General features: G+C 69.4%; 55 protein-coding genes and 3 pseudogenes (1 of these 58 running past the window's edge). 30 read left to right on the top strand and 28 right to left on the bottom strand.

Going from position 1 to position 56,321, the window contains the following annotated elements:
• The 5 genes from ACWBNA_RS04570 to ACWBNA_RS04550 all read left to right on the top strand — a co-directional run.
• Positions 1–115: the final stretch of a universal stress protein gene (locus ACWBNA_RS04570; protein ID WP_482702545.1), read on the top strand. Its footprint begins 710 nt before the window's first position; the window shows 115 of its 825 coding nt (coding positions 711–825); its start codon lies beyond the left edge, outside the window; its stop codon occupies positions 113–115.
• A gap of 529 nt (positions 116–644) precedes the next feature.
• Positions 645–1,517, top strand: coding sequence for a universal stress protein (locus tag ACWBNA_RS04565; RefSeq protein WP_482702543.1), 873 nt, complete (start codon positions 645–647; stop codon positions 1,515–1,517).
• A 343-nt stretch (positions 1,518–1,860) separates the two neighbouring features.
• Positions 1,861–2,118, top strand: a complete 258-nt coding sequence (locus ACWBNA_RS04560) for a hypothetical protein (RefSeq protein ID WP_482702541.1) — start codon at positions 1,861–1,863, stop codon at positions 2,116–2,118.
• A 396-nt stretch (positions 2,119–2,514) separates the two neighbouring features.
• The gene (locus ACWBNA_RS04555; protein WP_482702539.1) at positions 2,515–2,946 is read left to right on the top strand and encodes an NfeD family protein; all 432 of its coding nucleotides are present in this window, start codon (positions 2,515–2,517) and stop codon (positions 2,944–2,946) included.
• A 4-nt stretch (positions 2,947–2,950) separates the two neighbouring features.
• Positions 2,951–3,988, top strand: a complete 1,038-nt coding sequence (locus tag ACWBNA_RS04550; RefSeq protein ID WP_482702537.1) for an SPFH domain-containing protein — start codon at positions 2,951–2,953, stop codon at positions 3,986–3,988.
• Between the two features lie 111 nt (positions 3,989–4,099).
• Here the strand turns inward: ACWBNA_RS04550 and ACWBNA_RS04545 are convergent, their stop codons facing one another.
• Positions 4,100–5,188, bottom strand: coding sequence for a sensor histidine kinase (locus tag ACWBNA_RS04545; RefSeq protein WP_482702535.1), 1,089 nt, complete (start codon positions 5,186–5,188; stop codon positions 4,100–4,102).
• Complete coding sequence (locus ACWBNA_RS04540; RefSeq protein WP_482702533.1) at positions 5,181–5,876, bottom strand: response regulator transcription factor; 696 nt, start codon at positions 5,874–5,876, stop codon at positions 5,181–5,183. Before ACWBNA_RS04540 ends, ACWBNA_RS04545 begins: the two co-directional genes overlap by 8 nt.
• Positions 5,877–5,993: 117 nt before the next feature.
• Between ACWBNA_RS04540 and ACWBNA_RS04535 the strand changes: the two genes are divergently transcribed.
• The 4 genes from ACWBNA_RS04535 to ACWBNA_RS04520 all read left to right on the top strand — a co-directional run bounded on the left by ACWBNA_RS04535 (position 5,994) and on the right by ACWBNA_RS04520 (position 9,594).
• A complete protein-coding gene (locus ACWBNA_RS04535; RefSeq protein ID WP_482702531.1) occupies positions 5,994–6,668 on the top strand; it encodes a M15 family metallopeptidase in 675 nt (224 codons plus the stop codon).
• Between the two features lie 119 nt (positions 6,669–6,787).
• Entirely contained in the window at positions 6,788–7,774 is a 987-nt protein-coding gene (locus ACWBNA_RS04530; protein WP_482702971.1) for an endonuclease/exonuclease/phosphatase family protein, read from the top strand.
• Positions 7,775–7,960: 186 nt separating this feature from the next.
• Positions 7,961–8,602, top strand: a complete 642-nt coding sequence (locus ACWBNA_RS04525) for a tetratricopeptide repeat protein (RefSeq protein WP_482702529.1) — start codon at positions 7,961–7,963, stop codon at positions 8,600–8,602.
• Positions 8,603–8,955: 353 nt separating this feature from the next.
• The gene (locus tag ACWBNA_RS04520) at positions 8,956–9,594 is read left to right on the top strand and encodes a dihydrofolate reductase family protein (RefSeq protein WP_482702527.1); all 639 of its coding nucleotides are present in this window, start codon (positions 8,956–8,958) and stop codon (positions 9,592–9,594) included.
• A gap of 48 nt (positions 9,595–9,642) precedes the next feature.
• Here ACWBNA_RS04520 and ACWBNA_RS04515 read toward each other — a convergent pair whose 3' ends face one another.
• The 6 genes from ACWBNA_RS04515 to ACWBNA_RS04490 all read right to left on the bottom strand — a co-directional run bounded on the left by ACWBNA_RS04515 (position 9,643) and on the right by ACWBNA_RS04490 (position 15,941).
• On the bottom strand, positions 9,643–10,824 hold the full coding sequence (locus ACWBNA_RS04515; RefSeq protein WP_482702969.1) for a PP2C family protein-serine/threonine phosphatase: 1,182 nt from the start codon (positions 10,822–10,824) through the stop codon (positions 9,643–9,645).
• A 232-nt stretch (positions 10,825–11,056) separates the two neighbouring features.
• Entirely contained in the window at positions 11,057–12,055 is a 999-nt protein-coding gene (locus ACWBNA_RS04510; protein WP_482702525.1) for an ABC transporter permease, read from the bottom strand.
• A 151-nt stretch (positions 12,056–12,206) separates the two neighbouring features.
• Positions 12,207–13,115, bottom strand: a complete 909-nt coding sequence (locus ACWBNA_RS04505; protein WP_482702523.1) for a 5-dehydro-4-deoxyglucarate dehydratase — start codon at positions 13,113–13,115, stop codon at positions 12,207–12,209.
• A gap of 10 nt (positions 13,116–13,125) precedes the next feature.
• Entirely contained in the window at positions 13,126–14,151 is a 1,026-nt protein-coding gene (locus ACWBNA_RS04500) for a 2-hydroxyacid dehydrogenase (protein ID WP_482702521.1), read from the bottom strand.
• A 16-nt stretch (positions 14,152–14,167) separates the two neighbouring features.
• On the bottom strand, positions 14,168–15,442 hold the full coding sequence (locus ACWBNA_RS04495) for a glucarate dehydratase family protein (RefSeq protein WP_482702518.1): 1,275 nt from the start codon (positions 15,440–15,442) through the stop codon (positions 14,168–14,170).
• 148 nt (positions 15,443–15,590) lie between these two features.
• Positions 15,591–15,941, bottom strand: coding sequence for an NAD(P)-dependent oxidoreductase (locus ACWBNA_RS04490; protein WP_482702516.1), 351 nt, complete (start codon positions 15,939–15,941; stop codon positions 15,591–15,593).
• Between the two features lie 195 nt (positions 15,942–16,136).
• Here ACWBNA_RS04490 and ACWBNA_RS04485 point away from each other — a divergent pair, with 195 nt between their 5' ends.
• The 5 genes from ACWBNA_RS04485 to ACWBNA_RS04465 are packed head-to-tail and all read left to right on the top strand — an operon-like array spanning position 16,137 to position 21,677.
• Positions 16,137–17,729 carry an ABC transporter substrate-binding protein gene (locus tag ACWBNA_RS04485; protein WP_482702514.1) on the top strand — a complete coding sequence of 531 codons (1,593 nt, stop codon included), beginning with the start codon at positions 16,137–16,139 and terminating at the stop codon, positions 17,727–17,729.
• A 1-nt stretch (position 17,730) separates the two neighbouring features.
• Positions 17,731–18,660, top strand: coding sequence for an ABC transporter permease (locus ACWBNA_RS04480; protein WP_482702512.1), 930 nt, complete (start codon positions 17,731–17,733; stop codon positions 18,658–18,660).
• Entirely contained in the window at positions 18,657–19,634 is a 978-nt protein-coding gene (locus tag ACWBNA_RS04475) for an ABC transporter permease (protein ID WP_482702511.1), read from the top strand. The genes ACWBNA_RS04480 and ACWBNA_RS04475 overlap by 4 nt, the downstream gene beginning before the upstream one ends.
• Positions 19,631–20,644, top strand: a complete 1,014-nt coding sequence (locus tag ACWBNA_RS04470; RefSeq protein WP_482702509.1) for an ABC transporter ATP-binding protein — start codon at positions 19,631–19,633, stop codon at positions 20,642–20,644. Before ACWBNA_RS04475 ends, ACWBNA_RS04470 begins: the two co-directional genes overlap by 4 nt.
• Positions 20,637–21,677, top strand: coding sequence for an ABC transporter ATP-binding protein (locus ACWBNA_RS04465; protein ID WP_482702508.1), 1,041 nt, complete (start codon positions 20,637–20,639; stop codon positions 21,675–21,677). The genes ACWBNA_RS04470 and ACWBNA_RS04465 overlap by 8 nt, the downstream gene beginning before the upstream one ends.
• A 158-nt stretch (positions 21,678–21,835) precedes the next feature.
• Here the strand turns inward: ACWBNA_RS04465 and ACWBNA_RS04460 are convergent.
• The 5 genes and pseudogenes from ACWBNA_RS04460 to ACWBNA_RS04440 all read right to left on the bottom strand — a co-directional run.
• A pseudogene (locus tag ACWBNA_RS04460) lies at positions 21,836–21,955 on the bottom strand (IS481 family transposase); the annotation flags it as partial.
• Positions 21,952–23,130, bottom strand: a complete 1,179-nt coding sequence (locus ACWBNA_RS04455; RefSeq protein ID WP_482702507.1) for a Cmx/CmrA family chloramphenicol efflux MFS transporter — start codon at positions 23,128–23,130, stop codon at positions 21,952–21,954. The gene ACWBNA_RS04455 and the pseudogene ACWBNA_RS04460, both read right to left, overlap by 4 nt.
• Before the next feature lie 549 nt (positions 23,131–23,679).
• On the bottom strand, positions 23,680–23,904 hold the full coding sequence (gene infA / locus ACWBNA_RS04450; protein ID WP_482702506.1) for a translation initiation factor IF-1: 225 nt from the start codon (positions 23,902–23,904) through the stop codon (positions 23,680–23,682).
• Complete coding sequence (locus ACWBNA_RS04445) at positions 23,901–24,692, bottom strand: GNAT family N-acetyltransferase (protein ID WP_482702504.1); 792 nt, start codon at positions 24,690–24,692, stop codon at positions 23,901–23,903. Before ACWBNA_RS04445 ends, infA begins: the two co-directional genes overlap by 4 nt.
• 29 nt (positions 24,693–24,721) lie before the next feature.
• Entirely contained in the window at positions 24,722–25,264 is a 543-nt protein-coding gene (locus ACWBNA_RS04440; protein WP_482702503.1) for a GyrI-like domain-containing protein, read from the bottom strand.
• A 218-nt stretch (positions 25,265–25,482) separates the two neighbouring features.
• Between ACWBNA_RS04440 and ACWBNA_RS04435 the strand changes: the two genes are divergently transcribed.
• From ACWBNA_RS04435 to ACWBNA_RS04415, 5 genes and pseudogenes are all read left to right on the top strand, one after another.
• Positions 25,483–26,286 (top strand): SDR family NAD(P)-dependent oxidoreductase, encoded by an 804-nt coding sequence (locus tag ACWBNA_RS04435; protein WP_482702501.1) that lies wholly within the window; start codon positions 25,483–25,485, stop codon positions 26,284–26,286.
• A 194-nt stretch (positions 26,287–26,480) separates the two neighbouring features.
• Positions 26,481–26,768: pseudogene (locus tag ACWBNA_RS04430) on the top strand (hypothetical protein); the annotation flags it as partial.
• Between the two features lie 46 nt (positions 26,769–26,814).
• Entirely contained in the window at positions 26,815–26,994 is a 180-nt protein-coding gene (locus ACWBNA_RS04425; protein ID WP_482702991.1) for a hypothetical protein, read from the top strand.
• 331 nt (positions 26,995–27,325) lie between these two features.
• On the top strand, positions 27,326–29,131 hold the full coding sequence (locus ACWBNA_RS04420; RefSeq protein ID WP_482702499.1) for a serine/threonine-protein kinase: 1,806 nt from the start codon (positions 27,326–27,328) through the stop codon (positions 29,129–29,131).
• Between the two features lie 632 nt (positions 29,132–29,763).
• Positions 29,764–30,315: a lamin tail domain-containing protein gene (locus tag ACWBNA_RS04415; protein WP_482702496.1), complete on the top strand. Its 552-nt coding sequence runs from the start codon at positions 29,764–29,766 to the stop codon at positions 30,313–30,315.
• A 175-nt stretch (positions 30,316–30,490) separates the two neighbouring features.
• Here the strand turns inward: ACWBNA_RS04415 and ACWBNA_RS04410 are convergent, their stop codons facing one another.
• Positions 30,491–31,237: an MBL fold metallo-hydrolase gene (locus ACWBNA_RS04410; protein ID WP_482702494.1), complete on the bottom strand. Its 747-nt coding sequence runs from the start codon at positions 31,235–31,237 to the stop codon at positions 30,491–30,493.
• Positions 31,238–31,625: 388 nt separating this feature from the next.
• Between ACWBNA_RS04410 and ACWBNA_RS04405 the strand changes: the two genes are divergently transcribed.
• Entirely contained in the window at positions 31,626–32,441 is an 816-nt protein-coding gene (locus ACWBNA_RS04405; RefSeq protein ID WP_482702492.1) for an SAM-dependent methyltransferase, read from the top strand.
• Positions 32,442–32,846: 405 nt separating this feature from the next.
• Here ACWBNA_RS04405 and ACWBNA_RS04400 read toward each other — a convergent pair.
• A pseudogene (locus ACWBNA_RS04400) lies at positions 32,847–32,972 on the bottom strand (transposase); the annotation flags it as partial.
• A gap of 578 nt (positions 32,973–33,550) precedes the next feature.
• The gene (locus ACWBNA_RS04395) at positions 33,551–34,459 is read right to left on the bottom strand and encodes a helix-turn-helix transcriptional regulator (RefSeq protein WP_482702490.1); all 909 of its coding nucleotides are present in this window, start codon (positions 34,457–34,459) and stop codon (positions 33,551–33,553) included.
• A gap of 217 nt (positions 34,460–34,676) precedes the next feature.
• On the opposite strand from ACWBNA_RS04395, the gene ACWBNA_RS04390 reads away from it, so the two are divergent.
• The 5 genes from ACWBNA_RS04390 to ACWBNA_RS04370 all read left to right on the top strand — a co-directional run bounded on the left by ACWBNA_RS04390 (position 34,677) and on the right by ACWBNA_RS04370 (position 40,199).
• Positions 34,677–35,654 carry an aldo/keto reductase gene (locus ACWBNA_RS04390; RefSeq protein ID WP_482702488.1) on the top strand — a complete coding sequence of 326 codons (978 nt, stop codon included), beginning with the start codon at positions 34,677–34,679 and terminating at the stop codon, positions 35,652–35,654.
• Positions 35,655–35,720: 66 nt separating this feature from the next.
• A complete protein-coding gene (locus ACWBNA_RS04385) occupies positions 35,721–36,740 on the top strand; it encodes a zinc-binding dehydrogenase (protein ID WP_482702486.1) in 1,020 nt (339 codons plus the stop codon).
• 39 nt (positions 36,741–36,779) lie between these two features.
• Positions 36,780–37,631: an aldo/keto reductase gene (locus ACWBNA_RS04380; RefSeq protein WP_482702484.1), complete on the top strand. Its 852-nt coding sequence runs from the start codon at positions 36,780–36,782 to the stop codon at positions 37,629–37,631.
• A gap of 292 nt (positions 37,632–37,923) precedes the next feature.
• Positions 37,924–39,129, top strand: a complete 1,206-nt coding sequence (locus ACWBNA_RS04375; RefSeq protein ID WP_482702481.1) for an NAD(P)/FAD-dependent oxidoreductase — start codon at positions 37,924–37,926, stop codon at positions 39,127–39,129.
• A 173-nt stretch (positions 39,130–39,302) separates the two neighbouring features.
• Entirely contained in the window at positions 39,303–40,199 is an 897-nt protein-coding gene (locus tag ACWBNA_RS04370) for an RNA polymerase sigma-70 factor (protein ID WP_482702479.1), read from the top strand.
• Between the two features lie 254 nt (positions 40,200–40,453).
• Here the strand turns inward: ACWBNA_RS04370 and ACWBNA_RS04365 are convergent, their stop codons facing one another.
• Positions 40,454–41,053, bottom strand: coding sequence for a hypothetical protein (locus ACWBNA_RS04365; RefSeq protein ID WP_482702477.1), 600 nt, complete (start codon positions 41,051–41,053; stop codon positions 40,454–40,456).
• A 492-nt stretch (positions 41,054–41,545) separates the two neighbouring features.
• Here ACWBNA_RS04365 and ACWBNA_RS04360 point away from each other — a divergent pair, with 492 nt between their 5' ends.
• Positions 41,546–42,268 (top strand): dienelactone hydrolase family protein, encoded by a 723-nt coding sequence (locus tag ACWBNA_RS04360; protein ID WP_482702475.1) that lies wholly within the window; start codon positions 41,546–41,548, stop codon positions 42,266–42,268.
• 353 nt (positions 42,269–42,621) lie between these two features.
• Here ACWBNA_RS04360 and ACWBNA_RS04355 read toward each other — a convergent pair whose 3' ends face one another.
• The gene (locus tag ACWBNA_RS04355) at positions 42,622–43,287 is read right to left on the bottom strand and encodes a response regulator (protein WP_482702473.1); all 666 of its coding nucleotides are present in this window, start codon (positions 43,285–43,287) and stop codon (positions 42,622–42,624) included.
• Positions 43,284–45,278: a sensor histidine kinase gene (locus tag ACWBNA_RS04350; RefSeq protein ID WP_482702472.1), complete on the bottom strand. Its 1,995-nt coding sequence runs from the start codon at positions 45,276–45,278 to the stop codon at positions 43,284–43,286. Before ACWBNA_RS04350 ends, ACWBNA_RS04355 begins: the two co-directional genes overlap by 4 nt.
• 150 nt (positions 45,279–45,428) lie before the next feature.
• Here ACWBNA_RS04350 and ACWBNA_RS04345 point away from each other — a divergent pair, with 150 nt between their 5' ends.
• A complete protein-coding gene (locus ACWBNA_RS04345) occupies positions 45,429–46,124 on the top strand; it encodes a hypothetical protein (RefSeq protein WP_482702470.1) in 696 nt (231 codons plus the stop codon).
• A gap of 199 nt (positions 46,125–46,323) precedes the next feature.
• On the opposite strand, the gene ACWBNA_RS04340 is transcribed toward ACWBNA_RS04345, so the two are convergent.
• Positions 46,324–46,479 (bottom strand): hypothetical protein, encoded by a 156-nt coding sequence (locus tag ACWBNA_RS04340; protein WP_482702469.1) that lies wholly within the window; start codon positions 46,477–46,479, stop codon positions 46,324–46,326.
• A gap of 56 nt (positions 46,480–46,535) precedes the next feature.
• A complete protein-coding gene (locus tag ACWBNA_RS04335; protein WP_482702467.1) occupies positions 46,536–47,006 on the bottom strand; it encodes a glycosyltransferase family 2 protein in 471 nt (156 codons plus the stop codon).
• A gap of 265 nt (positions 47,007–47,271) precedes the next feature.
• Here ACWBNA_RS04335 and ACWBNA_RS04330 point away from each other — a divergent pair, with 265 nt between their 5' ends.
• Complete coding sequence (locus tag ACWBNA_RS04330; protein ID WP_482702465.1) at positions 47,272–47,742, top strand: hypothetical protein; 471 nt, start codon at positions 47,272–47,274, stop codon at positions 47,740–47,742.
• A 191-nt stretch (positions 47,743–47,933) separates the two neighbouring features.
• Here the strand turns inward: ACWBNA_RS04330 and ACWBNA_RS04325 are convergent, their stop codons facing one another.
• Both ACWBNA_RS04325 and ACWBNA_RS04320 read right to left on the bottom strand, forming a co-directional pair.
• Positions 47,934–48,227, bottom strand: a complete 294-nt coding sequence (locus tag ACWBNA_RS04325; protein WP_482702464.1) for a hypothetical protein — start codon at positions 48,225–48,227, stop codon at positions 47,934–47,936.
• Between the two features lie 575 nt (positions 48,228–48,802).
• Positions 48,803–49,228, bottom strand: a complete 426-nt coding sequence (locus ACWBNA_RS04320; protein WP_482702463.1) for a hypothetical protein — start codon at positions 49,226–49,228, stop codon at positions 48,803–48,805.
• 342 nt (positions 49,229–49,570) lie between these two features.
• Here ACWBNA_RS04320 and ACWBNA_RS04315 point away from each other — a divergent pair, with 342 nt between their 5' ends.
• Positions 49,571–49,945 carry a DUF6924 domain-containing protein gene (locus ACWBNA_RS04315; RefSeq protein WP_482702462.1) on the top strand — a complete coding sequence of 125 codons (375 nt, stop codon included), beginning with the start codon at positions 49,571–49,573 and terminating at the stop codon, positions 49,943–49,945.
• A 192-nt stretch (positions 49,946–50,137) separates the two neighbouring features.
• Here ACWBNA_RS04315 and ACWBNA_RS04310 read toward each other — a convergent pair whose 3' ends face one another.
• From ACWBNA_RS04310 to ACWBNA_RS04295, 4 genes are all read right to left on the bottom strand, one after another.
• Positions 50,138–51,076, bottom strand: a complete 939-nt coding sequence (locus ACWBNA_RS04310) for an ATP-grasp domain-containing protein (RefSeq protein WP_482702461.1) — start codon at positions 51,074–51,076, stop codon at positions 50,138–50,140.
• An 8-nt stretch (positions 51,077–51,084) separates the two neighbouring features.
• Positions 51,085–51,354: a hypothetical protein gene (locus tag ACWBNA_RS04305; RefSeq protein WP_482702459.1), complete on the bottom strand. Its 270-nt coding sequence runs from the start codon at positions 51,352–51,354 to the stop codon at positions 51,085–51,087.
• 503 nt (positions 51,355–51,857) lie between these two features.
• Positions 51,858–54,509, bottom strand: a complete 2,652-nt coding sequence (locus tag ACWBNA_RS04300) for a tyrosinase family protein (RefSeq protein ID WP_482702457.1) — start codon at positions 54,507–54,509, stop codon at positions 51,858–51,860.
• Complete coding sequence (locus ACWBNA_RS04295) at positions 54,506–54,862, bottom strand: hypothetical protein (RefSeq protein ID WP_482702455.1); 357 nt, start codon at positions 54,860–54,862, stop codon at positions 54,506–54,508. Before ACWBNA_RS04295 ends, ACWBNA_RS04300 begins: the two co-directional genes overlap by 4 nt.
• Positions 54,863–55,355: 493 nt before the next feature.
• On the opposite strand from ACWBNA_RS04295, the gene ACWBNA_RS04290 reads away from it, so the two are divergent.
• Positions 55,356–55,532, top strand: coding sequence for a hypothetical protein (locus tag ACWBNA_RS04290; RefSeq protein WP_482702454.1), 177 nt, complete (start codon positions 55,356–55,358; stop codon positions 55,530–55,532).
• A gap of 430 nt (positions 55,533–55,962) precedes the next feature.
• Here ACWBNA_RS04290 and ACWBNA_RS04285 read toward each other — a convergent pair.
• Positions 55,963–56,321: DNA-directed RNA polymerase subunit alpha C-terminal domain-containing protein (locus tag ACWBNA_RS04285; protein WP_482702452.1), on the bottom strand; the 359-nt coding region annotated here is incomplete at its 5' end.

The following is a 56,321-nucleotide window of genomic DNA, read 5'->3' as shown; positions in this document are numbered from 1 at the left end:
CGCCCACGGCCGGGGCGGACACATGCCCACGCCGGAGAGCTGGACCGGCAGCACGGTACTGCGGCAGGCCCGTTGTCCCGTCGCGGTGGTCCGTGCGGAAGGGGCAACACCGTGACGAGGCCGGTGACCGGCGGAAGCCGTGCGGGGAGAGGCACCGCACGAATGAGGCAGGCGGGCGTGAAAGACGGCTGCGGTCCGGCCTCGGAGAGGTCGCAGCTCTGCCAGGCGTCGCCCCGGGGAAAGGACGGAGCGGGAAGACGAGCCGGATGCCGGATGCCGGAGGCAGGTCGGTTGAGCGCCCGGTCCCACGCTCGATCCGGATGGAGGGGACCGTCGGTGCCCTGAGTGACCCGCGGGGACGTGGCGGCCCAGCCACCCGGCGCATTGCCCACCATCGCCCATTATCGTGAGGAGGTAAGGCGCCTGGTCCGGGTGCTTCCTGTCCGCTCGAGCCGGTCGGAGGCAGCGGTGAACGGAGAACGGCGCGGCCAAGAGCACCAACACTTGCCCAAGCTGCGACCGAACAGGCTTCTGGGGGTCATGAGGGGAGCGGTGGGCAGGGCGTCCGGCGAGCTCATCGTGGATCCCTCGCACGGCCGGGTAGCGGCCCGCTTTGTCGCCCTCGGTGCGGGGCAGTGAGAGCGATGCGTCTCCCCGTGATCGTGGGCGTGGACGGCTCCGAGCCGAGCCTGCGCGCTGTGGACTGGGCAGCGGAGGAGGCTGCGCTGCGCGGACTGCCGCTGCGGTTGGTGTACGCCTCCCTGTGGGAGCGGTATGAACGCGCTGTCTTCGCCGCTGAAGAGGACAGGACGGAGCAGATCCTCAACGGCGTCTTCGTAGCGGCCGCGGTCACGCGTGCCCGGAAGAGGGCCCCCGAGATCGACGTCTCCACCCAGGTGATACCGGACGGGCCGACGACCATTCTGGTACGTGAGGCACACGATGCCACCGTGCTGATCCTGGGGTCCCGCGGTCGCGGCGATGTCGCCGAGCTGCTGCTCGGTTCCGTCAGCCTGACCGTGGCCGGCCGGGCCGACTGTCCCGTGATCGTGGTCCGCGACGGCCCCGATCACGGGACAGGCACACACCGTCGCGTTGTGCTGGGCGTCGGCGAGGAGGCTGCGAGCACGAACGCCGTCCGCTTCGCCATGGAGGAGGCCGAGCTACGGGGCACCGCACTGGAGGCCGTACGCGCCTGGCGGCGTCCGGCGCACGAGACCACCGACCACCCGCTGTTCGCGGGGGAACCGGCGCATGTGCACGAACAGAGGGCGGCAGAGGGGTTGGAAGCCGCGCTTCGCGAAGCCCGGGCGGGCGTGGACTTGCACAGGCGCACGGCCGAAGGCTCCGCCCGCGAGGTGCTCCTGGACGCGTCCCACGGTGCGGACCTGCTCGTCGTGGGGGCTCGGCGTCGCCCGGGGCACTTCGGGCTGCAACTCGGCCGAGTCGCCCACACGATGCTGCACCACGCCGCCTGTCCGGTCGCTGTGGTGCCCCAACGGGTGTCAGAACCCTGACGGGCTGCCCAGAGGCTCACTGCGTGGTGGCGGGCGAGGCGCAGGCGAAGCGCGACCCCGGTACCGGCCGCGATTACGTCAAATCCTCCCGCAACCACGCCATGCCCAGGGCACAGGGTGCCCGCGGGAACCTGGCCCAGCGGGATGGCCGTCTTGGAGGGAACGTTCCGCATGTAGCCCGTCGGGTTCCTCAGGCGCCCTGCGACGCCATCTGCCCATCAGGTGTCTGTTGCGGCGGAGTGCGCCCGGCGGTGCAACCTTGACGTGCGGGTCTCCATTGACATCCTTCTGTGAGGGCGATGGTGCGCACGGCACTCACCCTCCCTTGGTCGAGCGTGCGTCGGTGACGGCGCAGCTCGCCACACCTGGGCCCCATCGGACGGGCACGACAGACCGAGCGCGGCTGGCCCTCAACCCCGGCTACGCCGCCGACCTGGCTGAGGAGGCACGACTGACCGAGCACCCGGGTGCCCGGGTCGCCGCGGCCGTGCTGGCCGTCTCAGTGGAGGACCTCGCCGGCGTACTCGACGAGCGCTTCCTGCACACCGCAGGCACCCGGCAGCGCATTCTGGCCGCCTACGCGCACGACCGCAGCCGCTGAACCAGCCCATGTCGGCCCCGGTCTCCTGCCGCCTCTACGGTCTGCTGCGTCGCGGCCGCGGCCTGCTGCTGGACCCCACCGCACGCCTGACCGTCGGCGGCTGGTCAGACCGGGTCGGTCACCTCACAAGGCACTCCCGCAAGCCGCCCAGCTGGGATCAGACGCCGCCGCTCCGGCCGGCCTGCGGTGAGCAGTTCGTGGATCTTCTCTTATGGGTAAAATTGCGGCAAAGATGTGAATGGACCTGCTTGGCGTGCACATTGCACCCCGGCACTCCTGCACCCTCGATCGTTCGGCGGGTTTCCTTTTTCCCAGGGGTATCGCGGCCGTCCCGTATCGGGGTGCAATGGTCGGAGTCAGGCCCTTCGTCACCGCACTGGTCAGAAGAGGCACGCAATGGATCCATGGCTGATCTGGTTGATCATCGCAGCCGTGTTGGCTGCCGCGGAGATCTTCACGCTTACTGCTGCGCTCGGATTGCTGAGTGCGGCCGCGTTGGTCACGGCGGGGTCCGCCGCGGTCGGGTTGCCACTGCCGTTGCAGTTTTTGGTGTTCACCGTCATCGCTACAGTCACCGTGCTGTTCGTGCGCCCCATTGCGCTGCGCCACGTTCTCCAGCCCCAGACCGAGCGCTTCGGCGTGGACGCGCTGGTCGGCCGGGCCGCCTACGTCGTCACGGAGGTGACGGGCCTGGGCGGCAGGGTCCGTATCGACGGCGAGGAATGGACGGCCCGCGCCTACGACGAGACTCTCGTGATTCCTCCTGGAAAGACCGTTGACGTCATGGAGATCAGCGGCGCCACCGCGATCGTCTACCCCCGGGACTGAAAACATGGAAACCTCGGCGTTCTTGATTGCCGGCCTGATCGTCGCGCTGATCGCGGTTTTCACCGTGGTGCGGGCGGTCCGTATCGTGCCCCAGGCACGCGCTCGTAATGTCGAGCGGCTCGGCCGCTACCACCGGACCCTGACTCCCGGCCTCAGCCTCGTGATCCCTTACATCGATCGTGTTCACCCAGTGATCGACCTGCGTGAGCAGGTTGTTTCCTTCAAACCGCAGCCGGTCATCACCGAGGACAATCTGGTCGTCGAGATCGACACCGTTCTGTATTTCCAGGTCACGGATCCGCGAGCGGCTTTCTACGAGATCGCGAATTTCCTTCAGGCGGTCGAGCAGCTCACCGTCACCACCTTGCGCAACGTGGTGGGCTCAATGGACCTGGAAAAGACGCTCACCTCACGGGACACCATCAACAGCCAGCTCCGTGGCGTGCTGGACGAGGCCACCGGCAAGTGGGGGCTGAGGGTCAACCGGGTGGAGATCAAGGCCATCGATCCTCCGCAGTCCATCAAGGACGCGATGCAGAAGCAGATGCGGGCCGAGCGGGACAAGCGGGCCGCGATTCTCGGCGCCGAGGGACAGCGCCAGTCGCAGATCCTCACCGCCGAAGGCGACAAGCAGGCCGCTGTCCTGCGCGCGGAGGGTAACCGGACCGCTGCGATCCTCCAGGCAGAGGGTCAGTCCCGGGCCATCGACGAGGTGTTCCAGGCCGTACACCGCAACGACCCCGACCCCAAGCTGCTCGCCTACCAGTACCTCCAGACACTGCCTCAGCTCGCGCAAGGCTCGGGCAACAACTTCTGGGTGATCCCCAGCGAGATCACCTCCGCACTGCAGGGCATGTCCCGCGCCTTCACCGAGGTACTGCCCCAGTCGCCGGCCACCCGCGAAAAGCCCTCGGACGACATGGTCGCCCAGGCCGCCAACGACAAGGTTCAGGCGGAAGAAGCCGCTGCCGCGGCCCTCGCCGACGCCGCCAAGGCCGAGGGCGCCAGTCCCGATGCGCTCCCGTCTCACCCGCCCCGCTGACGGAGGGTGGCGAGTTGAGCGCGACGTCGTACGCGTACCCCGGCGAGAGAAGGAACGGCAGGCCGTCCGGCAGATTGCCTCATCCAGCCACGACACCAGATCGCCGGGCCGTTACCTGCCGGCGCTCGGGGCTGTCGCGGGTAGTTCCACAGTGATGCGGATCCCGCCGGCGGAGCGCGGGGTGAGGGTGAGTGTTCCGTCGTGCGCGTGGGTGATGGTTTTGACGATGGCCAGGCCGAGGCCGACGCCGGCGTGATCGGTGTGGATGCGCGCGATCCCGCGCTGGAACGGTTCGGTGAGGGTCGAGACGTGCTGCGGGGTGAGCTGCTCGCCGGTGTTTTCGACAGTGAGCGTCACGGTCCTTGGGCGGACGCTGGTATTGACCCACACGGTGCCCTCTTCAGGCAGGTTGTGGACGATCGCGTTGTGCACGAGGTTCGTGGCCAGCTGCAGCAGGAGTGCGGGCGATCCGCTCGTGGAGGCGATGTCGCCGCTGGTCTCGATGGTGACGCCGTGCTTTTCCGCGAAGGGCAGGAGTGTCTCGGTGGCCTCTTCCGCCACGAGGGACAGGTCGACGACTTCCCTGGTGAAGGATCGCTGCTCGGCGCGGCTGACCAGCAGCAGTGCCTCGGTGAGGTCGATCGCGCGGGTGTTGACCGTGTGGAGGCGGTCGATGAGTTCCCCGATGTCACGGTTCGGATCGGTGCGGGCCACGTCGAGAAGCGCCTTCGAGATCGCCAGCGGGGTGCGCAGCTCGTGAGAGGCGTTGGCGGCGAACCTCTGCTGTTCGGCGACGTGTACTTCGAGCTGCGCGAGCATCGTGTCGAAGGCGTCGGCGAGTTCGCGGAACTCGTCCTTGCGGCCCGGTAGCCGGATCCGGTGGGAGAGGGATCCGGTCGTGGCCATGCGGGTGGCGTCCGTGATGCGGGTCAGGGGGGCGAGCATGCGTCCGGCGAGCAGCCAGCCTCCCAGGAGACCGAACGCCAGCAGGAACGCCATGACCACAGCCGCCCCCGACGCGAAGTTGAGTGCGAGCTCGGAGCGGACCTGCAATCCGCCGACGCCGGCTTTCACTTCGGGCAGGTCCCTCAGCAGGAAGACCCACACCGCCGCGACCATCAGGACACCGGTGAGCATGAGGAATCCGGCGTAGCTGAGGGTGAGCTTGAGGCGAACGCTCAGCCCAGGCGCCCTATCCACACTCGTCTCCCTGGTCTCCGGCCTCCGGTTGTGTGTCGATGCGGTAGCCGACGCCCGGCACGGTGGCGATGATCCAGGGTTCGCCGAGACGCTTGCGCAGCGCCGAGACGGTGATGCGCACGGCGTTGGTGAACGGGTCGGCGTTCTCGTCCCACGCGCGTTCCAGGAGCTCTTCGGCGCTGACGACACCGCCCTCCGCAGCGACGAGGACGTCGAGCACCGCGAACTGCTTCCTGGTCAGCGCGACATAGCGGCCGTCCCGGTAGACCTCGCGGCGGAACGGGTCAAGGCGCAGCCCTGCGATCTCCCGCACGGGTGGCCTGAGATGGGCCCGCCTGCGGTCGAGTGCTCTGAGTCTGAGTGCGAGTTCCTGGAGCTCGAAGGGTTTCGTCAGGTAGTCGTCCGCGCCGAGTTCGAACCCGGAGACCTTGTCGTCGAGCCGGTCGGCCGCGGTGAGCATGAGGATCGGCATGCCGGTGCCGGAGGCGACGATGCGTCGAGCGATCTCGTCACCGGACGGTCCGGGGATGTCGCGGTCGAGGACGGCGATGTCGTAGGTGTTGATGCTCAGCCTTACCAGAGCGGTGTCGCCGTCACCCGCGATATCGGCCGCGATCGCTTCCAGGCGCAGACCGTCGCGGATGGCTTCTGCCAGAAAGGGTTCGTCCTCGACGATCAGCACACGCATGTCAGCAAGGCTACGAGGCGGTACATATCGTCGGCATATCGAAAACCGCATACGTGCCGGCAACACCGAGCTGCCTTGACTGGCGGCATGCATCGAACACCGCCCTCAGCGCGAACGATGAGCCGCCGGACGGCATGGCTCGTTGGCGTCAGCCTGTTCGTCGTCACAGCAGTGATCACCGCAGTCCTCTGCCACCAGGTGGCGAAGTCTTCTTCCTCATCGGCCGTCTTGCCCGCCGCGGGCGCACCACCCTCGACGTCCTCCCCGGCCGAACCACCCTTGAAGCCGTCCTCGAACGCCGCCCCACATGCCTCTCGCGGTGAGCACCGGGGCGTGCCCGGCGAGGCGGACGGTGTCGTCCCCGACGGCGTGACGGTCTTCGACGACGAGATGATGGCCGTGGCCAACCTCGATCCGGACCTGCTCAAGGCCCTCCGCCAGGCGGCAACGGCTGCCGCGGACGGCCACGTCGAGTTCTACGTCAACAGCGGCTGGCGTTCCCCGGAGTACGAAAATCTGCTTCTCCACGAGGCGGTCTCGACGTACGGGTCCGAGGACGAGGCCGCCCGATGGGTGGCCACCGCGGAGACGTCCCCGCACGTGTCCGGGGACGCGGCCGACATCGGGCGCTCCGACGCGACGGCGTGGCTGTCCGAGCACGGTGCCGAGTACGGGCTGTGCCAGATCTACCAGAACGAACCTTGGCACTACGAGCTGCGCACCGATGCGATCGACGGTGGCTGCCCACGTATGTACGCCGACCCCACCCAGGACCCGAGGATGCAGCAGTGACCGGCAGTGAACGAGAACTGACGACGGTGCAGGTCGACACGGCGGACCAGACCGGACAGGAAAGCGAGGGCCGCCGGGACACCGGCCCCGGTGCCTGGCGCGCGGGCATCCGCCGGGCGATCCGTATCGGCTCCCGGCAGGGTCCCTGGAAGCGCGGCCTGGTGCTCGCGGCGCTGGCACTGCTGCTGGGCCTGTCCATGCTGCTCCACGCGAAGATCCCGAACCGGATCGGACACCTCGGCAGCCTGGTGGAGACCTTCCTGCCGTGGTTCGGCCTGTTCATCCCGGTGCTGCTGGCCGGGGCGCTGTGGCGCCGCTCCGCGTCCGCGGTGACCGCGCTGCTGCTGCCGGTCTTGGTGTGGGTGAACCTCTTCGGCGGGCTGCTCAGCGACAAGTCCCACGCGGGCAGCGACCTCACCGTGGTCAGCCACAACGTCGCCGCCGACAACACCGACCCGGCGGGCACGGCCCGCGACCTGGCCGCCTCCGGGGCGGACGTGCTGGCCCTGGAGGAGATCACCCAGCAGGCGAGGCCGCTGTACGAGAAGGAGCTGGCGACGGCGTATCCGCACCACACGGTGCAGGGCACGGTAGGGCTGTGGAGCAAGCTGCCGCTGTCGGACACGCGGCCGGTCGACATCAAGACGGACTACGGGCCGCTGGCGGACACCAAACCGGCCGACGTCAAGATGGTCTACAACCGGGCTCTGCGCACCACGGTGGCGACGGACCAGGGCCCGCTGGCGGTGTACGTGGCCCACCTGGGTTCCGCACGGGTGAATCCCAGAGGCGGCTTCGCGACGGACCACCGGGACCGTGGCGCGCAGGCGCTCGGCGAGGCCATCGCCGCCGAGCGGAACGAGCGGGTGGTGCTGCTCGGCGACCTGAACGGCACCACGGACGACCGCGCGTTCGCCGGCCTCACCTCGCAGCTGCGCTCGGCCCAGGACGCGGCCGGCGACGGCTTCGGCTTCACCTGGCCGGCACGGTTCCCGGTGGTGCGGATCGACCAGATCCTGGTCAACGGCGTAAAGCCGGAAAGCTCGTGGTCGCTGCCGGCCACGGGCAGTGACCACCTGCCGGTGGCGGCCGGAATCAGCTGGTGAACACCGCCTGCAGGCAGACCGGCCGGCGTGCCGCTGTCGTCACCATGACACCGAGCCGCACCACTCCAGACAGCCACCCGGGCAATGTCCATCCCTGCGCCGCGCTCACGCCAAAACGTGGATGGCCGACAACCATCTGCCGGCAGCCCCGACGCGGGAGTCATCCACGGCGGGGAGGGACGGGGCATGCCGGAGCAAGACCGGATCGAACGGGCGCGGGAACCGTACGAGTTGGCGATGTTCGGCGGGGACACGTCCGCACTGGTCACGGCCGATCAGGAGCTGGACGCGGTCGAGGCGCCGATCGCGCTGGAACGCGGAAAACTGCTGCACGTGCGTTTCCTCAACGATCGGCGGGAGGACTCGCAGGAGCTGGTGCTGTTCGAGCGTGCCGCCGAGCTGTACCACCGCCTCGATGATGCGGGCGGTGAGGCCGACGCGCTGTTCTGGATCGGTTGCTGGCACCAGGTGGTACGCGATGACAGTGCCACCGGCAGACCGTACTTCGAGAGGTCGTATGCGCTGGCGCAATCCGTCGGCGACCAGAAGACCATGTCCTACGCGGCGCGCCATCTCGGCTTCGCCGAGCAGGAAGCCGGTCGGTTCGAGCAGGCCCGCGAGCTGCTGGCCGAATCGGTGACACTGCGCCGCAGGATTGGGTTCATGCCCGGCGTGACCGCGGGCCTGGTGGCGCTTGGCTACCTGTCCGCCGAGACTGGCGAGCGCGAAGCGGCCGTCGGGTACCTCGACGAGGCGCAGACCACCGCCGAACAGTGCGGCGCCAAGGGTGTGCTGGGATGGATCGAGCAGGCGCGCAACGAAATCTGATTCATGGCCGAGCGGCACGGCAGCCAAGCGCCATGACCTCACCGTGCAGGTTGTGCTCTCGCATGAGGCTGGTGTCACGCCGACTGGCACCCCGCGGGAACCGCGCCAACAGTCCCGGCGTGCGACGACGGCCCCCACCCGAGGACTGGGCAGGGCGCCGTCTCGGCGGTGTGGGTCGACTGCTCGTCGATGTCGCGCCTCGCCCGCGCCCCCGCGCCGCGCACTCGGCGCCAGGGCGCGGTGCCGGGCACCAGTGCGGCCCGCCGAAAAACATGCGCGGGAATGTCGATCCCGGCAGGCTCTGTACGACGCAGGGGTGAGAGAACGACATCAACACGCGAGAGGTGAAGGCCATGCCCAAGGTCCGCGTACACAACGTGACGATCTCCCTCGACGGCTTCGCGGCCGGCGCGAACCAGCGACTGGACGCGCCGTTCGGTGACGGCGTCGGCTGGGGTGACGACCTGCACAGCTGGTTCGTCTCCGCGATGGAGGATTCCGCCGCGGGCAAGACCTCGGTCGACGTCGACTACTTCGTCCGCGGCGACCAGAACATCGGCGCCACGATCATGGGGCGGAACATGTTCGGCCCGCAGCGCGGACCGTGGGAGGACCAGTCCTGGAAGGGCTGGTGGGGCGACAACCCGCCCTACCACCACGACGTTTTCGTGCACACCCATCATCTGCGCCCGACGCTGGAGATGACCGGCGGAACGACCTTCCACTTCACCGACGAACCGCTGGAGACGGTGCTCCAGCGCGCGTTCGACGCCGCGGGCGGCAAAGACGTCCGGATCGGCGGCGGCGCGGCGGTCATCCAGCAGTATCTGCGCGCCAGGCTCATCGACGAGCTCCACCTGGTGATCGCGCCGATGCTCATCGGGCGCGGGGAGCGGCTGCTCGACAATCTGGGTGACGGGATCGACGGCTACCGGGTGTCCGAGATGGTCGGCTCGCCGAACGTCACGCACGCGGTGCTGGTCCGCCGCTGACGCGCGGGGTCAGGGTTCGCCGGGGTGGGTGTGAGCTCGGGCGCCAGGTCATAGGCGGATGACGATCAGGGCGATGTCGTCGCGGGCGCCGCTGCTGACGCCGAGGCGCGCGAGCAGGGCGTCGGCGACCCGTTCGGGGTGGTGGCGGGCATGGAGGGCGAGCGCGTCGGTGAGGCGTTGCAGGCCGGCATCGATGTCCTCGCCGCGGCGTTCGATGAGACCGTCGGTGTAGAGCACGAAGGTGTCGCCAGGGGCGTAGGGCAGGTCGGCCTGGAGGCGGGGGACGGGTTTGGGGCGTGCCCCCAGCGGAGGGTCGGTGGCCTGGTCGAGAAGCTCGCAGGTGCCGTCCGGGTGGAGCAGGACGGGGGGCGGGTGGCCGGCGCTGCTGTACATGATGCGGCGAGCGTGGGTGTCGACGACGGCTTGGACGACGGTCGTGGCCAGTGCACCTTCCACGTAGCGTGAATACAGGCCCAGGACGTCCAGGGCCCTCGCAGGCCCTTCGACGGCCCGGACGACGGCCGACAACGCGCTGCGGAGCATGCCCATGACGGCGGCGGCCTCCAGGCCGTGGCCGACGACGTCGCCGACCGCGACGGCGAATCGGCTCTCGGGCAGGTCGACCACCTCGTACCAGTCGCCGCACACGTTCAGTGACCCGGCGGCGGGCAGGTAGCGCACCGCGGTGTCCCGGTGCCGGGACAGGTGGGGCGAGTGGAGCATGGCCTCCTGCAAGGTCACGGCGACCTCGCGTTCCCGGGCGTGGGCTTGGCGCAGTTCCTCGTTCAGTCGCTTGAGCTCGCGCGCCCGCGCGTACAGTTCGACCTCCATGACCTCCACGTCGCTGAGCGCCCCGCCTCCCTGCGTGCGAGGGTGGGAGAGGATGAACGAGGTCACGTCCTCGCCCCGGTGGAGGATCCACTCCACCTGCCCGTCCGGCCCGAGCACCGGTGTGTTGATCGCGGACCACCACCGCTCCTCGAACACGCCGGGCCGGTCGGCCACCGGGATGTCGTATTTCATCGGCGCCATCGTGTCCGCCTCCCTCGAGCGCAGGACCCGGTGCAGGGAGGCGTGCAGATTCCGCACCCCGTCGGCGTCAGGGTCCGCCGGATTCTCGGGGAAGGCATCGAAGAGGTACTGCCCGAGCAGATCCTCCCGAGTACGGCCGGTCACTCGACAGGCTGCCTTGTTGATGTCGGCGAGCACCAGATCCGGGCCCAGCACCATACAGGGGCTGGGGGTGACCGTGAACAGCGCCTGGTAGTCGATCCCCGGCCTCGCCCCATGCTGCGGCCGAGCATCCTCATCAGGGCTGTTCTCGTCCCTCACCCTTACGTTCTACCGTTCGTCGGCGCCCTCGGCACCTGGGCGCACACTTACTCTCGGCCCGTGAGCATCTACCAGGGTCCCGAGGGTGCGGCCGGGTCGGACAGGTGGTGCAGGAAGGCCGCTGTCCACATCAGGTGGCCTCCTTGCGCGGTGCACGGCGGCGGGTCAGGCGGGTGCGGAGGCCGAGCCGTCCGCCGGTCACGACCAGGGCGACGATCAGGACGAGACCGGTGAACAGGCTGGGGGCCCACTGGGCGGAGGTCGCGAGGCCGAGGCCCACCGTCCCGGTGCCCAGCAGGAGGACCGCGATGATCGTGCCCCAGGAGTTGAAGCGGCCCGCGCGGAGCTGGGTGGCGCCGACGAAGGCGGCGGCGTACGACGACAGCAGATAGGGCGTGCCGGCCTCGGGAGAGCCCGAGCCGATCTGCGAGGCGAAGACGACGCCCGCGCATCCGGCGATGGCCGAGGACGCGACGAGGGTGAGGAAGCGAAGACGGTCGGTGGGCACGCCCTGCAGACGTGCGGCGTCCGAGTTGAAGCCGGTCGCGTACAGGCGGCGCCCGGTCGCGGTGTGCTCCAGGACGAACCACAGCGCGACCGCCACCACCAGGAGGTAGAGCACGGGGATGGTGAAGCCGCCCGCGCTCTTCTGCCCGATGCTCGCGAAGGGTTCACGCAGGAGTATGACGCCGGTGATCGACGTGCCGTCGGTGAACCTGGTGATGAATGCCTGGATGAGCGACCCGGTCGCCAGTGTCGCGATGAACGAGTCGACCCGCAGGGTCACCACGACGATTCCGTTGATCACGCCGATCATCAGGGCGGTGCCCAGGGCGAGGGCGATCGCGCCCGTGGCGCCGATGTCCGTGGACACGATCACCTTGGCGGTGATGACTCCGCTCAGCGACATCGTGTAGGCGAGTGACAGGTCGAAGACGCGCGCGGCCAACGGCGGCACCACGCTCAACGCGACCAGGCCGGTCACCGCGTTGCTGTTGAGTATCTGCTGGAACGTCTGCCAGGTGGGAAACGTGTCCGGCGCCCAGAACGAGAACACCACGATGATCACGATCCACTCGCCTACCAGTACGGCGACATCGCCCTGCGCATCGCGGGAGTGCGCCCGCACGGCGGCACGGTGGCGGGGGAGGATCCGGAGAATCCCTGATCGAGGGACGGCGCGACCGACGGCCTCGCCGTCATCGGATTCCTTTGGTGGATACCTCCGGGCACGCAGGATCCTCAACGAGCCCAAAGCCGACGAAGCCGTCCCCCGTCGGTCAGTCGAGTACGGAACGTCCCTCGGCGACGATGGCGGCGAGTTCCTCGACCTCCGGGTCGGTGAGGGGCGTCAGCGGCGGACGGACCGGCCCGGCTTTGACGCCGGAGAGGGTCACGCCCGCCTTCACCAGCGACACGGCGTATCCAGGCACCCGTCGGCGCAGTCGGACCAGGGGATGGAAGAAGGTCCGCTGCAGCGCGTCGATCCGTGCCTGGTCGCCCTCCTCGATCGCGCGGTGGAAGGCGAGGGAGATGTCCGGCGCGAAGGCGAAGGCGGCCGAGGAGTACAGCTCGACGCCCAGTGCCCGGTAGGCCTGTTGGCTGGCCTCGGCCGTGGGCATGCCGTTGAAGAACTGGAAGCTCTTGCCGGACGCGCTCAGCGCGTCACGTACGGCGGGGACGATCCGTGCGACGAGGTCGAGGTCGCCGGTGCCGTCCTTCAGGCCCGTCACGGTCGGCAGCTGGGCCACCTCCGCCGCCGAGGCCTCGTCGAAGCGGGCGTTGGCCCGGCTGTAGACGATCATTGGGAGGTCCGTCTCCTGGCCGACCGCACGGGCGTAGGCGACGAGTCCCGCAGCGGGTGACTCGACGAGGTAGGGCGGCATGAGCAGGAGACCGTCCGCGCCGGCCTCGGCCGCGGCACGGGCGAACTGCCGGGCCAGGCCCAGCGCGCCCCCGGCTCCGGCGTACACCGGGACGCGTCCGGCCGCCGCGTCGACGGCGGTACGCACGACCTCGGCATACTCCTCGCGGTCCAGGGCGTGGAACTCGCCGGTGCCGCAGGCGACGAACACGCCGCCCGGTCCGGCGTCGACCCCCACCGTGACGTGCTGGTGCAGGGCATCGAGGTCGACGTCACCGGAGGCGGTGAAGGGGGTGACGGGGAAGAAGAGAACGCCTTCGAGCACGAGTGGATTCCTAACGGGTCTCAGAGGTGGCGGGGGTGGCTGTCGAGGGGCCGTCGTCGTCCACGGCCTGGTGATCACCGGCTTGCACGACGTTGACGAGCGGATCTCCTCGTCGCAGGCGCCCGATGTTGTCGGCGATCTCCGCCGCACGCGCGGCGAAGGTGTCGGTGGTGTGACCCGAGTGGTGCGGAGTCATGAGCACGTTGGGCAGCTCGTGGAAGGGCAGTCGGCTCGGTGCCTGGGGCGGGCCGCACCACCACACGTCCAGCGCGGCGCCGCCGATGACGCCGGAGCGCAGTGCCTCGTACAGCGCCTCCTCCTGCACCACAGGCCCCCGCGCCACGTTGACCAGCAGTGACCCGGGTCCCATGGCGGCCAGTTCGGACGGACCGATCAGGTCGCGGGTGGCGGGGCTCAGAGGGACCGTGACCACCACGACGTCGGACTCGGTGAGGAGTTCGGGCAGCCGGTCCATCCCGCCGACCCAGTCGGGCCGCAGGTCGGCCGGGTACGGGGCAGAGGGGTGGCGCCGCACGGCGCGCACCCGCAGACCGGCCGCCTGACACAGGCGGGCGACCTCGGTGCCGGTCTCGCCGAACCCGATGATCCCCACACGGCGGTCCCGCAGCGTCGTCCCGAAGGGGAGCCCGGGTTCCACGGCCACATTGCGCCATCTCCCCTCGCGCAGGGCGCGGTCGGCGACCAGCACGTCGCGGGAGAGCATGAGGACGGACATGAGCACGTATTCGGCGATGGAGCGGCCGTGGTGGTGGGTGGTGGTCACCGTGACGTGGGGGCCGAGCGCGGCCAGCTGGATGCCGTCGTAACCGGCGCCGACGACGTGGACGAGCCGTAATCGCGCGGCCCGCCGGGCGTCTTCGGCCCGCAGTGTCGAGCCGACGTAGATCTCGACGTCCGGGAGGGCCTCGGAGATGCGCGCCGCGTCCCAGTCGCAGGCGTCCAGCCAGTCGTGGCTGCCCTCTGTACGTGCCTTGAGCGGCTCGTGGAACCGGCTCAGGATGCGGTGATTGAGCATGATGCGCACGAGGAGGTCACCACCGGGGGGTCTTGAGCGAGAAGGAGGGGTCGAAGCGGCGCACGTATCCCGTGTCGTCGCGGTCGCGCAGCCCGCAGTCGAGGTACTGCCGGTGGAGGCGGGCGAGTGCGTCCCGGTCCAGTTCAACGCCCAGGCCGGGTGCGGTCGGCACGGCGACGGCGCCTTCGCGGAATCGCAGCGGCGCGGGGTCCACCACGTCCTCGTCGGCGCGCTTCCATGGCCAGTGCGTGTCGCAGGCGTAGGTCAGTCGGGGAGTGGCTGCCGCCAGGTGGGTCATCGCGGCGAGGCTGATGCCCAGGTGCGAGTTGGAATGCATCGACAGGCCCAGCCCGAAGGTCTCGCAGATCGCCGAGAGTCGGCCGCAGCGCCGCAGGCCGCCCCAGAAGTGGTGGTCGGACAGCACGATGCCCACCGCCTTCTGGGACACGGCCGGGGCGAGGTCGTCGAAGGAGACCACGCACATGTTGGTCGCCAGCGGGGTGGGGGTCCGCCCGGCCACGGACGCCATGCCCTCGATGCCCTGGGTCGGGTCCTCCAGGTACTGCAGGACGCCGTCCAACTCGCGGGCGACCCGCAGCGACGTCTCCGTACTCCAGACAGCGTTGGGGTCCAGGCGCAGGGGGTGGTTGGGGAAGGCCGTCCGCAGCGCCCTGATCGCGGCGATCTCCTCGTCCGGAGGGAAGACGCCGCCCTTGAGCTTGATGGAGGAGAAGCCGTACTGGTCGATCATGCGCCGGGCCTGGTCGACCAGCCCCGCCGGGTCGAGGGCCGCACCCCAGTCGTCGTCCTCCTGGCCGGGGTGCCCGGCCCACTTGTAGAAGAGGTAAGCGCTGTAGGGGACCGAGGGGCGCACCGCGCCTCCCAGCAGGTCGCAGACCGGCCGGCCCACGAGTTTGCCCTGGATGTCGAGACAGGCCACGTCGAACGGCGCCATGACCCGGTCCACGGCGGAGCTGCCGGTGACCATCCCGGCCATCCCGTCGCCGCCCGTGGTGTCGGCGCCCAGCGCCCGCGTGGTGCGGGCCATCAGGTCGTTGAGGCTCCAGACGTCCATGCCGACCAGCTCGGCGGCCGTACGGCGCAGCCGCTCCAGGTGCAGCGTGCCGCCGTAGGTCTCACCGACGCCCCTGATCCCGCTCCCCGTGGTGATCTCCACGATGGTGCGCAGCGCGTAGGGCTCGTGCACACCGACCGAGTTGAGCAGGGGCAGGTCGCGGAACGCCACGGGGGTCACGGCCACGTCGACGATGTGCTCGGAGGTACCCGCCATGCCACCGTCCTCATACGTAATCGACGTTCGCATATGTAGACACCATTTGTACGCACGGGTGCGCGGTGGTGTCAATGGGCGGCCCCGCTCGACGGCGGGGGAGCGGTGGTGCCGACCGGGCGCAGCCGCCTCCGGGCGCGCCCCCGCTTCAGGAGGCGGCGGCCTCCGGTGCGCGGGTGAGCAGGACGCCCTCGTTCATGAGACTGCGCAGGTTGCGCAGCGTCAGATCGCCCGTCGCCGTACGCGTCTGACGCGTGGCGCCGGCGATGTGCGGGAGCAAGGCCACCCGGTCCGACTCCGGCAGCGCCCGCGGCACGTTCGGTTCGTCGGTGAAGACGTCGGGCGCCGCCCCCGCGATCCGGCCCGCTCGCACCGCCGCGACCAGGGCCTCGGCCGCACAAGGCTGCTGCCGGCCGCCGAGGGCCGCACGTCCCGACCGGTGTGGCGAGGCTCCGGGTCGGATCGCGGAGGCCCGCGGCGGGCCGGTGCATCGGCACACCCGTCCCGTCGTACCGGAGGAGTCGCGTCCGAATGTCCGGTCCTCCGGATGTCTTGACGCTGCCACGGCGCCGGTTTAGCTTCGGCGTTCACAGATACAGACCGAGTGCGCAAGTGTAGACAACTGGTGGTGACCGGTCCCAGAGACCCGAGTTCGGCACGTGACACATCAGCACTTTCCCGGAGACACGCGACGATGAAGTCCTCCGTTCCATCCACCCGGCTCGCCGCACCGCCGCGGCCCCGCACGACGAGCGCGATGCTGCTGGCGGGCGTCCTGCTCACGTCCAGCGGGTGCGCCGTGGCCAACAGCGCGGGTGGCGACACCGGCCGCGCCGACGGCCGCACCTTACGGGTGGTGCTCACCCAGGAACCGCCGACCCTGGAGCCCTGCGAGGCGTCACTGACCGGCACCGGCGTCGTCGTCCGGTCCAACATCACCGAACCCCTGGTCGAACGAGATCCCACCTCCGGTGAACTGAACCCCCTGCTGGCGACCGCCTGGAAGCAGACCGCGCCCCGCACCTGGACCTTCGACATCCGCTCCGGGGTGACCTTCCAGAACGGCGCCCCCTTCACCGCCGAGGACGCCGCCTTCTCCATCGACCGGGCCGTCAACTCCGACCTCGCCTGCAACGTGGAGGGCTACGTGTTCGGCGACGAGGACCTCGAGGTGAAGGCGGTGAACGACGACCGCCTGACCGTGACCACCGAGAAGCCGGACCCCATCCTGCCGCTGCGCCTGAGCTTCGTGGAGGTCGTGCCCCGCACGACCGACACCAAGGCCAAGGTCCGTGTCCCGGTCGGCACCGGTCCCTTCGCCGTCCGCTCCTGGCAGCCCGGAGCGGCGATCTCCCTCGACCGCTTCGACGACTACTGGGGCAAGACGCCCGACTTCGCGCGGGCCCGCTATGTGTGGCGCAGCGACGCCAGTGTCCGTGCCGCCATGATCGACAAGGGCGAGGCGGAGATCGCCGTCTCGCTGGATCCGATGGAGGCGGAGAAGGACACGACGGTCGCCTACCCCAACAACGAGACGACCGCCCTGCGGCTGGACGGCCGCGAGGCCCCACTCGACGACATCCGGGTGCGCCGGGCCGTCGACCTGGCCGTGGACCGCGACGGCATCATCGACGCACTCCTCGGCGGACTCGCCGAACCGGCCGGGCAGTTGGTGCCGCCCGGAGTGGTGGGGCACAGCGACCGGATCGAACCACCCCGGCAGAACGTCGCAAAGGCCCGCGCCCTGGTGCGGGAGGCGACCGCGGACGGAGTGCCGACCGACCGGCAGATCACCCTGGTGGCCCGCAACGGCATGTTCTCCGGCGTCTCGGAGACGGCTGAGGCCCTCCAGTACCAGATGCAGCAGATCGGACTGAACGTACGGGTCCGGATGGCCGACACCGCCACCCAGCTCCAGTACCAGCTCCGCCCGCTGCCCAAGAACGTCGGCCCCATCGCCCTGCTGATCATGCACGGCAACCAGGCCGGTGACGCGGCCTTCACCACCAGCCAGTACCTGCTGAGCGACGGCCCCCAGTCCACGTTCGGCACCGAGGCTCTCGACCGGCGCATCGCCGCGGCTGGGGCGCTGTCCGGCGAGAAACGTCAGGAAGCCTTCGCCGGCCTGCTCACCGAGCAGAACCAGTCCGTGGTCCAGTACGCCCATATCGCCCACATGAACGGACTGCTCGGCCTGTCACGGTCGATCCGGTACGCACCGAATTCCGCGACCGGAGACGAAATGCGGCTGGCCGAGGTCCACTCGGCCAAGGGGGCGAAGCACTGACATGATCCCTTTCCTGCGCAAGCGCGTACTCTCCAGTGCCGTCCCCCTGGTCTGCGTCGTCCTGGGCGTGTTCTTCCTGGCCCGGATGACCGGCAACCCCGTCGACCTCTATCTCCCCCTGAGCGCCACTCCCGAGCAGCGAGCGGAGTTCTCCGCCGCCCAGGGCTTCGACCTGTCGATCCCGGCGCAGTTGTGGAACTACCTCGTCGACGCCGCACAGTTGGACTTCGGCACGTCGCTGCGCACCGGGCAGTCGGCGGGCTCGATGGTGATCGACGCGTTTCCCGTCACCCTTCAACTCGCCGGTGTGACCATGCTGCTGGCGATCACCGGAGCCGTGCTGGTCGGCAGCCTCGCCGCCTACCGCCCCAATTCCCTGATCGACAGGATCGCCAGCCTGCTGTCGATGACCGCCGCCAGCATCCCCGACTTCTGGTTCGCCATCATGGGCGTACTCGTCTTCGGCGTGAGCCTCGGGTGGTTGCCGACCTCGGGCACGCTCGGCGGCCCCGAGATATGGGTCCTGCCCATCGCGACCCTGCTGATCCGCCCCTTCGGCGTCCTGGTCCAGGTGATGCGCGGCAGCATGGTCAGCGCGTTGTCCGCCCCCTACGTCAAGATCGCCCGGGGCAAGGGCGCCACGCCCCGGCGCGTGGTCTTCGGGCACGCCCTGCGCAACGCCGCGACACCCGTCCTGACCGTCGCGGGCGACCTGACGGTGGGCCTGGTCAACGGCGCAGTGATCGTCGAGACGATCTTCGGCTGGCCCGGCATCGGCAAACTCATGATCGACTCCATCCTCCAGCGCGACTTCGCGGTCCTGCAGGCAGCCGTGCTCCTGACCGCCGTGACGATCTTCGCGCTGAACATCCTCGTCGACGTCTGCCACGCGCTGACCGACCCCCGAGTGCGACAGGCGGTGCCGGCGTGAGCGAAGCAACCAGCACGACCCGACAAGAGACCGACCTCTCGGAGGAAGCCTCCCCCGCCCACCACCGGCGGCCGAGCCTGTGGCGGATGCTGGGCCGGGACCGGGCCGCCGCCGTCGGGGCCGTCATCCTCACCGTGGTCGCCCTCGTGGCCCTCTTCGGCCGGCTGTTCATCGGCGACCGAGCCCAACGCCAGGACCTGGACGCCTCCCTGCGCCCGCCGTCCCTGAGCGAGGGGATGTACGGGCTGCTCGGCACCGACGTCCTGGGACGCAGCATGGTGGCCCGGCTGATCGAGGCGGCGGCGACGACGCTGTCCGTCGCCGTCCCGGCGGTGCTGTGCTCGCTGGCGATCGGCTCGGCCCTCGGACTGTGGGCCGGCTACCACGGAGGACACCGCGAGAGCGTGGCCATGCGGCTCGCCGACGTGATCCTCAGCTTCCCCTCGCTGCTGATCGCGGTGGTCGTGCTGTACGTCTTCTCGCCCAGCGCCCTGAACCTCGTACTGATCCTGGCCGTGACCCGTATACCGGTGTACCTGCGCACCGCGCGGGCCGAGGCGGCGGAACTGCGCAGCCGGCTGTTCGTCGACGCGGCCCGCACCTTCGGCACACCCGGCCGGGTGATCATCTGCCGGCACCTCCTGCCGATCGCCCTGCCGACCCTGCTCACCGTCGCCACCCTCGACTTCTGCTTCGTGATGCTCACCGAGTCGTCACTGAGCTTCCTGGGCATCGGAATCCAGCCCCCGGACGTCAGTTGGGGCCTGATGGTCGCCCAGGGACGGCAATACCTCCAGACCGCGTGGTGGATCACCGTGCTGCCGGGACTCGCCATCGTCCTCACCACCGTGTCCGCGACGGTGCTCGCCGCCTGGGCCCGCATCGCCACCGACCCCGCCCAGCGCTGGCGCCTGACGCTGCCCAAGAAACGCCGGGCCGTCTCGGCCGCCGTCCCTCCGGAGATGATCCCGTGACGAGCAACACCGCTTCCGCCCCGACCATCACGGACACCCCCGCCCTGGACGTCGAGGGACTGTGCGTGGACCTGAGCACGCCCTCCGGGACGGTACGCGCCGTCGACGGCGTCAGCTTCAGCGTCCGCCGCGGCCGCACCCTGGCCCTGCTCGGCGAATCCGGCTGCGGCAAGTCGATGACCGCACTGTCCGTGGTCGGGCTGCTGGACCCCGCGGCGGCGGTCACCGGCGGTGCCGTTCGGGTCCGGGGCGACGACACCCTGCGCATGAGCCCCGCGGAACGCCGCAAGCTGGCCGGCCCGGTCCTGTCGATCGTCTTCCAGGACGCCCTGACCGCCCTCAACCCCGTGCAGCCGGTGGGCAGGCAGATCGGCGAGCCCTTCCGCATCCACCACGGCCTCTCCCGGCGCCAGGCCCAGGAGAAGGCGATCGAGCTGATGACGCGGGTGGGCATCCCCGAGCCGAGGCAACGGGCCCGGTCCTATCCCCACCAGTTCTCCGGCGGCATGCGGCAGCGGCTGCTCATCGCGATGGCCGTCGCCCTCGCTCCCGACGTGCTCATCGCCGACGAACCCACCACCGCTCTCGACGTGACCGTGCAGGCGCAGATCATGCGGCTGCTGCGGGACCTCCAGGACGAGAGGGACATGGCCGTCGTCCTGATCACCCACGATCTGGCCGTGGTCGCACAGCGCGCCGACGACGTGGTCGTGATGTACGCGGGCACGGTCGTGGAGAACGGACCGGTGCACGACGTCTTCTCCGCACCCCGCCACCCCTACACCCGGGGACTGCTCGACTCGGTGCCCGAGGGCAGCGTGCGCGGACGCCCGTTGCCCGCCGTGCCCGGCAGCCCGCCCGAGCTGAGCGCGGTGCCGCCCGGCTGCGTCTTCCAGGCCCGTTGCCCGCTGGTGCGCGAGCGCTGTGTCCAGGAGCGGCCGCCCCTGCGTCCGTCGGGCGACGGTCGCTTCGCCGCCTGTCACTTCTCCGAGGAGCTCGACCGTGCCTGAGTCCCGCGCCACCACCGCCGCCCCCGGGCCCCGAGCGGACGGAACCTCGGAGAGCCCCCCGCTGCTGGAGGTACGAGGGCTCACGAAGACCTTCGGCAGCGGCCGGCGCCGGCTGACCGCCCTTGACGGAGTGGACGTACACATCGGCAGGGGCCAGACCCTCGGACTCGTCGGCGAATCGGGCTGCGGCAAGTCCACCCTGGCCCGGGTGCTGCTCGGGCTGGAGCGTCCGGACGCGGGCACCGTGCGCTTCGACGGAACCGACCCCTTCGCCCTGCGCGGCAAGGAGCTGCTGGCCTGGCGCCGGCGGGTGCAGATGGTCTTCCAGGATCCCTTCGCCTCACTCAACGCGCGTATGTCCGCCGCCGACCTGATCGGCGAACCCTGGCGCACCCACAAAGACGTCGTACCGGGCGCCAAGGCCCGCGGGAAACGGATCCGCGAACTGCTCGACCTGGTCGGACTGCGGGAGAGCGACGCCCACCGCTACCCCAACGAGTTCTCCGGCGGACAGCGCCAACGCATCGGCATCGCCCGCGCACTCGCCCTGGACCCCGACCTCATCGTCTGCGACGAACCCGTCTCCGCCCTCGACCTGTCGGTGCAGGCGCAGGTCCTGAACGTACTCTCCGACCTGCGCACACGCCTCGGCGTGACCTACCTGTTCATCTCCCACGACCTGTCCGTGGTCCGCTACATCTCCGACCAGGTCACCGTGATGTACCTGGGCAAGGTCATCGAACACGGGGACACGGAGGACGTCTTCGAACAGCCACGACACCCCTACACGGCCGCACTGATGTCGGCCGCCCCCGTCCTCGGCACCGGCCGCGACACCCACCGTCAGGAGATCCAGCTCCAAGGGGAGATCCCCTCTCCCTTCGACATCCCCTCCGGGTGCCGCTTCCGCACCCGGTGCTGGCGCGCCGAGGACCGGTGCGCGACCCAAGCACCTCCGGTCGTCGTGCGGGAGAGGGCGGACGGCGCCGAACCCCACACGGTCCTGTGTCACTTCCCGCTGGAGGCGGAGTGATCTGCCCAAGGCCGTGTGGCAGGAGCAGCGGGCGGGCCGCCTGGACGGGAGCGGAGCGAGGAGCGAAGCGAGGGCAAGGGCGAGCGGGACCAACCCGCGCAACCGGTTCTTGATCGCCTGTGGGGGTATCGGGCCCTGGCCCGCAAAGGTTCCTCCGCGGACAGGCATGCGCGGGAGACGCCGGCCTCGGCGGCGACATGCGCGATTCGGCGCATGCGGCAGCGTTCCACGAGCCTTCGGCGTCCTTCGATGTGCAAGGGGGCGTTCGCATGCGTCACCGGAGCACCTCGGTGCTATGGCCGGTCGCGATGACAGAGAGGAAGGGAAACGCGATGACCAGCGCGACAGCGACCAGGAGCCCGCTTGCCCACAGCGGCCCCAGGTCCCCGACCGCGGTGCCGAGGGTGGTCGCTGCGACGAGTGGCCCTACGGCGGCGCCGATGTTGAGTGCCGCGGTCGCGTAGGAGCCGGCCATGGTGGGGGCTCCCGTCGCCTCGTAGAGGACCCGCGTGATCAGCGTGCTGCCCAGCGCGAACGACAACGCACCCAGGACGAACACGAGGACGAGTAGAGCGACCGGCTGGTCCGCCAGCACGGCCAGGGCCGACCAGCCGATCAGCAGCAGCGGCCCGCCGGCCGCCACAACAAGGTGGGGACGCCGGTCGGACAGCCGGCCGGCAACAGTGACGCCGATGAAGGAACCGATACCGAAGAGCACCAGAGTGACAGGGATCCACCACTCGCCGAGCCCGGCGGTACCGGTCACAACGGGGGCAAGAAAGGTGAAGCTCCCGAACGTTGCCGCGTTCACCAGGGCACCGAGCAGCATCACCAGGATCAACCGCGGCCTTGTGAGCTGGGCGAGTTCTCCTCGCAAGGTCGGCCCGCCAGCCGCCTCCTGCTTCACACGTCCCGCTGGGATCCCCCTCAGGATGCCGAATGCCGCAGGCAGGCAGAGGGCGGCAACAGCCCAGAACGTAGCTCGCCAGCCAAGCACCGTGCCGAGTACCGACCCACCAGGGACACCGGCGATCGTGGCCACCGTCGTGCCTGACAGCAAAACGGCCAGCGCACGTCCCTTCTTGAGGGGAGAGACCAGCGTGGCGGCAGCCGTCAGAGCGACCGCAAGGAAGCCTGCGTTCGCGAGCGCGGCGACGATCCGGGAAGCGAACAGGACCGGGAAGCTGGTGGTGATGGCGCCCACGGCGTGAGCTGCCGTGAAAGCGAGAATGAACCCGAGAAGGCTGGAGCGCCTGGGCCAGTTGCGGGCAAGCACGGCCACAAGCGGGGCGCCGACGACCATGCCAGTCGCGAAAGCCGAGGTGAGCGTGCCTGCTGTCCCGACTGTGACGTCGAGATCCGCGGCGATGTCCGGCAGCAGACCGGCAAGCATGAACTCCGAGGTGCCCATAGCGAAGACCGCCATGGCAAGCAAGTACAACGGGAATGGCATCGAGTGGCTCCGAGGTGAGGAGAAGCACGAGCAGGTCATCTCGTCACCGCGCGCCAGCCCCTGGGGCACACCCGTCCCACCGCAGAATGCGGCGCGAGGGCAGGACTACGGGCTCAGTGGTTCAGGGGGCTGACGGCGTGACCGAAAGCCCCCACCTTGTCCGACTCAGGACTCGACATGGCCCGCACGCTACCCGACCGATGCCCGTCGAGGCACCCCGGTTTCACCGGCATCAGCCGCTCTCGCCATGGATGACGGGCGATGACCTGTGGACGCTGGTCGCGCCGCTGCCACCGCCCTGGCCCGAGAAGGCTCCTGGCCCGCGACCGGTGCCGGACCGGCCGTGCTGCACGGCATTCTGTACGTGCCGCACAACCACATCGCCTGGCAACTGCTGCCCCTGGAGCTGACGTTGGACTTGGGCCAGCCCTACGGGCGGCGGCTGGAGCGGTGGCCGCCACGGCCGTGCGAGCCATCATCGAGGCCCCGGCCACGGAAACGCCGTGACCGGGACCCCAAATCAGCTGTGGCGAAAGGTGCCGACCGCCGCTAGTTCCGGTACCGGAACACGATCCGGCCGCGCGTCAGGTCATACGGCGGGAGCTCCACCAGCACCCGGTCCGCCAGCATGATCTTGATGTAGTTCTTGCGGATCTTCCCGCTGATGTGCGCGAGCACGTGGTGGCCGTTCTCGAGCTCGACGGTGAACATGGCGCTGCGCAGGCACTCGACGACCTTGCCCTCGACTTCGATGACGTTCTTGTTCTTCGTCATCGCACCAGCTCCAGGTTGCTGCTCATCGGCCGGGCGCCGATGCCCTCGAACAGCGCCGAGGCCGGTTGGTTGGACTCGTGGACTTCGGTCCAGGCCGCGGCGAACCCGGAGCGGTGCAGCGTCCCCAGCGCGTGGGTCAGCAGCGCCCGCGCGATGCCGCGCCGCCGTTCGCCGGCCCGGACCGCGACCAACCCGATGCGCGGCCGGTTCACCGTCACCACCCGGATCAGACCCAGGTAGCGGTCCCGCGCCTCGGCCACCGCGTACTTCGACGGGTCGACGATGGTGTCGCCTTCGGGGCGGCGGATCACCTCCGCGGGCATCGACTGCCACCCGACGGTCGCCTCGACTTCGTCACGGATCGCGCGGTCCACCGCCCGCAGCAGACTCTCATCCGCCTGACCGGCGGGCACGATCGTCACGCCCGAAGGCGGCAGGACTGCTTCGAGCCCTGTCATCCGAAGGTCGGTCGGCACGACGTACTCCCACTCGCGGCGCCGGATCGTGAAACCGGCCCGCCGCCAGCCGGCCGTCAGCCCGACGTCGGCTTCGTCGACCACCGTGTACAGCGGCGCCGGCAGTTCCGCCAGCATCGCCTCGGCGAGCCGGTCGAAGGCGGCGTCGTGCCAGGCGTCGATGCTGACGAACAAGCGTCCGTCGGCCCGGTACTCCGCATGCCCGCGGCCGACCACCAGGTCGTCATCCAGTGCATGCCATTGCCTGTCCGCGACCCGCGTGATCATCACCGCGTTCTCGCTCAGGCCAGATGTCAAAGGCTTCGTGTTCATCGGAGTTTCCCTCCAGGAGTGCCTTGATCTCAGGCGCTCCTGGCGACACCGAACGTCAGCCGCCGGACCGTGACGGGTTGAGGGAGCACCCACGGGTAACTGTGTTCACGGGGCTCACCTCCATACGACGACTTCACGGTCCACCACGAAAGTAGCAGCGGGGCGCCGCCCCGCTCAAACCCTTTCTCGTGAGCTCGCAACGCGATCACGGTCCGGTCCTCTTGAGACGTCTCCAGCAGCTGAGGCGGCAAACCAACGAGAGTAAGACGTCGGGCGGTTTCCTCTCCCGCGTCAGCCCTCCGTGCCCGGATCCAGGAACGCAGCTGGTCCCAGGAGGCCCCGAGACCGTCGAACGCCCCGCAGTGCGTCAGCCGCGCGGCCAGCCCTCCGGGAAGCGAACCGGCCACGACCCCGTCCTCCGGCTCCACGGTCCGGTCCGCGACGAAGCCGACCTCCAGGTCCAGGGTCTCTCCCGGCTTCCCGTGGTAGAAGCCGAATGCGGGACTCAGCGGGGTGATCCGCTGGGCCTCGACGGTCCGGGCCAGGCGCTGAAGGGCATGTAGACCTGACATGCGTCGAGAACTCATCGCCCCGCCAGGCCGACGGTCGAATGTGCTGACAGGAATGGCCAACGCGCCCGATCAACGGCCAACTTGCGTCTGCGGCCGGGCGCGAGGGTGGCGAGGAGTGTCGCGGCGGATCGCCCCGCCAGTCACTGACAGGTATCGTTCTGCGAGATGGTGTCACGTATTTAGAGACAGTGTGGGCCGTCCTGCGGTACCGTCCAGCGATGGAGCCCACACTTGAAGGTTCGTCGATCGTCGTCACGGGCGGCGGCTCGGGCATCGGCCGAGCCATCGCCCGGCGCTTGGTCGACGACGGAGCCACCGTCACGATTTGCGGCCGACGTGTCGACGTCCTGGAAGCGACCGCAGCCGAGTTGAACTCCGCCTGCTCCGGTCCGGGCCGAGCACTCGCCATTGCAGCCGACGTCACCGATGAACGGGCCATGGGTGAAGCCGTGGCCAGGGCCGCCGAGGCCGGCAGCGGCATCACCGGAGCGGTGGCCAACGCCGGCGGTAGCGGGCAGATGCGCCCGCTGCACGAGATCAGCGCCGCCGACATCGCGTCGGTGCTGAACCTCAATGTGGTCGGAACGTTCAATCTGCTGAAATTCACCGTGCCGTTGATGATCGAGCGTCAGGGCGGGTCGTTCGTGGGAATCTCCTCCGGCGCCGCTTCCCAGACGAGTCGCTACTTCGGGGCGTACACGGCAGCCAAGGCTGCGGTCGATGTGCTGTTGCGCAACGCGGCTGACGAGTACGGAGGCCGGCTCGTGCGGTTCAACTCCGTACGCCCTGGGCTCACAATGAGCGAGAAAATGGAGTCCCTGGTACCGGCCGATGACCCGGTCCGCGAGAGTTACGTCGTGAACACCCCGCTGCCGGGGGTCGGCGAGATGGCAGACGTCGCCAATCTCGTGCGTTTCCTTCTCGGCCCTGAAGCACGGTGGATCACCGGCGAGGCGATCGCAGTCGACGGCGGCAACAACATGCGCACCGGGCCTGACATCTCGTCGATGATTCCGATCTGAGCGGGGGAGTCCCACACCACTACCGCGCCCGGGTTGGTGGTTGAGGGCCTTGCCGGGACGGCCCGGCACGCCGTGGCGTACCTGTCTCGTTCTTGTGTTCAGCTCTGCGAGGTCTCCGGAACTACACCTCGGTGGCGCCGGCTCGGTCGCCAGCTCAGGCGAGGGCGTGGCCATGCCACGAGGCCCACACCGAGATGTTGAACGGCAGGAGCTGGTGGGGAGTCGACCGGGTCGCTTGGGGCGGCGGCGCGGTGGACACGCAGTCCTACGGCGTACTGCCCCGTCAGATCGAGGGAAGCCCGGCCGTGCAGTCCACGATCCTGACCGGCTCGAAGGGCGTGCGGAGGGTCGGGACGGAAACGGTCGACGGAACCAGAACCACGCACTACAAAGGAACGGTCACTACGGACACGCTGTCGGACGCGCGCGATGCCGCCGCGGACACAGCGACGCGGGAGCGCCAGATCAGGAGCCTCGATCACTTCATAGGGCTCCGCATGGACCGCACCCTCACCATGGACCTGTGGATTGACGGCGACGACCCGCGCCAAGCAGTTCCGTATGCGGGGCCTGGCCTATTTCTTGCGGGCAGACAACAAGGCCGGCCCGCTCGACCTGACCGTCACCTTCCTCGACATCAACCAGCCGGTGAGCGTCCAGGCCCCGCCGGCAGAGGACACCCGCAGAGGGCTTCCTTCAACGGAGTGATCAGCTGGCCCGCCCGTATTAGGAGGTCAACCGCGGGTCATACGGGTGCGCGGCGAGCCCCTGCCTCCGCTCCCTTTACTCCCGTGGCTGCCCTACAGGTCACCGCGGTTCATGGTGTTCCCTCAGTGACAGTGGACCTTCCTCGTCTCTCGCAACTGCCGCGAGCATGTAGGCCAGGTCGGCAGGACCATCCTGATCTGGACTGATCGCGCCCCCGCACGATGGCCGGATCAGGCGGTGCGCATCAGCGGAACGACGCAGAGCCGGTGCGCTCGCTGGACCCGTCCGGGGGCGGCAATCGGTGTCGGTGGCGCGAACTAAGCTCCCATCCATGAGTGAGGCAGACAGAGGCGCCGGGAGACGAGTCGTCGACGGCCGTTTCGAGTTGGAGGCGCGCCTCGGTGGCGGTGGGATGGGGACGGTCTGGCGGGCCAGGGACCTGGTGCTGCACCGGTTGGTGGCGGTCAAGGAGGTCCGCCCGCCAGACCGGGACTTGGCCGAATATGATCCCGAAAGCGCGCGGATGCTGCGCGAACGGGTGCTGCGCGAGGCCAGGGCCCTGGCCCGGATCGACCATCCGAACGTCGTCACCATTCACCACATAGTCAACGGCGGGGATGGCACGTACCCGTGGATCGTCATGGAGTTGGTCAGCGGGGGCTCGCTGGCCGACCGGCTGGCCCAGGGGCCGATGCCCCCGAGCGAGGCGGCGCGGGTGGGAAGGGGAGTGCTGGCCGCGCTCGTCGCCGCGCACGACACCGGTGTCCAGCATCGGGACGTCAAGCCTGCCAACGTTCTGCTGCGGCCAGACGGGCGTCCCGTCCTCACGGACTTCGGCATCGCCGCGATCCGGGAGATGACCAGCCTCACGGTCACCGGGTCCATGATCGGTACGCCCGACTTCATGGCTCCGGAGCGCATCTCGGGGCACGAGGACGGACCCGCCTCCGACCTCTGGTCGCTGGCGATGATGCTGTACACCGCCGTAGAGGGTCACCACCCACTGCGCCGGGGCACCACCTTGGCCACCCTCGCCGCGGTCCTCCACGACGACGTGCCGCCGCCGGTGCAAGCCGGTCCCCTGCAGGACGTCTTGGCGAAGGTCCTCGTGCGGGATCCGTCGGCGCGGCCGTCCGCCGCTGTGCTGGACCGGATGTTGGCCCAGGCCGAGTCGGGGCCGGCCGGTCCGGCGGCTTCGTACGGGGAGCCCACCTCGTACCTGCTGAACGCGCCGTCGGCCTCCACCTCCCCGGGTGGTTCACTCCCTGGGGTTCCTGTCTCGCCGAACGTGTTCGGGTCAACAGGTGTGCCCGCGCTGCCGGTTGCCGGCGCCGGAGTGGGCACTCCGTTCGGCGTCGGCACGGCCGTACCTGCGGGTGCGGCCACCCCCGCTGGGTTCGGGCCGCCGCCGGGCCGCTTCGGACCGGGGCAGGCCACGCCCCAATCGGTGACCGCACCCCTTCGAACTGAACGCCGACGCATCCCCGGCTCGGCTGTCCTTCTGAGCCTCTCGGGGACCTCGCTCGCCGGAACCCTGGCCCTGCTGTGGTGGCTGCTGCCCTTCGGAGGCGACTCAGGTGGCCCGGATGTGGGTGCCTCGCCTTCCGGGTCAGCTGCGAAGGCGACCGTTTCACCGACCGTCGCTTCCCCGGCCGCCCAGCAGTCGCAGCAGTCGAAGACCACCAACATGCTGACCCCGGGCGGCATTCGCACCGCCATCGCAGCGTTCAAGGAGGAGACCGGACGGGACATGTTCGGCGACTTCACCGTCTACCCGGAGTACGTGTCGGCTCGCTTGATGGTCAACGGAAGCACCAGCAAGTTCGACTCCTACACCTACCGCCCCGGACAGGGCGTCGAGAAGGGCATCATTTCGGGCACCCTCTCCGGTTCCGACCTGCCTGTCAGTCTCGACGGCTTCAACTGGGACAAGGTGCCGGCTCTCCTCGAAGAGGCGGAGAAGAAACTCAACGTCGACGATCCGGAGTCCCGTTACTTGATGGTGAGACAGCCCAACGACGCCTTCGACACCCCGGCCGGAATGGCCGTCTACCTGACCGGCAAGTACAACGAGGCCGGCTACCTGGAGACCGACACCGCAGGCAAGGTGACCAGGGTGTTGCCCGCAGAGGACTGACCATCCACCGCTCACGCAGCCGCCCCGTCCGCTCCGGGCACTCGTCATCAGTGACTGGCATCGCTGCTCCGGGACAGGCCGCCACGGCAGAGCTGGGCCGAGCGCGTCCATCGGAGTGCTCTGCGGCCAGGCCAATGCCGTCGACGCCTCGCCACCGGGCGCCGACGGATCAACAGGCCTTCTGTCGCCGAGGCGTGTCTCAGCCTCAGTGTCCATGATCTCGTCGGGCCTCTGAGATCCCGAACAGGGGTGAGCTGCCGAGGCGCCGGGTTCGTCTGGTTTCGGGATTTATGTGATGTATATGGCTGTTACTTACTTTTGGGTGATGGGTGGAGTGCTGGGGGGTGGCGGGCTGTGGCGAGCGGGTGGCATAGCCGCAGTCCGGACGGTTGCCTCGAGCCGACCGCCCATCAGAATGCTGCATTCAGTGCATTGATGGACGATGCATGCGAGAGTCACAGCAATATGGACAACGTGTAACACGGCTCGTATTTCGCGCGCCCGGCCAAGTCGGAGGACCAGAGTGTGGGTGTGCGGCCAACCGGCCGCCACCCGCACTCGCACCGTCCTCGTACGTGGCTTCGCGCTGGGCCGCTTACGGGGGGGGTGCCCGCATCCTGCAAGGAGACCTCGTGTCCGTTTCGACTGTTTCCGCCCGTCGTCTGGCTGCCGCCACGCTCGCGGCCGCTGCCGTGATCGGGGCGGTGGCCCTCCCGGCGTCCGCCGCCGACCACCCGCGTCCGGACCGTACGCGGGTGGAGATCAGCAGCGTGCAGTACGACTCCCCGGGCTGGGACAACCTCTCCAACCGCTCCCTGAACAAGGAGTGGGTGGAGCTCACCAACACCACCCGCCACAGCGTGAACCTCGACGGGTGGACGCTCGCGGACGAGCACGGCCGCACCTACACCTTCGACCACTACCGCCTGGACGGCCGATCGAGCGTCCGTATCCACACCGGTTCAGGTCGCGACACCCGCACCGATCTGTTCCAGGACCGCCGCCAGCACGTGTGGGACAACCACGCCGGCACCGCCACCCTGCGCAACGACCGCGGCCGCTTCATCGACGACGCCTCCTGGGGCAGCGACCGCCACCACCACCGCGACCGCAGCAACCGTCACCACGACAGTGACGGCAGCGACCGCGGCCACCACCACCACGGCGACCGCTCCCATGGCTGACTCGCAGACGCACGTGCCCGTGACTACTGAACGCGGCACCGGCAAGCTCGCGTAAGACGGCGGCGCGCCCGGCCCTTTGACGGCCGGCGCGCCGCTGACGTGCGCCTGGCGTGGCCCACTTCATCAAGCGGCGTTGGCGTCCGCATCATTCGGTGTGGGGGTTCATGTGGCCGCTTCAACGAGAGACGTTGGTGACGAGCCCAGGGGTGGCGACGTCGATGGGGTAGCGGAAGGCTTCCGCGGCTGCTTCGTGTGCGGCGTTCGGATCTGTCCCCGGCCACAGGTGGGTGAGCATGAGCCTGGCAGCGCCTGCCTGGCTGGCGTACTGGCCGGCCAGTCGTGCGGTCAGCAGGTACGGTGCGTCGGCGGCCGGTACCTGGTGGACGTAGGTCGCCTCCGACAACAGCAGGTCGGCACCTTGAGCGAGGCGCAGGATGTCGGGACTTGGACCCGTGTCGCCGGTATAGGCGAGCACGGCGTGCGGCGTGGTCAGCCGGATGCCGGCGTTGGGCACGAAGTGCGGCAGGAGCCGGGTGTCAACTCTGAAGGGGCCGATGTCGAACTGGTCGCCTGGCTGGAACTCGCGAAGTCGGTACGCCTCGGCGAGCATGCTCGGCTTGTCGAGCGCGAGAACGGCATCGGCCGCGCCGTGGGGTGCGTAGACCGGCAGTGCAGGCGGTGGCGTATCACTCAGACCTCGAGCCCGTAGGAGCGGGTTGAGGTCAGCGCAGTGGTCGGGGTGCCCATGGCTGAGGAGCACGGCGTCAAGCGCGTCGGCGGTGTTGTGGTCGAGCAGGCGTGGCAGCGTGGCGTACCCGGGGTCGATGAGCAGGCGGAAGCCTTCGTGTTCGACGAGGTAGCCGCTGCATGCCTGGAGTGCGGTGGGCCACGCTCCGCAGCCGCCGAGAACGGTCAGATGCATGCCAAAGGACCCTAGTTGCCATGCCGTGGAAGTGAGCAAGCATTTTCCGGGCAGGGAAGTGGAGGTGATCGAGACGTTGGTGCCAGGAACGCTCGAAGATCCACTTGTTCACCGAGCAGACCGGTCTACCCCTCTCGGTCCGCATCTCCGGTGCCGACTTCACGGCATCCAGGCGCTCAAGCCGCTGGGGCGCGGTATCCGGCCGATCCGGCCCGGCGCGGGCCGCGCAGGCGACGGCCCGCCAAACTGCACGCGCACAAGGGCTGCGACGAGCCAGGCGTCGCTGACCGACCAGCCGAAAACCTGAACTACAGGGTAGATGACGGGGGTTGGGGCATAGGTTGTGCCGTGGATGATCCACCTCTCGGTTGAAGGACGGACGCGAGTTATGGCCGACCCTGTGACGACGCCCGAACCAGCGAAGCATCAGAAGATCGACACGTCGCTGCCGCACTCCGCCCGCATCTGGAACTACTGGCTCGGCGGCAAGGACAACTATCCCGTCGACGAGGAGGCCGGCGACGCGTACACAGCAGTCTTCCCCGGCATCGTCACCATCGCCCGCTCCAGCCGGGCCTTCCTACGCCGCAACATCAGGTATCTCGTGTCCGAGGCGGGCATCCGGCAATTCCTGGACATCGGCACCGGCCTTCCGACCGCCCAGAACACCCACGAGGTCGCTCAAGGGCTCGCCCCCGAGGCACGGATCGTCTACGTCGACAACGATCCGATGGTCCTCGCCCACGCCCGCGCCCTGCTCCAGTCCACCCATGAGGGTGCGACCGCGTACATCGACGCCAATGTGACGGACCCGGACCGCGTCCTCGCGGCCGCCGCCAGGACACTGGACTTCGACCGCCCCGCCGCGCTCATCCTCAGCAACATCCTGGGCCACGTCGCCGACTACGATCAGGCCCGCTCCATCGTCACGTGGCTGATGGACGCCCTGCCCTCGGGCAGTTACCTCTCTGTCAACGACGGGTCACGCGGCATCGACCCGGTCTTCGAGCAGGCCCAGGATCACTACAACAACAGCGGTGCCGTCTCGTACAACCTGCGCACCGTCGACGAGATCACCACGTTCTTCGACGGCTTGGAACTCCTCGAACCCGGCGTCGTCTCGGTGACGCAGTGGCGCCCGGAGCCCGGTTCGCCCACCCCGGAGGTCGTCGCCGAGCACGGCGGACTCGCCCGGAAGGCGTAGCTGACACGAGGCCGAGCACGGCGGACTGGCCCGGAAGGCGTAGCTGACACGAGAGGGAAGCCGCTGCTTTACGCCGGCCCTCGTGGTCGACGTAGACCACCGCGAGTGGATCGCTGGTCAGGGACGTTGGCCACGACGTGAGCATCGCCTCGGCGGCCACGCCGACCGCGTATCGGGGATCCCGGCGGCAGCCGCCTTGACCTGAGGCCGGCTGGGGAAGGTATCTCCAGCCCGAGGCCGAAAAGCTTGCCTCCGTCCTCAACACCGTTCACGGCTGATCGCCGTGTCGGCCTGAGGCCGGTGCCCCTGGCGGCGTGAGCATCCCGAACCGGGTTTGAGCTGCTTCTCCTGTCCGGGAGGGCTCTTGCCGCGAATCGACGATCAGGAACCGCAGGTGAGTCGCCGGGCGCGACCCGCGCAGGCGGCGAGATGGCCGACGGTCGGGAAGATGCTGCCGTCGCCGATCTCGATGAGGATGCGGGCTCCCGTCCTGGCGCCGACTTACGGCGTGGACGTCAGGACTTTGGGGGGCGGGTCGGAGGCGGAGCCGACGGCGTGGATCCGACCGGTGGGCCGACGCGGCGTGTTTCCGGCCGCAGTGTCTCGACGGCGCGCTGACCGCGCCTTCTGCAAGCGTCAGCAATCGGCCCGGGTGTCATGGCAGGAGGAGCACTTTGCCGGTCTGCCGTTGGCCTTCCAGGTACGAGTTGGGCCTCAAAGCCGGGCACAACCCGGACAGCGGGTCACCGCACCCTGCTGCGCGCCGAACGCGAGCGCCTCGCAGCCGGGGTCGAGAGGTCGCCGCGTAGCGGATGCCAAGCTCAACTACTCAGATTGTCCGGGGTCGATGGTGCGAGAGGACGATGGAGTCAGCGCGAGAGCGCTGGCATGCCGACCCTGGGGCGGGTTCCTGCGGGAGGCGCAAGGTGAACGTTGCTCCCTTGCCCAGCCCGGCGGATTCCGCGGTGATGTCTCCGCCATGAGCCCGGGCGATGCCCCTTGGACGGCGGGACGATGCAGGACGCCATTCGCTGCCGGGAGCGCCCGACGAGTCGCCGGCCCCGGGGGACGGCGGAAGCCTGCGGTCCCAATTCGCGTGCCGTGGTGGCTTACGGCTGCTGGCCGGTGGCTTTCGAGGTGGGGGCGGGGCGTTCCGCCTGCCGGGGCGCGGTCATGTCGAGCAGGAGCAGGGCGTCGTGGTCGGGGGTTCCGGGTTCGGCGGTGTAGACGCCGATGCGCTGGCCGGGGGTGCCTTCGACGTGCAGTGACTGCGAGGTGAGGGTGACCGCGCCGACTTGGGGGTGCCGGAAGGCCTTGTGGGCGGGCTTGCGGCCGGTCACTTCGTAGCGTTCCCACAGTCCGGCGAAGTCGTGGCTTTTCAGCAGCAGTTCGCCGACGAGGCTGGTGAGGTCGGGAGCGTCGGGTGCGTTGCCGGCGATGGCACGCAGGCGGGCGACGCATGCGGTGATCTGCCGGTCCCAGTCGGGGAACAGGTCGCGCGCCACGGGGTGCAGGAACAGGTAGCGGGCGAGGTTGCGATGCTTGGCCGGCCAGTCGTCCAGGCCCGCGTAGAGGGCGAGACCGCCGGGGTTCCAGGCGAGCATGTCCATGCTGCGGCTGATGACGTAGGCCGGGTTCGGGCGCAGTGATTCGAGGAGCAGCTTGAGGTGGGGGCGCACGGTGCGGCTGGGCGCGGGCGGCGGCTCGGGGGTGTAGCGGGCGGCGCGGGCGGCGAGCTCTCGCAGGTGCTGGTGTTCCTGGTCGTCCATGCGCAGAGCGCGGGCGAGGGCGTCGAGGACGGCGGGGCTGGGGCGGGTCTCCTTGCCGCGTTCCAGGCGCACGTAGTAGTCGATGCTGATGCCGGCGAGGGTGGCCAGCTCTTCGCGGCGCAGGCCGGGGGTGCGGCGGATGCCGGCGCCGACGGTGAGGCCGACGTGTTCGGGGCTGGTCTGGGTCCGGCGGGCGCGTAGGTAACGGCCCAGCTCGGCGCCCTCGCTGTGCGCGCTCTGGGATGCCATGACTCCAGTCTCACCCGCTGGGCACCCGCTGCGCGGACGGGAGGGGAGCCCTGTCACTACCCCTGAAGAGCCCGCCCTGCCACACCGGAGCAATCCGGGCCAAGGTGAAGGAGCAAGACGCCGGCACCCCGGCCGACGCCAGAGCCACCACAAGCATGACGTGGCCGGACGGGCGAGGGTGAGGATGCCGGTACACCACGGATCGAAAGAGGGCGAGATGCGGTACATCAAGCTGCGTGACCTGGAGGTTTCCCGGATCGGGCTGGGCGCCATGGGGATGTCCCACGGCTACACCGGCTCCGGCACGGACGACGCGGAGTCGATCAGGACCGTGCACCGGGCGCTCGAGCTGGGAGTCACGCTCATCGACACCGCCGAGATCTACGGGCCTTACACCAACGAGGAACTGCTCGGGAGGGCGCTGAAGGGACGCCGGGAGAAGGCGGTGCTGGCCACCAAGTTCGGCCTGGTCTCGCACGGCGGGGACGGCGCCTGGAACCTGGACTCCAGCCCGGCGAACATCCGCACCGCGGTCGAGGGCTCCCTGAAGCGGCTGGGCACCGACCACATCGACCTGTACTACCAGCACCGGGTGGACCCGAACACGCCGATCGAGGAGACCGCCGGCGCCGTCAAAGAGCTGATCGCCGAGGGCAAGGTGCGCGCCTTCGGGCTCTCCGAGGCAGGCCCGGACACGATCCGCCGCGCCCACGCCGTCCAGCCGGTCACCGCGGTGCAGTCGGAGTACTCCCTGTGGACGCGCGGAATCGAGGAGCGCGTCCTGCCCCTTCTGCGGGAGCTGAACATCGGACTCGTGCCGTTCTCCCCGCTCGGGCGCGGCTTCCTGACGGGCACGGTCCGCTCCACCGACGAGTTCGACAAGGACGACTTCCGACGCGACAACCCGCGCTTCACCGGTGAGAACTTCCGGCGCAACCTCGCGATCGCCGATGAGGTACAAGCCCTGGCCGCCGAGGTCGGCGCCACGCCCGCCCAGGTCGCGCTGGCCTGGCTGCTCGCCCAGGGCGACGACATCGCCCCGATCCCCGGCACGAAGCGGGTGGGCCGCGTAGAGGAGAACACCGCCGCCGACGCGATCACGCCGACCAGCGAGCAGCTCCACAGGCTCAGCAGCCTGCCCCCCGCCGCCGGCGACACCCACACCGAGGCCCAGGCGCAGCTGCTCGAACGCTGATCCCGCCCCCGGCACGCCGCGCTTCTCGTGGCGCCACCCCCTCCCTCGTTTGGAATAACACCCCTCATGCGTGCAGCAGTGATGTACGGAGCCGGCGACGTCCGCGTCGAGCACCGTCCCGACCCGAAGATCGTCCAGCCGACCGACGCGGTCGTGCGCACAGTGGCCGCGTGCGTGTGCGGCAGCGACCTGTGGCCGTACCAGTCGATGCCCGCCACCGACGCCGGCCGCCCCATGGGCCATGAGTTCCTCGGCGTCGTCGAGGAGACCGGCGCGGACGTGATGGGCCTGACGGCGGGGGACCTGGTCGTCGCCCCGTTCACCTACAGCGACAACACCTGCGACTACTGCGTCAAGGGCCTGCACATCTCGTGCCGCAACGGCGGCCGGTACGGCGTCGACGGCGGGCAGGGCGAAGCCGTCCGCGTGCCGCATGCGGCCGGCACCCTGGTGAGGCTGCCGGTCGCCGCCGACTCCGCGCTGCTGCCGTCGCTGCTGGCGCTGTCGGACGTGATGACCACCGGCCACCATGGCGCTGTCACCGCCGGCGTCGGCCGCGGCGATGCGGTGGTCGTGGTCGGGGACGGCGCGGTCGGCCTGTGCGCGGTGATCGCCGCCAAGCGGCTCGGCGCCGAGCGGATCGTGCTCGCCGGCCGCCACGAGGCCCGCACGGCTCTCGGCCGCGAGTTCGGCGCATCCGACGTCGTCGCCGAGCGCGGCGAGGAGGGCATCGCCCGCATCCACGAGCTGACCGGCGGCGTGGACAAGGTCATCGAGGCTGTCGGCACCCGCCAGGCCCTCGACACGGCTCTGGGCGCGGTCCTGGACGGCGGCACCATCAGCCGCCTTGGTGTCCCGCAGTACGAGCAGGGTCCGATCGGCCCGGCCGAGTTCATGCGCAACATCACCCTGACCGGCGGCGCCAGCCCCGCCCGCGCCTACATCGAGCACCTACTGCCCGACGTCCTGGACGGCACCATCGCCCCCGGCCGCGTCTTCGACCAGACCTTCACCCTCGACCAGACGCCGGACGCCTACCGGGCCATGGCCGACCGTCAGGTCCTCAAGGCCCTCATCCGCCCCTGACTTCCCTCTCCCCACCGGACAGCGAAGGACATCCCGCTCATGCAGACCGTCACCCTCAACAACGGCGTCAAGATGCCGCTCCTCGGCTTCGGCGTCTACCAGATCCCCGCCGAGGACACCGAGCGCGCCGCGTCCGAGGCGCTGGCCGCCGGCTACCGCCTGCTGGACACCGCCGCCGCCTACGGCAACGAAGAAGCCGTAGGCCGGGCCATCAAGTCCAGCGGCATCGCCCGCCAGGACCTGTTCGTCACCACCAAGCTGTGGATTCAGGACGCCCCCGCCGAGGACCACACCATGCGCGCCTTCGAGACGTCCCTGAACAAGCTGGGCCTGGACCACCTCGACCTGTACCTGATGCACCAGCCCTTCGGTGACGTCTACGGCCAGTGGCGCGCCATGGAGGCGCTGAACCGCGCGGGCGCGGCGAAGGCGATCGGCGTCGCCAACTTCTACCCCGACCGGCTGATCGACCTGATCGTCAACAACGAGATCACCCCGGCGGTCAACCAGATCGAGACCCACCCCTTCTTCCAGCGCGCCGACTACCAGGGCCTCATGCGCGAACACGGCGTGCAGATCCAGTCCTGGGGCGGCTTCGCGGAAGGCAAGAACGACCTGTTCACCAACCCGCTGCTGGCCCAGATCGGCAAGGAACACGGCAAGTCGGTCGCGCAGGTCGTGTTGCGCTGGCTGACCCAGCGCGGCGTCATCGCCATCCCCAAGTCGGTGCGCGCCGAGCGCATGGCCGAGAACATCGACATCTTCGACTTCCAGCTCACCGACGGGCAGATGGCCCAGATCGCCACCCTCGACACCGGCGGCTCCCTGTTCTTCGACCACCGCGACCCCGAGATCGTCACCTGGCTCGCCACCCGCCGCCTGGACGCCTGACCCGCACCCGCCCCAAGGGCAGGACATGCTGTGGGTGGCCGGCTCCCGGGGCTCTGCGGTGCGGGTCCCGGCCGAACGGCGCCGCAGGGCCTCGTCTTCGTTCTCGGTCAGCCGCTGGTCGTCACAGCTTCGCGACGGCGACACCGGCCGAGCAGATGACGGCGCTCGGGTCCAGCGATCGGGGCGGATCCGTGGAGGCGGTCATGCCCGGAAAGTGATGTGCGTCACATGCTGTCACAGTGATCGAGGAAGCGGTGTCTTGTGTCCGAAGCCCTCAAGCGGAGGAGACACCATGACTGAGAACACCGATGTGGTCGTGATCGGCGGCGGGTACGCCGGCGTCATGGCGGCCAATCGACTGACACAGCGCGACGACGTGACAGTGACGCTGATCAACCCGCGCCCGAGTTTCGTCCACCGGGTCCGCCTGCACCAACTGGTGGGCGGGTCCCACGGCGCGGTCGTCGACTTCCGGGAGGTTCTGGGCGAGCGCGTCCGGCTGGTGGTCGACACCGTGGCACGGATCGACGTGGCCGGGCGCAGCGTGACGTTGGCGGCCGGTGGCACGGTCGGCTTCGACTACCTGGTTTACGCGGTGGGCAGTGGCAGCGCCGACCCGAGTGTGCCCGGGGCGGCCGACTTTGCTTACCCGATCGCCACCTTCGAGGAGGCGGGTCGGCTGCGGCCGGTCCTCGACGCCGCCCCCGCGACGGCCGCGGTGACAGTTGTCGGAGCCGGTCCGACCGGCATCGAGACCGCCGCCGAGCTGGCGGAGGCCGGCCGCGCCGTGACCCTGGTCTGCGGAGGGGTGCTTGGCCCGTACCTGCACCCTCGGGGCCGACGCTCGGTGGCCGGGCGGCTGGCCAAGCTCGGTGTGACCGTGCTCGACGGCCCCGACACGAAGGTGACGGCTGTGACCCGCGATGCCGTGCAGCTCGCTGATGGCCGCGAGCTGCCGAGCCAGGTGACCATCTGGACCGCCGGATTCGGCGTGCCGGACCTGGCCGTGCGCAGCGGGCTGAGCACCGACGCCCTGGGCCGCCTGCTCACGGACGAGACCCTGACCAGCATGGACAACGTGCGCATCGTTGCGGCCGGGGACTCGGCGGCGCCCTCGGGCCTGCCGCTGCGGATGAGCTGCCAGGCAGCGATCCCACTGGGCGCGCGGGCCGCCGACACGGTGCTCAGCCGTATCGCGGCTGAGCAGCCCGCGCCCCTCAACGAGACGTTCGCGGGACAGTGCATCAGCCTCGGCCGACGCGCCGGGATCTTCCAGTTCGCCCACCGGTACGACGTCGCGGTGTGGTTCCACATCGACGGCGGCCTGGGCGCCAGGCTCAAGGAGTTCGTGTGCAAGGGCATCACCAAGCACCTGGCCGACGAGGCAGGCAAGCCGGGTTCGTACCGCTTGCACCTCATGTCAGGGGGTGCCAAGCGCCAACAACTGCTGCAGGCCGAGCGCGGCGAGACGCCGGCCACCGCTGAACGGGCAGCCTGACCAAGCACTCGTGGTCGCGTGTCACAACCGTGCGCCGGGTGGTGTCCCACTCTCGATCGCACCGAAGAGGTGGGCCAAGATCGAACGGCTACCTACGAAAAGGACCTTGTTGTGGATGCACGCTTAAAGGCCTTGGGCAACCTGGGCCGGCCGCGAAGAAGAGGGGCCGAGATATGAGCGACCAAGCCGCTGACCCGGCGACCGAGACGTTCGTCGCCCACCGCAACCTGCTCTTCACCGTCGCATACGAAATGCTCGGATCGGTCGCCGACGCCGAGGACGTGCTTCAGGAAACCTGGCTGCGATGGGTCAAGGTCGACCTGGAGCAGGTGCGCGACCACCGCGCCTACCTGGTCCGGGTCACGACCCGGCAGGCCCTCAACCGGCTGCGCACCATGACGCGCCGCAAGGAGGCGTACGTCGGGCCCTGGCTGCCCGAGCCGATGCTCACCGCACCGGACGTGGCCGAGGACGTGGAGCTCGCCGAGAGTGTGTCGATGGCGATGATGCTCGTCCTGGAGACACTGTCGCCGACGGAGCGCGCCGTGTTCGTGCTGCGCGAGGCCTTCGATGTCGGCTACGAGGAGATCGCGGCCGCCGTCGGCAAGAGCACTGCGGCCGTCCGCCAGATCGCACACCGCGCCCGCCAGCACGTCGACGCCCGCCGCCCCCGCAAGGTGGTCTCCCCGGGTGAGACCCGGGCGGCCCTGGAGTCGTTCCAGCGCGCGCTCGAAACCGGGGACCTTCAGGGCCTCCTCGACGTGCTCGCCCCCGAGGTCGTCTACATGGGCGACGGCGGCGGCGTCAAGCACGCTGCGCTGCGGCCGATCATCGGCGCCGACAAGGTGGCCCGCCTCATCGTCGGCGGAACCGGCAGGCCCGGAATCGCGCTCACCCTCGACCCCACCGTGGTCAACGGCAACCCGGCACTCCTCGTGTACCTGGACGGCGAGGTCGACGGCATCATCGCGATCCGGGTCGAGGACGCCCGCATCACGGGCCTCTACTTCGTCCGCAACCCCGAGAAGCTGTCCGGCATCGCATCCGAGACCCCGCTCACCCTGCGATGAATGCAAGGTGACGGGCCGGCCACCCGGAGGTCAGGTGCAGCGCTGAACCCCCGTACGGTCCTCGCGGGTTCACGACTTCGCCTGTCAGGACATGCCACGCTCGCGCTTGCTGTAGGGCTTTGCCTCCCAGTGGCTGGGAGGCAAAGCCATGCCCCCGGCTCGGCGACGGCATCGGCCTGCGGGGTGGGCCCGCCCGTGCGGGAACCTCGAAACGGTGTTCGGGGCGGGGTTGCTCCATGTCCTGCATGGAGCGCCTACGGCTCGGGGTCGGACCAAGTCGCCACAAGTGATGGCCGATCCGGAAAGAGGGGACCGGGGACCATCTCCTTGAGGGTTTCACCGTTGAGCCAGCACACCTGCTCGGGGCCGCCGTCGCCGGTGTCGAACAGGCAGCACACGCCGCCACTGGCGGCGGCGAGGTCGGTGAACACCTTCCTGATGTTGGTCGACCGCGCGAACAAGCGGCTCATCCCCGACGTCGCTGCCCAGCACTCCACCGACGCGTAACCAGGGTGCAGGAAGGACACGAACCGGATCGTCACGTAGACGTACCCGATCTGGATACGCCCGTCCGCCTCAGGTTCAGGGCCGCCCGTCGCCGCGTACTCGCGCAGTGCTTCATCGACGTCGAACATGATCGACGTGTCGAGCTCGAGCGTGCTGCTCATAGAGCAGTCGACCGGCTCGCTCTTGTACTGGGACGTGAACGGGAGGACGAGCCGGTCCCCACCAGGCAGCGTGATCTCAAGTGGGGGCACGGCACGGGTCGGTGGCGCCAGCTCGGCCAGATTGGCCAACGCCCTGGCGACGTTCCAAGGACGCAGATGGATGTCGTAGCCGTAGATCAGCCCCAATACTTCCCCCTGTACCGGATCGAACCGCACCCTCTCATGACCTGGCCCTCGGGTGCCTGCCGGTTTCGGAGAGGCGCACCGATCCGGCGCCACAGTGGTTTCCTGATGCTCCTTGCCTGCGTGGGTTCATCGTGCGTCTTGTGCATACCCGCGACGGGCGAAGCGAGACGAACGCCGGCTCACCGCCCTCGGGCCAGCTCAGTTGGCTGGGGAGCCGATCGGTGAGTGCGGTGACGGTCTTTCTGGTTCTTGGAGCCCTGATCGACCAGGGCCTTGTCGACAGCGCTGCTTGTTCGCAGCGAGGACGGAGCCTCCGCGAAAACCCGTTGGCGGACCACGGCGGCCGTTGCTAATCTCCCGGAGGCCGTGCGAGAGAACGAGGAGGTGGTACCTGTGAACGCAGAATCGACATGGGTGCTCCCCTCCGGGGTCACGGTCGGGCTGTAGGTCGTCCGGGAGCGCCGTTCAAGAGCACTCCCGAAAGGCACGACCATGCAATTCACTTCTGAGAAGCGCCTTGACGACGGCGTCCTCGAGCGCGAATTCACCCTCGGGGAGATCCCCGGCACCCTGTGGACGCCCGGATCCGCACCAGCCCCGCTGATCCTGATGGCCCACAACAACGGCCTGCCCAAGGCGGACCCTCGGCTGGTGGCCCGGGCCCGGTACACCGCGGCGCGCGGCTACGCGGTGGCCACCATCGACGCCGCCGGGTGCGGTGACCGTCCCCGTTCCGCCGCCGACGAGCAAGCCCGTGCCGACCTCCGGCGGGCGATGCGGGCCGGCGAGCCGGTCGACGAGATCTTCGAGTCCTTCATCGGCCCGCTGGTCGACAACGCGGTCCCGGAATGGCAGAGCACTCTGGACGCGCTCCTCGAGCTGCCCGAGATCGGCGGCCCGGTCGGGTACTCCGGGGGGTGGACCGCCCTCGGCATTCGGCTGGCGGTGGTCGAGCCGCGCATCGTGGCCGCAGGCTTCTTCGCCGGGGGGTACGTTCCTCGGGCCCAGCGCGAGGAAGCCCGGCAGGTCACCATTCCGCTGCTGTTCCTGCTGCAGTGGGACGACGAAGGGAACCCCCGGCAACGGGCGCTGGACCTGTTCGACGCCTTCGGCAGCAAGGAGAAGACGCTGCACGCCAACCTGGGTGGGCACACCGGCACCCCGTGGTTCGAGCTGGAGGACGGGTGCAGGTTCTTGGACCGGCACCTGAAGTGAGGCCGGACCGTCTGGCAGGCAGCAGGCAGCAGGCAGCAGGCAGCAGACGGTAGGCGGTAGGCGGTGCCGGCCAGGATGCCGTCATCGAGGACAGGTCCCGGCCCTCCTCATGGCGGTGGCCGGCACAAGCACAGCCGCCACAATCGCGGTGCTTCCGGCCATCGGCTGTACGCCGCGTTCAGCATTCCGCGGGCGCCGTTGGCCGGCCTCTGTGAACAGGACCTCGGTGGCGGCGGGTGGCGGCGGGGCAGGACTCGATTCCCCTGTGGCGATCACGCCCACGAAGTCGAACGCCCCCCAGGCCAGGGTCAGTAGGACCCCCTGAGCGATCCGAGGACCTGCCGCGCATACATCTACGTGGAGTGACGGGGATGCCCCAGGCCCGCGTCCCGCGCGAGGGCCGCCGCCTCCGTGCGGGATCGGGCGTGCAGTTTCGCCAGGACGTCGCTGACCCGGTTGCGGATGGTCTTCTCGGACAGGGACAGGCGGCGGGCGATGGAAGCGTTGTCCAGGCCGCGGGAGATCAGGTCGAGGGTCTCGCGTTCGCGGTCGGTGAGGTGCGGAAAGGGGAGGGGCGATCTGGCGGTGGACGGAGCGGCGAACTGCGACAGGACGCGCTGGGCGATCCGGGGGCCGAAGACCGCTTCGCCGCGGGCCACACCGAGCAGGGCACGGTGGACGTCGGCTCCGTCTGATTCCTTGAGCAGGTAGCCACGTGCGCCGACGCGCAAGGCGGCGAAGACCGAGTCGTCGTCCTCGTCCATGGTCAGGATGAGGACGGCGATCTCAGGATGGGCCGTCGTGATCTGGGCCGTGGCCTCCAGGCCGCTGACGTTCGGCATGCGCAGGTCCATGAGCACGATCGCCGGCCGCAGCTGACCGGCGGCGGTGATGGCTTCGGCACCGTCGGACGCTTCTCCGACGACCGTCACATCGGGGAGATCGGCGAGGACGGTGGCCATGCCTGCCCGGAAGACGGGATGGTCGTCGACGACGAGGACGGTGACGGGGACGTTCACTGGTGGTCACCCACCGGGAGGATGGCTCGCACGAGGGTGCCGCCGCCGGGCGCGGCCGTCACCTCCAGACGGCCTCCGATCTCGGCTGCACGCTCCCGCATACTGCGCAGGCCGACACCGGCCCTGTGCCTGGGGGGAATGCCGCGTCCGTTGTCGCGGATCGAGAGAATCAAGACGGTGTCCTTCATCCGGGCGGTCAGTTCGAGGCGGCCGGCGGCGCTGTGTCTGACGGCGTTGGCGACCGCCTCGGCGGCGATGGCGTACGCGGCGACCTCGACGGCGGCCGGCAGGCGGTGGCAGGCGCCGTCGATGCTGTTGTGGCATGCCGGTGTGTCGTATCCGGCGAGCAGTTCCCGTAGGGCGCCGGGAAGCCCCAACTGGTCGAGGACCGCGGGCCGCAGCCCGTGGACCACGGTGCGCAGATCGGCGACGGTGGAGCGAAGCCTGTCCCGAAGTGTCCTGACACACCCCGCGAGATGGGGATCGTCGATGCGCCGGGCGAGGGCATCGAGCTGGTGGGCGGTGCCGGCCAGAGAGGGGCCGATGCCGTCGTGGAGGTCCGCGCGCAGCCGCCGGCGCTCCTCCTCACGCACCGACAGGATGCGTGAGCGACTGCGGGCGATGTCCTCGACGAGACCGGCGGCGTAGGCGAGTGTTCCGGCGCGGTCTGCGACCTCTTCCACTGCGGCCTGCTCCTTAGCCGTCCAAGGGTCGTTGACGCTTCGCCGCCCTACGCGAAGTACCCCGAGTTCGCGGCCCAGAGCCCGGCAGGGAAAGGCCCGCCAGCCCGCGCCCGCCGCCGGCCTGCCCGAGGCCGCTGCCACGGCGGGGCTTTCGAACGCCGCGTAGGGCAGGCGCAGCGCATGCCGCAAGGCGTCGACGAGATGCTGCATGGCTTCCGCCGGCTCGCAAGCCGGAGCGACACGGCGACCGACGTGGGCGACAACGGCGTACGGATCGTGGCGATGCCCGAATAGCGTGCGGTCCACGGCCGCCTGGACGGCGCCGCGCCCGTTGGCCGCGAGCAGCGCGGTGAAAGCGATCAGACACGTTCCCGTCAGGGACCCGGGCGCGATCAGTCTCGCGCCGGCGACGACCGCGGCGTACACCCCCAGGACAAGCGCGCTGAGGACGGCGAAGACGATGGCGCGGCCGAGGACCAGCTCCACGTCGAACAGCCTGTGCCGCAGCATGGCGACCGCGACGCTCGCGGGTGGGCCGAGCAGCCCTACCAGCATGACGAGGTCACCGACCAGAGCCGGCTGCTCGGCGTCGTCCAACAGGAAGGAGAAGAAGGAGAACACCATCAGCAGCCCGCCCAGCATCAGCCACTGCAGTTGAGCCCGCTCGACACCGGTCGCCGCGCGGGTGCGCAGGACAAGGAAGACGGCGGCCGCCAGGCTGCCGCCGAGCATGGTGGCCGCGGCACAGATGAACATCACGGTGTGCAGCCACCCCCAGCCCGCGATCCCGAGAGGGTTCGGGACACCAGGGACGGGATCGGTGCCGCTGGGCCGCAGCATCGTGGCCAGCGTTCCTGTCGCGGCGACTGTGATGACCGCCCAGGCGCACGCCCGGCGCGGCGCCGTTTCCAGGCGACCGTGCGGAAAGAGCAAGGGCACCAAGGGGGTGGCGAACCAGTAGCCGACAAAGCCCCAGCAGCCGATCCAGGCCCCCACTTCCCACCCGGGAAGCGGATCCGCCGCCACTAGGCTGCTGTAACCGGCGTAATAGGCCAGCAGATAGTACGGCCCGATCATCGCGGGCAGCAGCATCAGCCAGCAGACGGGATTGCGCGGGCGGCCCCTGGCAACGAGGGCGCCCACCAGCGGCCAGACCGTGCCGAGCACGAGGTCAGACCAGTACAGGGGGGTAATGGCGATGCGTTCGGCCAGCCAGCCGTGCACGGGCACCGTCGCAACGCAGCCCGCTGTGCCCAGGCCCGCGATGACGTACGCAGTGTGACGCAGTGCCAGATCCCCCCGACTCACACCCACATGTTCCCGTAATGCGGGCCCTTACCGGGCGCGATCCGGCAAAACCATCCCAGTCGGTCGGGACCCGGGTCCCTGGGCGGCGGGACACGCCTACCGCGACATTCGGATCGGCAACGTACCCGCACATACAGGGAGTTGATGCGGATGACCACCATCGATCCGGAAGCCCGCTCGGGGGACATGGCGCGACAGGAGCGTGACGGAAGGGCGAAGTGGCCCCTGTTCGGGGTGGGAGCAGGCCTGTTGGGAGGAGTCGCCACGCTTCTGGCGGATGTCCGGGCCGGCACGGACCCGCGGGAACCCGTCGATGCGTCGGTCCTTGACGACGTGGGGCGCTCCATGGCGCATCTCGGTCTCGTCGCCGGCTTCCTGACGGTAGTCCTGCTCCTCGTGCTGGCTGCGGCATGGCGGCGTCAGGTCGAGCCGCGGGTTCCGGGCAGCACCGCTGCCTACGTGGTCAGCGGCGCTTTGACGGCCTCGGCCGCAGGACTGACCTACGGTTACGGATGGAAGGGCGCCCTGGCGATCTATTTGCCGGCCGGCATGGATGAGCAGTCCTTCGGTCAGGACGGACTGTTCGTCTACTTCATGCTCAACGACTTCGGCGGGTACATCGGCTGGCTCGGCGTCGTGGTCGCGGCTGGAGCGGTGGCCTGGATGGCGTTGCGTGAACGCACGATCTCACGGTGGATCGGCTGGTTCAGCCTCGTGCCCGTACTGGCAGTGGTCCTGTTCGCGGGCATCACCGGCCTACCCGGCTTCCAGGGTGTCGTCGGACCGGCATGGATGCTGGTCACCTTCGTCGGATTGACGTGGGGGCGCAGCGCGATCGTCCGCTGACACGGCGGGAGACAGGGGCGGCTCACCGGCGAGTGAACCGCCTTCCACAGGCGTCAGCTCCATCGCAACTCCAGCCCCGTCCGAGGGCGATGACGGCACCAGCCCATCCTGTCGAACTGATCGCGGGCGGCAGCTTGTGACTGCGGGCGACTTCCTCAAACGGGCCCGCCGGGCCGGGGCCAGTGCGGCCACCGGCCGTTCACTGCTGCTGGGCAGCCTCCGCCGCCGTGAGCAGGGCGGTGCGCGAGTCCGGCGTGCGCAGGGCGGGGGCTGGCACGGTGCGCGCGGCGACGTGGACGGCCAGCTCCTCGCCGAGTTCCCTGAGCCCCGCGCCCCAACGGCATGTCCGGCCCACCGAGGGTCCCGGCAGGCCGGGCCTGGGCCGATCCCGTCCGGGTCCGGTTGATCATGTCAATCGAGCCGACCCCAGTCGCCGAACGTGCTGAAGAAGTCCTCGACGGTCCGTGAACTGGTGGCCGCGAGTCTGTTCCGCTGGTCCTCCCAGTCGCTGAGGAACACATCGACCAGGGCCTCGGTCGCCCTCGGCGTTCCGATGATCTTGCGTAGGCATGCTTCGCGGCGGGAATCCTCGAAGTGAATGAGCGCGACACGTGCCACGTTGTAGGCGCGGCTCGCTGCGCTGAGTCGATAGGGCGGGTTTGGCCGGAACCGGTGTGCCAGTCGCGCCGACGGGACGGCCAGAACGCTGACCCCGGCACGCCATGCCCGCAGGCTGAAGTCGACGTCTTCCAGTCCGAGTTCCCGGAAAGTCCCGAAGCCGCCGAGGCGGTCGAAGGTGGTGCGGCTCAGGGCCAGGCATCCTCCCGGCGCGATGGGCAATCGGTACGAGGCGTCATCCGGGCCGGGCGGCAGCCAGCGCATCCGCAGTGCGGGGCGGCGGGCTTCTAGGCTGGCAGGCTGGCCCTCATGTGCGAGAACCTGTGGGGTGACATCTGCCGACTCCCTTGCAACCGCCTCCGAGATACATGCCCACCTCGTTGCGCAGCTCAACTGCGCCCTTCGTTCCCCTGAGACGTTCGGAGGTGAGGTCTCACTGCACGTACTGATCACGAACCTGCTGTTCGTCGAACGTCGGCCCGAGGCCTTCGCCCCCCAGCGGCAGGCTTGGATTGACAGCAGGACCCTTATGGCCACCGGTGTGAAGGGGGCGTACAGGGAGTTGATTCCCGGACACTGCTACGACGACTGCATGGCCTCGGTGTACGCGGAATTCGCACAACGATCCGGTTGGCTGGAGTCGGACCGGCTGCTCACGCCCACCGAGTACGAGGCTCTCAAGGGTTCCGTGCGCTCCTGGGCCAAGAAGGACCGCACATGGCCGGACGTGACTGCGGCGTTCGGGCCACCCTCCGTCTTGCTGGGCGGAGAGAACCCCCTGTACGGGAAGACGCTCGGCTACCTCAGCGAGGACATGGAGCAGCCGATGGTGGTCTTCCACCTGTGGAACGGCAGCGCGCCAGGAACCAACTCCTGGCCGCCCGAGCATGAGCAGCCGCTGCTCCTCGCGGTGCGTTTCGGTGACGGCCCTTTCCGCGAGACCTTCACCTTCACCCCGGAAGGCGAGCGAAAGAGGCCCGAGGTCGTTTGCCCGCACTAGGGAACATATCGGGAGTGGATCTTGGAAGTGGATCTTGTGCGGAGGGTGTGGGTATGTCGCTTGGCAACATGGCTGGTCACGGTGAGCCGGTGATGCCGGCCGACGTCAGCCGAAGAGAAGGGCGACGTCCTTCTCGATGCAGAGCTGCAGGACGACCACCAGCTGGCGGGCGTCGTCGATGTGCCCCTGGACTACGGGGTCGACGCTTCCGTCCTGAGGATGGTCGGCGCCTGTAGGCGGGGCAGGATCGCGGCGCACTGGATCGACGTGAGGTCGGGGCCTTCGTCATCGGGGTGATCGAGAAGGGGTGCCAGAGTGGTGGAGACATCGTTCCAGGAGCGCTGTCCACCGAAGCCATGCATCTCGTCGAGTGCGAATCCCTCGGCCCGAGCCAGTCGCTGCCGGAACACTCCGAAGCCGGTGTAGGACCAGGACACGTCCGGGCTGCTGGTGTCGTCGTCTCCTGGGAACAGAACGAGCCCCACGTGTCCTCCTCGTTGACCGAGCACACAGGATCGGCTTGAGGAACGGGCGACGGCAACTGGGATTATTTCGTCGTGGGTGGCACGATCGCGGCGTCGGAGCGGCGGACTGGGGCCGCGCCTGCACGCCGCAGTGCGCTTGGTCCTGCTGGTCGTCACATACCAGCGCACTACGCCTGCGCCTGCAGACCGGCAGCTACCTGGCCCCCTGCTGCAACCGGCTGTGTGGTATCCGGCCGCCGTGCTCGTGAACGTCCGGGTCGGTATGCAACGCAAGCTGATGAAGACCGCCGTCGCGGCCGGCCTCTGCCCGCTCGCGACGGCACCGACGCCGTCCAAGCAGCTGCAGAGCATCGCGGCTGCGGATCTGGCAGAGATGTACTTCCGGAAGGACTGCACCAGTGTCCACGGCATGGTCGTGGAGTTCAGCGACGCGGAGCAAGCGAGATCGATCTGCGGACGGTGCCTCATCATGCGCCCGAACCAGGTGAGACCCCGCCCCCACGCGCGCAGCGTGGAGGCGAGGCCTCAGGGCCACGGCTATGGCGGGACCCCTGCTGATCACGGTCCGGCGGCCCCTAGCAGAACGGGGTGTCCGGGAGCACGTTGTCTGGGTAGTCGACGTAGTAACTGGCCATCCAGCCCTCGAAATTGGGCAGGATGACATAGACCCAGTAGGGGTTGCCGCCCACTGTCTGGCTGCCGACCTTCTGGCACCATGCCTCGAACGAGACGCCCGGGTTCACCTGCCCCCGCACGTTCGGACAGTTGGCCGCGGACGGTGAGTTGTTGCAGACGGCGAAGTTGCTGTGGTTGTGGCGCACGTTCACGTTGGTGGCCCAGGTGGTGAAGGCGCGCTTGATGGAGACATCACCAGCGCTCTTGCCTGCGACTGCGGGGCGGGGCCCAGGAGTCGCAGTGTCGGCTGCTCCCGCAGGGGCGGTGGCGGCCAGGCTGAGTCCGATGGTCAGGGCGGCTGCAGCCAGAGTCGAGCTGATTCTCATACGATCCCCCGTCCGGCCGGTGGTCCCTCCACCGCTACCGGACTGCTCCATGCTCCCCAGTCGACGCTCAGTCTTTAAAGGTGCATGTCAGCCATCGGCGACACCGTGCTGCCAAACCTCTGGTCGAGGTGCGCGATGTCCACGGGAGTCGGCCGACTGTGCACATAGCTCGCTGATCTCGTCCTGCGCGGCACCGACGACACGTTTCCGGCCAATAATCAAATCGCCCTGGTCGGACACATCTTGGGGATAGTTGCCCCAGTGCTGTGACCGGATCGGTTTCCGGGTTGGCGGTACCGTCCAAGCATGAATCAGCTCCCTTGCACTTTGGAAGCTCTCGTAGTGCGCACCGACTTCTCCGCCGGCGCTGCTTGGGACGCTCTGAGGGCGGCGCTGTACTCGCCCGGCAGGGACGGCTTCCTGGCCAACGTCGCACTCGTCGATGACCGGAGGTACGAGGGTTTGACACCTGGCCAGGCCCTCGATCTGATTCCTGCGGAGTACCAGCATCCACTCCTTGTCCTGGCGGACTCTGTAGCTGTCGCCTCGCCCGAACTGCCGCTCCTCGTGGTGGACCTGCGGGGTGAGCGTGAGCGGTGTGTCCGCGTTGTGGCAGCCGAGCTGTGGAGCATCGAGAACAACGTCGAGGGCGCGAACATGGACTTCGAGGAGTTCGCGGGCGCCGTCGGCGGCGACGGCGTTTTCCGCGGCTTTTGAGTCACTGGCCACCAGATGGTCAGGCTGCGAGTGCGAGGGGACGTCCGCCCCGGCGGATACCGTCTTTCGCTGCATGTGCGGGCGCTTTCTCTGCGCTGGGCTGCGAGTGCGCCGGGGTGGTGGCATTGGGCCCCCGACCCTGCGTCCGACGTCAGCGGATCGTCGCGGATGTGGGGGAGAAGCGACGACGGATCACCGGTCGTGTCCGCCGACCTCCGCGCAGGAGAGCAGGAAGTCGAGGAAGTGGTCGTCCAGTGGTTCCCCCAGCAGCGGCTGCAGGAAGAGGAACTGCCCCTGCGGGTTGACCTCCAGCCAGACGGGCTCGCCGTCCGGGGTCAGCTTGATGTCGATGGCGCCCATGCGCAGCCCGAGGCGCCGCAGCACCTCAACCACCCGGCGGCCCACGTCGGGCGGTACCTCCCACCTGGAGATGGGCACGTTGAGGTCGGGACGCCAGTCGAGCCGGTCGGTCTCGATGAGGGCCGCGTACATGCGCTCGCCGAAGCAGTTGAGCCGGACGTGCCTGCGGCCGGGGATGTATTCCTGGTAGACGGCCGGGCAGACGCTGAAGGACTCCTCGGGGATGGCCTGCGGGTCGTCGATGTACTGGGTGAACATGAGCGGGCCAGTCGCGCCCACCACGGGTTTGACGATGACGCGGTCCACGGTGCGGGCGAACTCCGCCACCTCGTCGCGGGATTGGGAGACGAGCGTGCGCGGCACCCGGAAGCCCGCCTCCCGCGCCACGGAGAGCTGGTACAGCTTGTCCGCAGCGCGATCGGTTGCTTCAGGGGTGGAGATCCACTGGCCGCGGAAGGACGCCGCGAGGATGCCGCCGAGGGCGCCGCGGCTGTCGTTGTCGACCAGGCGTTGCTGGTGGTCGGTCGACGCGCGGGCCGAAGCCTGCTGGTTCGCTCGCATTCGCCGCCACCACAGCACCGACACCGCGTCGAGGGGGATGGTGCGCCCTTCCGAGGTCAGGACGGTGCTGGGTGTGTCCCCGTGCGAACTCCATGTCAGGCCGGGACGTTCGCTGATGCGGTCGCACTCCAGGACGTGGAAGTCGCGGAAGCCGCGGCGGACGGCGGCGTCCCGGATGACATGAGTGTGGAAGTCGTCCTCGACGGACACCGTAAGGATCATTGGACGGGGCAGTCCACGCAGCAGTCGTCGGAGCAGCCGCACGAGCACGACTCCGACGCCGAGCCTGCCATGCGGGTGGCGTCGATGCGCATCCCGGTGGTGGCGCGGACGGCCTCCTCCCAGTCCCGTAGCTCCTCTGGTGTGTTCAGGCGTACGAACGAGTCGGGCTGTGCCCTGAGGATGACAGGAGGAGCGAGTTCGGTCGAGATCTTGGACCGGGCCTGAGCGTCCTCGGCCACGGAGTCTCCGAGCTTGAACGATGCCATGGTGAGTCACCTCCATGGAAGGTTGGTGACGTGTGGGCTCTCCACCAGCACAGCACCGTTACGGCGTTGCCGCACGTCGAGCAAATTGACGACTCAACAGGCCTGGCGCATCGTGCCGCCCGGCCCCGCCCTGCCTCGCGCCGCGTCAGCCGGTCGGTGCTGGAGGTGCGACCGTCGACGAGCTGCCCCGCGCGTACCGCGTTCACCTGGTAGCCGGGGGCCGCCCCACGCAACACCCCGACGCCGTCCGCCGTGCCCCCGTCGAACAACCTGCCAGGCTCGGCCCACGCGTCGAACCGGTGCCGTCCGGTCGGCCCCCGCTCACCACGCCCGGTTCCCCTCGTCGTCTGCTTCCCGCGGAAGCCCGAACCGCCACCGCGACCCTGACCGCCACCGCCAACGCGACCGCGACCGTGACCGCCACCGCCACCGCCACCGCCACCGCGACCGCCACCGCGACCGCCACCGGCGGCCGCGGTTCGGCATCGAAGGAATCCGAATGCTCAGCCCAGCGTCGGCTCACCGTCCTCGTCCGAGGCGACGACATGGACAGACGGCCCGTCCCCGCCGGACAGCACGGCGGCCGTGAAGCACTGCTCCCTGGTGAAGGGCATGCGGCCGTGTGTATGGCCCGTGGCCGTGACCCGGATGCGCCAGACGCCCGCCATGCCTGCCTCGAAGCCGCCGCGGAATGCGCCCGGCAGTTCCTCGCCGAGGGGTACGGACATGCCGACGCCGTCGGGACGCGTCACCTCTGCCACCACCTCGGCCCGGCCTGCGACGTGCTCGCCGAATTCGGTGAGGGAGGCGTCGATCCGCAGGCGCGTTCCCGGTTCCAGGCTCGGCTGGGCGAGACGGGCGTTGAACCGCAGGTTGCTCCAGGCGTGGATGAGGAGGCCGTACCTCGGTCCGTGTGCCTCCAGCCCGTCGATATCCACCAGCCGGGCAGGGTCTCCTGCGGCCTCGGTCCTGAGCCGGTCGCTCTCGTTGCGCACCGAGTCCCCGTCGGCCGTGAGGCGCACGTGCCAGGTGCCGGCGTGCGCCCCCGGGCCGACGGCCAGCGGCAGGTGGAAGCGGCAGTAAGCCATGGCGGGGCCCGGCCGGACGGGCGCGCCCAGCGCGGCGAGGTCTGCCTCCGTCAGCAGCTGCCCCGCCGGAGTCTCCAGCGTCAGGCGCACCGCGGCTGTGTCCCTCAGCAGGATCACTGTGGCCTCGATGTCGGCCTCGGTGAGCCGGAACGGGATCCGGACTTCCGCCGCGTTGGTGACGACGCCCGTCCCCGTGCTCACCACGTCGTCGTCGGCGGCCGAGGCGAGGGCTTGAAGGACGTACGAGGAGAGGCGGAAGCGGTCGTCCGCCTCGGCGCCGAGGGTGTCGGTGATCAGCAGGCTTCCCTCGGTCGTCTGGGTGAGCCTGGTCAGCACCGGGGCGCTCACCGGCTGGGCGCGGCCGAGACCTACGGCGAAAGTGCGCAGACCGATGCTCCCGGCGACGTCGTCCAGGAACTCGGGCTGGTTCTCCTGGCCGTCGGTGACGACGACCAGCGCGAAGTCGGCGAAGTCGCGGAGCACGGGTAGGACGGCCTCCTGTGCCGCGACCAGTCCGTCTCCGACCGAGGTGTTGCCACTCGGCTCGAGCGCGGCGACTGCCGCCAGGACGTCGTCGCGCTGGCTCCCGTCCGGGGTGAAGGCCGCCGGCTTCACATCGGGGTGCGCGTCCTGGTCGAATGCCACCACTCCGGCGCCGCTTCCGTCGCGGACGAGTTCGACGCCTTGGGCGACGGCCTCGCGCAGCAGCCGGATGCGGCTGTCGCCCGTGCGCACGGGCCGGGCCATGCTGAGCGAGGTGTCGAGTGCGAACATCACTGCGGTGGTCTGCCGTGTGACGGTGTTGGCCGTGAGAAGTACGTCGAAGACCTGCCCGGTCTCCACGCAGCGGATCTTCACCGGACCGCCGGCCGCGACGCCTGCCGCGGCCTCGCCGGTGAAGGCGAACCAGAACTTCACCACGTCGAAGGGGGCGTTGTCGGGCACCGGGGTGTGGGTGACGGTGCCGCCGCGTGTGGTGAGCCCGTACGGTGCGGCCGGTCCGCTGCCGGGCACGATCTCCAAGTGGACGCGGGCGGCGGCGCGGACCCGGAACTCGGCGGCCCGCCAACGGGTCGCTCCCGAGGGGATGTTGCGGAAGTTCACGGTGGGTGTCGCCAGCTCCACCAGTGGCGGATCGGTGTCGAAGATGAAGCCGAGGTTGCGGCGGTAGTCGAGGGAGCGGGCGGGGGTCGTGTCGGTCGTGTCGAGGTGGGCCATGGTGTCGTGGAGGTTGTGCCCAGCGGGACCGTCGCCTGCCGGGAGGTACGGCGCGTTCGGGTGCGTGTGCTGCCAGCGGGCCCACAGGCGGTCGACGTTGCAGTGGTGCAGGAAGAAGACGGGGTCGTTGGGGGAGGTGCCGGGGCCCATGTCTCCGCCGACCCAGATGTGGACGCGGTTGTGCAGCTGGGAGCCGCCTTCGGTGTCGGTCTTGCGCCAGCCTTCCAGCCGGTTGCGGAAGCTGCGCTGGCTCCGCCGCCCCCAGGGTGCCTCGTCGTACGTGTCCCAGTTGAGGACCATGTCCTCCACTTGGGCGGCGGTGGGAAAGGTCGGCAGATTTGAGGCGGGCGCACCCGCAGTGCTGCCGAGCGCCCGGACGATGCCCGGGCGGGGGACGAGACCGCCGGTCTCCAGGTCCTCGATCAGTGCGGTCCAGTGCCGGAACGGTCCGGTGGTCACTTCGCCGTTCGGGCCGTCGCCGTCGCCGCCCATGTACACAGGGCCGGCAGCCGGGTCCGTGTTCCACAGCGGGGCCGCCGACGGCGCGGCCGCGTCGGCCGACCAGTCCCAATAGGGCAGCGTGACGTTCCTCTTCTTGGACTGAAGTAGCAGCTCCAGTTCCCGGCAGAAGTACCGGTGCCACGGCAGGAACGCGGGTCCGCGGTGCGCGGCGTTGCGGACGTTGGTGTCCGCGTCCTCGCCGGGCAGCGGGGTCGCGTCCATCATGGCGTGATGGTGGCGCGCGATGAAGTCGTCGTAACTGCCGTCCGCCTTGATGGCGTTGAGGGCGTCCTGGAAGTCGGCGAGTTCCTGCGGGGCCAGATGGTAGATGTTCTTGCGAATGTTCACCGGGCGCCCCCGCCGTTGCCGTGCTCGTGGTCGTGGTCGTGGTCGTGACCACCGTGGTCGTGGCCGCCACCGCCGTGGTCATGCCCGCCCCCGCCGGTGTGACCGCCGCGCAGAACCCAAGTCCTGCCCTGCGTCTCCAGGAGCGACTCCACGAGGTCGTCGATGGTGGGAAATCCGGTGAACATGTTGGCGAGCTGACTGTGGTACTCGCCGTCCATGTAGGTGACCTGGACAGGCATGCCGTCCAGTCGGAGGTCGACGCTCCCTCCCTCCCCCGCAACGATCCGGACGTCCACTCCGCGGCTCACGTAGTGGCGGCCCTCGGGCCGCTGGGCATCTTGTTGTGACGACATACAGTCACTATGGTCACGGACGGTAACATTTTCGGATGGGGCGCACCGCCGGGCGGCCGGGATTCACCCGGGCGCACCCCGGGAACCTTGCGTCGCCCCGCGCCCCACACCGCCCCGCCTCCCAGGCTCCCGCTCAGCGCTCCGGCGCCGTCCGCGGTACCGGCACGGTGACGCACAGGCCGTGAGGGATGTTCGTCTTGTACGAGGGGAGCGCTCTGCCAGCGGCGACCGGTGCGGCCGAGCAGGTCGAGGGCAGCCTGGGAGGCCGTGGTTGCGGCGCGCGTGGACGTCGGCGTCCAGGCCCGGCAGGGCATGATCAGGCGCTCGCCGGGGCAGGGACTGTTGGCCGGCACGGCCGGGGGTTGGTGGTGACGGTCGGCGACAAGATCGAGCAGGCGGTCACCGGTCTGCCTGGCTCGCACGTTGCCGGGCGGGTTCTCGAGCGACTGAGGGGATGCGCCGCGCTCGCGGGCTCCCGGCCCGGGAGTGGGCCATGCGCTTCGGCCAAGCCGCGCTGCTGGGCGGCCGGGCCGAAGCGCATGGCCCCTGCGGGGCTGCGCGGGCCGGTGGCTTCGGCGAGTTCGCCGTGGTCCGGATCACCAATGACCGGATCCTGGAGAACGCCATGGTGTCGGCGCCCCGTCGTCCACCGGGTCCCACACCGAACTGACGGTGGACGTGATGCACAAGGCCGTCTACGCCTTCGTCAACGGCGCAATGGCCGACGGCTTGATGCCCCGGGCGCCCGCGGCCGGGACAGCGTCGCGCCGCCTGTCCGGCCCGGCGGACACGGCGACGTCGGCCCGCTGTCCCGACCCATGCCTAAGGGAGGCAGCCGTCTGCCGGGCTGGGTCGGCGGCGACTCAGGTCGAGGCCGACGGGCAGTCGCGAGGCCATGCACCGGAGTCGCTCGCCCCGTCCCACATCCGCGAACGGCTGTGCGAGGACGACCCCGCGTACGCGGTCGCTATCGCCCCTCGAGCTGCGGCGGTTCTGCAGCCGGGGCGACAGCGGGTCCTTCTCGGCCCTGATGTTCGTGCAGCGGGCAGGGAACAACGTGGAAGTTCTCCGGTCCCGTCGCGACCGGCGCAGCGCGGCGTTCAGTATTGCTCGGTCTCCACGAAACCCCCGTCCGCATCGTCGTCCGCGCCGAGTGCGGCGGTGGTCGGGTCGAATCCGGGCGGGCTGTCCTTGAGGCCCAGGCCCATGCCGGCGAGCTTGGCCTTGACCTCGTCGATCGACTTCGCACCGAAGTTGCGGATGTCCAGCAGGTCGGCCTCGGAGCGGGCGACGAGCTCACCCACGGAATGGACGCCCTCGCGCTTGAGGCAGTTGTACGACCGGACGGTGAGGTCGAGATCCTCGATCGGCAGTACCAGGTCGGCGGCCAGGGCGGCGTCCGTGGGGGACGGGCCCATGTCGATGCCCTCGGCGTCGATGTTGAGCTCACGGGCCAGAC

It is taken from the genome of Streptomyces sp. Q2, assembly GCF_056820935.1.
Note: the sequence above shows the minus strand (reverse complement) of the source record. Positions and strands in the feature narration are given on the sequence as shown.

Bases quoted from the DNA above. Each gene is read 5' to 3' on its own strand.
- ACWBNA_RS04345 (WP_482702470.1), top strand. From the start codon at position 45,429: ATGACCACCATCGATCCGGAAGCCCGCTCGGGGGACATGGCGCGACAG.
- ACWBNA_RS04480 (WP_482702512.1), top strand. From the start codon at position 17,731: ATGATCCCTTTCCTGCGCAAGCGCGTACTCTCCAGTGCCGTCCCCCTG.
- ACWBNA_RS04515 (WP_482702969.1), bottom strand. From the start codon at position 10,824: ATGGTGCTGGGCCCGGATCTGGTGCTCGCCGACATCAACAAGGCAGCC.
- ACWBNA_RS04565 (WP_482702543.1), top strand. From the start codon at position 645: ATGCGTCTCCCCGTGATCGTGGGCGTGGACGGCTCCGAGCCGAGCCTG.
- ACWBNA_RS04540 (WP_482702533.1), bottom strand. From the start codon at position 5,876: ATGCGTGTGCTGATCGTCGAGGACGAACCCTTTCTGGCAGAAGCCATC.
- ACWBNA_RS04305 (WP_482702459.1), bottom strand. From the start codon at position 51,354: ATGGCATCGTTCAAGCTCGGAGACTCCGTGGCCGAGGACGCTCAGGCC.
- ACWBNA_RS04435 (WP_482702501.1), top strand. From the start codon at position 25,483: ATGGAGCCCACACTTGAAGGTTCGTCGATCGTCGTCACGGGCGGCGGC.
- ACWBNA_RS04445 (WP_482702504.1), bottom strand. From the start codon at position 24,692: ATGAACACGAAGCCTTTGACATCTGGCCTGAGCGAGAACGCGGTGATG.
- ACWBNA_RS04495 (WP_482702518.1), bottom strand. From the start codon at position 15,442: ATGGCGGGTACCTCCGAGCACATCGTCGACGTGGCCGTGACCCCCGTG.
- ACWBNA_RS04500 (WP_482702521.1), bottom strand. From the start codon at position 14,151: ATGCTCAATCACCGCATCCTGAGCCGGTTCCACGAGCCGCTCAAGGCA.
- ACWBNA_RS04555 (WP_482702539.1), top strand. From the start codon at position 2,515: ATGGATCCATGGCTGATCTGGTTGATCATCGCAGCCGTGTTGGCTGCC.
- ACWBNA_RS04535 (WP_482702531.1), top strand. From the start codon at position 5,994: ATGAGCCGCCGGACGGCATGGCTCGTTGGCGTCAGCCTGTTCGTCGTC.
- ACWBNA_RS04390 (WP_482702488.1), top strand. From the start codon at position 34,677: ATGCGGTACATCAAGCTGCGTGACCTGGAGGTTTCCCGGATCGGGCTG.
- ACWBNA_RS04335 (WP_482702467.1), bottom strand. From the start codon at position 47,006: ATGCGCTGGCTGCCGCCCGGCCCGGATGACGCCTCGTACCGATTGCCC.
- ACWBNA_RS04375 (WP_482702481.1), top strand. From the start codon at position 37,924: ATGACTGAGAACACCGATGTGGTCGTGATCGGCGGCGGGTACGCCGGC.
- ACWBNA_RS04395 (WP_482702490.1), bottom strand. From the start codon at position 34,459: ATGGCATCCCAGAGCGCGCACAGCGAGGGCGCCGAGCTGGGCCGTTAC.
- ACWBNA_RS04385 (WP_482702486.1), top strand. From the start codon at position 35,721: ATGCGTGCAGCAGTGATGTACGGAGCCGGCGACGTCCGCGTCGAGCAC.
- ACWBNA_RS04525 (WP_482702529.1), top strand. From the start codon at position 7,961: ATGCCGGAGCAAGACCGGATCGAACGGGCGCGGGAACCGTACGAGTTG.
- ACWBNA_RS04290 (WP_482702454.1), top strand. From the start codon at position 55,356: ATGCGCTTCGGCCAAGCCGCGCTGCTGGGCGGCCGGGCCGAAGCGCAT.
- ACWBNA_RS04410 (WP_482702494.1), bottom strand. From the start codon at position 31,237: ATGCATCTGACCGTTCTCGGCGGCTGCGGAGCGTGGCCCACCGCACTC.
- ACWBNA_RS04550 (WP_482702537.1), top strand. From the start codon at position 2,951: ATGGAAACCTCGGCGTTCTTGATTGCCGGCCTGATCGTCGCGCTGATC.
- ACWBNA_RS04360 (WP_482702475.1), top strand. From the start codon at position 41,546: ATGCAATTCACTTCTGAGAAGCGCCTTGACGACGGCGTCCTCGAGCGC.
- ACWBNA_RS04380 (WP_482702484.1), top strand. From the start codon at position 36,780: ATGCAGACCGTCACCCTCAACAACGGCGTCAAGATGCCGCTCCTCGGC.
- ACWBNA_RS04420 (WP_482702499.1), top strand. From the start codon at position 27,326: ATGAGTGAGGCAGACAGAGGCGCCGGGAGACGAGTCGTCGACGGCCGT.
- ACWBNA_RS04320 (WP_482702463.1), bottom strand. From the start codon at position 49,228: ATGAGAATCAGCTCGACTCTGGCTGCAGCCGCCCTGACCATCGGACTC.
- ACWBNA_RS04370 (WP_482702479.1), top strand. From the start codon at position 39,303: ATGAGCGACCAAGCCGCTGACCCGGCGACCGAGACGTTCGTCGCCCAC.
- ACWBNA_RS04455 (WP_482702507.1), bottom strand. From the start codon at position 23,130: ATGCCATTCCCGTTGTACTTGCTTGCCATGGCGGTCTTCGCTATGGGC.
- ACWBNA_RS04520 (WP_482702527.1), top strand. From the start codon at position 8,956: ATGCCCAAGGTCCGCGTACACAACGTGACGATCTCCCTCGACGGCTTC.
- ACWBNA_RS04330 (WP_482702465.1), top strand. From the start codon at position 47,272: ATGGCCACCGGTGTGAAGGGGGCGTACAGGGAGTTGATTCCCGGACAC.
- ACWBNA_RS04405 (WP_482702492.1), top strand. From the start codon at position 31,626: ATGGCCGACCCTGTGACGACGCCCGAACCAGCGAAGCATCAGAAGATC.
- ACWBNA_RS04485 (WP_482702514.1), top strand. From the start codon at position 16,137: ATGAAGTCCTCCGTTCCATCCACCCGGCTCGCCGCACCGCCGCGGCCC.
- infA (WP_482702506.1), bottom strand. From the start codon at position 23,904: ATGACGAAGAACAAGAACGTCATCGAAGTCGAGGGCAAGGTCGTCGAG.
- ACWBNA_RS04295 (WP_482702455.1), bottom strand. From the start codon at position 54,862: ATGTCGTCACAACAAGATGCCCAGCGGCCCGAGGGCCGCCACTACGTG.
- ACWBNA_RS04440 (WP_482702503.1), bottom strand. From the start codon at position 25,264: ATGTCAGGTCTACATGCCCTTCAGCGCCTGGCCCGGACCGTCGAGGCC.